The following is a 57061-nucleotide window of genomic DNA, read 5'->3' on the forward strand; positions in this document are numbered from 1 at the left end:
GTCGTCCACTACTTCCTGAAGCCAGATGACGCGTCTCTCCAGGGGTTCGATCAGCGTGAGTTCAAGATCGGGGCGTGCAATCGCCAGGCACAAGCCCGGAAGCCCCGCGCCGGACCCAACGTCTGCAACGTGGCTTCCATGGGCAATCGCCGACTCGATGACCGCGCAATTGAGAACGTGCCGGCTCCACAGGCGCGGAACCTCGCGCGGGCCAATCAGCCCGCGCTCGGTTCCCGACGTCGCCAGATGCTCTACGTACCGCTGGGCGAGACCCAGCCGATCACCGAAAATCTTCTCTGCCGCCTGCAGTTCGGCTGCCGTAATTTCAACCATGATCCGTTAGTCGGCCGAAACCACGATGTGGCGGCCGGCGCCTTCGCCCTCGGACTCGGATACAAAGCCGAGGTCCGCGACAGCGTCGTGCACAATCTTGCGTTCGTAGGCACTCATTGGTTCAAGTGCCACAGAGGCGCCGGTCTCCTTGACCTTCGCGACGGCGTCTTCGGCAATCTGCTGCAGATCGCCGGCACGTTCCTTGCGGTAGCCGTTGATGTCAAGCACCAGGCGGGACCGGTTCTCAGTCGCCGACAGCACGGACAGGCGAGCGAGTTCCTGAAGGGCTTCGAGCACTTCACCGTCGCGACCTACCAGGCTCTCAAGCCCCTCGGAGTCGTCTTCAGCCGCGATCGAGATGTAGGTGCGGCCGTTGCGGATCTCAATGTCGATGTCGCCATCAATGTCGGCAATGTCGAGGAGTTCCTCAAGGTAGTCCGCGGCGACGTCCCCCTCTTCCTCGAGGCGGCTCACGGAAGTGCCCTTGCCGGCAACAGCGCCATCTTCGGAAGTTTCTTCTGTGGCTTCTGCCAGTTCCTCGGCGGCAGCGGCCGTTGCCTCTTCGGTGCTTTCAACAGACATTACTTCTTCTTCCTGTTCTTACGTTGTGGCTGGATGCGCTGCTGTGCCTTGACCTCTACGGCGGCCACTTCGGCAGCGACGTCTGCGTCCTTCTTACCGCCCAGGAGGGGGTGGGAAGGCAAGCCCTTGGCTGCGCGACGTTCAGCAAGCGCCTTCGCCGCGGGGGAACCCGGAGTCGGCATGCGGCGGATGACAAAGAACTGTTGGCCCATGGTCCACAAGTTGGTGGTGGTCCAGTAGATGAGCACACCAATCGGGAAGTTGATGCCACCCACACCGAAAACGAGCGGCAGAATGTAGAGCATCATCTTCTGCTGGCGCATGAACGGGCTGGCCATTGCCTCTTCGGACATGTTCTTGGCCATGATCTGCTTCTGCGTGATGAACTGCGACGCCGTCATGGCGAGGATCATCACGATGGAGAGGACCCACACGACCGTCTGGTCACCGCCACCGCCGCCATGGAGCAGCGAAGCCGAGAGCGGGGCACCGAAGATGCTGGACGCGTCGAACTGCACAACCTGCTCATGGCTCAAAGCACCGATGCCGTTGCCGCTTTCCTTCGCGGCACTGATACCGGAAAGCACCTGGAACAGGGCGAAGAAGAACGGCATCTGGATCAGCATGGGCAAACAAGCGGAGAACGGGTTGGTGCCGTGCTTCTTGTACAGCGCCATCTGTTCCTGCGCCATCGCCTGGCGGGAGAGCTGGTCGGTCTTGCCCTTGTACTTCGCCTGCATCTTCTTCAGATCAGGCTGAAGCAGCTGCATGCCTCGCTGTGCCTTGATTTGCTTGACGAAGACAGGGATCAGGGCGGCACGGATCACCAGCACCAAGCCGATGATGGACAGCGTCCAGGTCCAGCCGTTCTCCGGCGGCAGGCCGATGAAACTCAGCCCGTCGTGGAACCCCAGCATGATCGCGGACACTAGCCACTTGAACGGGGCCAGAATTGTTCCAAAGATGTCCATACGTTTTCCCTATTTCCTCAGGCCGCTGTGCGGCGACCGTCTTCATCAGACCACACAGCCAGGAACTGGTCCGGGTTGTTCAGTACAACAATTGTGGGCGTCTGGCCTTCGGGCCAGTGACGATGTCCAGCGGGGACGTGGTCCACACCGCCGGCGTTCCAGGGGTGGCAACGCGCAAGGCGCCGCACTGCGAGCCAGCTTCCCTTGACGGCACCATGTACCGTCACTGCTTCGAGGGCATACGCCGAGCAGGAAGGGAAGAATCGGCACACCTGGCCGTACAAGGGAGAGATGATCCTGCGATACGTCTTCAGCAAGATGATGAGGACGTTGCGCGGCAGCTCCCACAAAAATGTTCCGAGGATCCTCGGAGCGACTCTAAAGAAGCGGACGACGGCGGAGCTCAGCTCATGCACGCGGTGTCCCTTCCGTTGTGGTGCCCTGGGTGGGCGAAACAACTCGCGGAGAGGATCCGCCGAGCCGTTTCGTAGTTGCCGCCAAGGCGGCATTGTAATCCGTCAGCAGCTGGTCCCAGCTCGCCGTCGCAGCCGCGGGCAACGCCCGGACCACAACAGCAAGACCCGTGCCATGCCTATTCAAAGACAAAGCACCTGCTTCTCTCAGTCTCCTCTTAACGAGGTTCCTGGTCACAGCGTTCCCGACAGCTTTGGAAACGATGAAGCCGATGCGGCTCGGTTCTCCAGCACCGATAGGTGCCGTATATAACACTAAGTTCCGGCGTCCATTGCGGACGCCGGAACGTACAGTTGTTGAAAAGTCGGTAGAAGTCCGCAGACGGTTACGGGTGGCTAGCACCTATTGGCTCGCTTGGAAGGCTGACCGACGAGTCAGTTATTTAGGCCGACAGTTCGACGCGGCCCTTGCCACGACGGGCGGCCAAGATGGCACGGCCGGCACGGGTGCGCATACGAAGGCGGAAGCCATGCTTCTTGGCCCGACGGCGGTTATTCGGCTGAAAAGTCCGCTTGCTCACGTTAGTTACTCCAGTGGATCAAAGGTGCGCCCACCCGATCAAAAGGGGAAGAACTGGCCGACGCTAAGTTTATTGAGTATCCGCCGCCGCCCAACGCCGGATTTACCGGAGGTGCGGGTGGTCAAAAAGCGGACACATAGGACTTCACAACGTTAGGGCAAAAAGACCCCCCAGGTCAAACCGGGAGCCGCAGAGCCCGCTATCCCCAGCTGTGGCTAAGTACCCCGTCAGCCTGTGGATGAAGTGGCTCACAGACCCCGTTTCAGAACCACAACCGTGTAATTATCCACAAGCTTCTTCCCAGCTATCTTCTGGAGTTTCCATCCCCTAGAGTGTCTCAGTAGCCGATTATCCACGGACTGTGCATAACCCTGTGGATTCGGTTCGGAATCCACTCATGGTTTGGACCTTCGGCTGCCGCAATCCAGGCAAGCAAGCACTCGAGGGAACCAATTGATGACGGTAGACGAAGCCAACCACGCCAACACGGTCGGAAGTTCCTGGCGGCGGGTGCTGAGCCTGCTGGAACAAGACGATCGCGTCACACCCCGGCAGCGCGGTTTCGTTATCCTTGCCCAGGCGCAGGGCCTGATCGGCTCCACGCTACTGGTGGCCGTACCCAACGAACTGACCCGCGAGGTTCTCCAGACGCAGGTCAAGGACGCCCTCGATGACGCCCTGCGCAGCGTCTTTTCCGACGACATCCGGTGCGCGATCGACGTCGACACGGATCTGGTGCCCATCCACGAAGAGCCGGCCCCCGCCGTCGAACTCGCTTCCGCGAACGACCTGGCCGTGGAACTGAAGCCACAGCCCACCCCGCCGAGTACTTCGCACGAATTCGGCCGGCTCAACCCGAAGTACGTCTTTGACACCTTCGTGATCGGTTCTTCCAACCGATTCGCCCATGCTGCCGCCGTCGCTGTCGCGGAAGCACCGGCCAAGGCCTATAACCCGCTGTTCATCTACGGTGATTCCGGGCTCGGCAAGACGCACTTGTTGCACGCGATCGGCCACTATGCCCGCCGGCTCTACAGCGGCATCCGGGTGCGCTACGTGAATTCCGAAGAGTTCACCAACGACTTCATCAACTCCATCCGCGACGACGAAGGCGCCAGCTTCAAGACCACGTACCGCAACGTCGACGTGCTCCTGATTGACGACATCCAGTTCCTGGCGGGCAAGGACCGGACGCTCGAAGAGTTCTTCCACACCTTCAACGCCCTGCACAACAACAACAAGCAGGTGGTCATCACCTCGGACCTCCCGCCGAAGCAGCTGGCCGGGTTCGAAGACCGCATGAAGTCCCGTTTCGAATGGGGCCTGCTGACCGATATCCAGCCGCCGGAACTCGAAACCCGCATTGCGATCCTCCGCAAGAAGGCCCAGAGCGAGGGATTGTCCGCCCCCGACGACGCCTTGGAGTACATCGCTTCCAAGATCTCCAGTAACATCCGCGAGCTCGAAGGCGCCCTGATCCGCGTCACTGCGTTCGCCAGCCTCAACCGCCAGCCCGTCGATGTGGCCCTCGCCGAAATGGTGCTGAAGGACCTGATCACCGACGACGGCGCCCAGGAGATCACGGCCGACCAAATCCTGAAGCAGACGGCCGAGTACTTCAAGCTCAGCATGGAAGAGCTTTGCAGCAAGTCCCGGACGCGCACCTTGGTGACTGCGCGGCAGATCGCCATGTACCTGTGTCGCGAGCTCACCGACATGTCCCTGCCGAAGATCGGCCAGGAGCTTGGCGGCCGCGACCACACCACAGTGATCCACGCAGACCGCAAGATTCGCGAACTGATGGCCGAGCGCCGTGTGATCTACAACCAGGTGACTGAGCTGACCAACCGCATCAAGCAACAACAACGCGATTCCTGACTCACTCCCTCGAGGTACTACATACCTTATTAACAGGCACATGTGGATAAGCCTGTGGATACTTAAGGGGACAAGCGCGGTTAATGGGCTTAAAACCCTTAAGCCGTCTGTGGATCGTTAAAAACGGCCCTGGGGGTTATCCACGTCCACACCCTGTTTAAAACCCCTGTCGCCCACATATCGTGAACAGGGCTTAACCGCGGAACTGCGGGTCCAGGAGCGGTTATCCACAGTTTCCACAGGGGTTATTAACACTACTAATCCCAAAAAAATGAATTCCCTCAAATAACAATCTCCTTCCGCCCACCCAGCGACGCAGCCCGTAGCTGCTTCGAACCACAAGCCAGCAGGCCGGGGATGGGTTAATGCCCGAAGTTCCGGCTAAGCTGTCTGCATCGCGTCCATCCTTGGCGCTGCTTTGTAGTTCGCTCACTGCGGATCTTGCAGCTTTCGGGTTCCGGGCGCTGGATTTCGGGGCTCCTGGGGGAGTTTCCGGTGAAACACTGGCAGCAGTAATGAAAGGCGGCACCCTTCCGTGAAGTTCAGAGTCGAGCGGGATGTCCTGGCAGAAGCCGTCACATGGACAGCCCGGTCCTTGTCTCCGCGGCCGCCCGTCCCGGTACTCTCAGGTCTCCTGCTCAAGGCAGAGGCCGGAACAGTGAGTCTCTCGAGCTTTGACTACGAGACCTCCGCCCGTCTCGAGATTCCAGCTGACATCACCACGGAGGGAACCATCCTGGTTTCCGGGCGTCTTTTGGCCGATATCTGCCGCAGCCTCCCCTCGGCTCCTGTCGAAATCGAGACCGATGGCAGCAAGGTCACCCTTACGTGCCGTCGAAGCAGCTTCCATCTCGCCACAATGCCGGAATCCGAATACCCGCCGCTTCCTGCGCTTCCCGCCATCAGCGGAACCTTGCCCGGCGATGCCTTCGCCCAGGCCGTTTCACAGGTCATCATCGCGGCCAGCAGGGATGACACCTTGCCGATCCTCACCGGTGTCCGGATGGAGATCGAGGATGACATGATCACCCTCCTCGCCACGGACCGATACCGCCTCGCCATGCGCGAAGTACCGTGGAAGCCCGTCACCCCGGGAATTTCCACGAGTGCCCTGGTGAAATCCAAGACCCTCAACGAGGTAGCCAAGACCCTCGGTGGCAGCGGCGACATCCATCTCGCCCTCGCCGACGACGACAGCCGCCTGATTGGCTTCGAAAGCGGCGGGCGTACCACCACTTCCTTGCTCGTCGACGGCGACTACCCCAAGATCCGGTCCTTGTTCCCGGATTCCACGCCGATCCACGCAACGGTCCAAACGCAGGAACTCGTTGAAGCCGTTCGACGCGTGTCCTTGGTCGCCGAACGAAACACCCCGGTTCGCCTGGCGTTCACCCAGGGCCAGCTGAACCTCGACGCCGGTACCGGCGAAGATGCTCAGGCATCCGAGGAACTGGAAGCCCAGCTCAGCGGTGAAGACATCACGGTGGCGTTCAACCCGCACTACCTCGTGGAAGGCCTGAGCGTGATCGAGACCAAGTTCGTGCGCTTCTCCTTCACCACCGCGCCCAAACCGGCCATGATCACCGCCCAGGTTGACGCCGACGGCGATGACAAGGGCGACTACCGCTACCTCGTGATGCCCGTCCGCCTCCCCAACTAGCTAGCAGTAGTTGTCGTTCTGGGCCCCAAAAACGACAACAAGTGCGAGTCAGTCGGGTCAATACCAAAACCACCAACGCAGAAAAGAGTTCACACCGTGCACATCGGACTGATCGGCCTTGGAAAAATGGGTTTCAACATGCGCGAACGCATGCGCAAGGGCGGAATCGAAGTCACTGGTTTCGACCGCAATCAGGACATCGCCGACGTCGCATCCGTTGACGAACTGATTGCCGCCCTTCCGACGCCGCGCCTGGTCTGGGTCATGGTTCCCTCCGGCGACATCACCAATGCCGTGATCAGCGAACTCGGCGAAAAGCTTTCCGCCGGTGACATGGTGATCGACGGCGGCAACTCACGCTTCACCGAAGACCAGAAACACGCCGCTTTTCTGGCGTCCAAGGACATCCGCTTCGCCGATTGCGGTGTTTCCGGCGGCGTCTGGGGCCTGCAGAACGGCTACGGACTCATGGCAGGCGGCGCGGATGAGGACATCGAACTCGCCATGCCGGTCTTCGACGCGCTCCGTCCCGAAGGCGACCGTGCCGACAGCTTCGTCCACGTGGGCGGCGTGGGAGCGGGCCACTACGCCAAGATGGTCCACAACGGCATCGAATACGGTCTGATGCAGGCCTACGCCGAAGGCTACGAGCTGCTCGCGGCCAAGGACATCATCAAGGACCTGCCCGGCACCTTCCGTGCCTGGCAAAAAGGCACGGTGGTCCGTTCCTGGCTCCTGGACCTCATGGTCAAAGCCTTGGACGAAGATCCGGGCCTGGCCTCCATCGGGGACTACGTCGAGGACTCCGGCGAAGGCCGATGGACCGTGGAGGAAGCGATTGCCAACGCGATCCCGGCCCCGGCAATCACCGCTGCGCTCTTCGCCCGCTTCTCCTCCCGCGAAGACAACTCACCGGCCATGAAGATGGTGTCCGCGCTGCGCAACCAGTTCGGCGGACACGCCACCCGTCCGGCCAACTAGGCCCCGGTCGACCAGCAGTACGCGTGTACCTCGAACATCTTTCGCTCACTGATTTCCGCAGCTACGCGCAGGTTGACCTCAAGCTCGGCCCCGGTGTCACGGTCCTTGTGGGGTCCAACGGCATCGGCAAGACGAACCTCATGGAAGCCATCGGATACCTGGCCACCCTGAGTTCACACCGCGTGAGCACGGATGCGCCGCTCCTCCGCTTCGGCACGGATCGCGCGCTGATCCGGGCGAAGCTCGTCCGGGGGGAACAAACGACGGTGGTCGAGCTCGAAATCAATGCCGGCCGTGCCAACCGTGGCCGGATTAACCGCGGAAATCCTGTACGCGCCCGAGACATCCTGGGCATTTGCCAGACGGTGCTTTTCGCCCCTGAGGACCTTGCCTTGGTCAAAGGTGATCCGTCCAATCGCCGTCGATTCCTCGACGAACTGCTGGTCAGCCTCATGCCGGTGCACGCGGCGACCCGCAGCGACTACGACCGCGTGCTCAAACAGCGCAACGCCCTCTTGAAATCGGCCCGCACCGGAAAATTCACCACGGGCCACGAGGCGACGCTCGATGTTTGGGACCAGCACATGGCGCGGGCCGGTGCGGAACTCCTGCATGCACGGCTGGAACTCGTGGAACGGCTCCGACCTCATCTCAAGAGCGCTTACGCGCAACTGACGGATGGATCCAAAGAGGCCGGCGCGGTCTACCGCTCCACCCTTCAAGGCGTATCGGACGACGACGGCGGTCCCGCCGAGCGGCCCGCTGAAGGTTCGGAGGGGGTCGAGGACCTCCGCTTGCTCTCCGTGGAGCAACTCACTGAGCGCTACGTCCAGGCCTTCGCTGCATCGCGCCGCAAGGAGTTGGAACGCGGGATTTCCCTGGTCGGACCCCACCGCGACGAACTGGAACTGGTTCTGGGCCAAGCTCCGGCCAAGGGCTATGCCTCCCATGGTGAGACATGGTCCATGTGCCTCTCCCTGCGCTTGGCCTCGTACTACGTCATGCTTGATGACACCCGCACCGGCGGTTCTGCTCCGATCCTCATCCTCGACGATGTGTTCGCCGAACTGGATGTGCAGCGCAGGCGTAAACTGGCTGCAATAGTGGCCGGCGCCGAGCAGGTGTTGGTGACGGCCGCCGTCGACGCCGACATTCCCGAGGAACTGGCGGGGCGACGCGTAAAGGTTGTGCCCGGAGGCATTGATGGAGAAGGATAGCCCCGGCGGACGCCAGCCGGGCAGGGACCCTGACGAGATTGACGCTGCCCAATCAGCTTTGAACCGGATGCGCGAAGCGGCCGCCGCGCGGGGCGAAATCCGCCGCGCCGCCCCGCGGACGGGCGCCGCCCCTAAACGCAAGGGCGTCCGCGACACCCGCGGATTCAGCCAATTCCACGGCACTGGCCGGGATCCGCTTGGTTTGGGGAAAGTCGTCGGGAGGCTCGTGGCCGAACGCGGCTGGACGTCTCCCGTGGCCGTCGGCTCCGTGATGGCCGAATGGGATGCCTTGGTGGGACCGGAGATTTCCGCGCATTGCACTCCGGAGAGCTTCACCGACACCACGCTCCATGTCCGCTGCGATTCCACTGCGTGGGCAACGCAGCTCAGGCTCTTGAGCACCAGCCTCCTGGACATGTTCCGAAGGGAACTCGGAGACGGAGTGGTGACGTCCATTCAAGTGCTCGCGCCCACCGCACCGAGCTGGCGCAAAGGCGGCCGAAGCGTCAATGGGAGGGGCCCCAGGGATACCTACGGGTAACTTCCTTGGCACCCGCGTCGGCGGATTTGCTTGAACGGCGCACAGGGGCGAGAAACCTCCCCGGACCGTACAGCTCCCTAGAGGGTGCCGTTTTGGCGGCTTGCAGATGGGGCCAGCGGCCTCCCAGAGCTAGTTTCCTGAGCATAAGGGCCGGGTTTTTGCAAGGAACTGCGCTCACTCACGATAGAATCGGCATAGACAACTGGGCGCCGGTGAACGTTGATTGGTTCCGCTGAACAGCACTTGTAGAAGCGGATCCGCCATTGACGAAGTAGCCGGCGTTAGCAGTGACGTCCCTGTTGGCGGCTGCCGTATCCCTGTGGTGTGTCCTGACGGACGTGCTTCCTTGGTGCGGTGACGGCTGGCGACCATCGAACACGGAGGAGTCGAAAGCGCCTGTGGCTAACGACAATGCAGAGACCTTGGCAGTAGATCCCGCGAAGGAGAACGCCCATAAGCCTGACACACCCTCGGGGTCCAAGGAGTACGGTGCGAGCGACATTACCGTTCTTGAGGGTCTCGAAGCGGTGCGCAAGCGCCCGGGTATGTACATCGGATCCACAGGCCCGCGCGGCCTTCACCACTTGGTGTACGAAGTGGTGGACAACTCGGTGGACGAGGCCCTTGCCGGGTACTGCAGCCACATTGAAGTGACTCTCCAGGCCGACGGCGGCGTCAAGGTCGTGGACGACGGCCGTGGCATTCCGGTGGATATGCACCCCACGGAAAAGAAGCCGACCGTCGAAGTTGTCATGACGATCCTGCACGCGGGCGGAAAATTCGGAGGCAGCGGCTATGCCGTGTCCGGTGGCCTCCACGGCGTCGGTATTTCCGTTGTCAACGCGCTTTCGCGCAGGGTCGACACCGAAGTGCGTCGCCAGGGCCACGTTTGGCGGATGACTTTCGCCGATGGCGGTAAGCCACAGGGTGGACTCGTCCAGGGCGAAGCAACGGACCAGACCGGAACGTCCCAGACGTTCTACCCGGACGGGACCATCTTCGAGAGCACCGATTTCGATTTCGAAACCCTCCGCGCCCGATTCCAGCAGATGGCTTTCCTCAACAAGGGCCTGCGCATCACCCTCACGGACGAGCGCCCTGTTGCAGGAGCAGGCGACGATGACCTGGATCTTGACGCAGTTGTCACCGACGGTGAAGTGGCGGCAGAACACCGGACGGTGGTTTACCAGTACGACGACGGTCTGCTCGACTACGTGAAGCACCTGAACTCGAACAAGAAGGTGGACGTCGTCCACGAGGACGTCATCGCCTTCGAAACCGAAGACACCGAGCGGCACATCGCCGTCGAGGTCGCGATGCAGTGGACCACGGCCTATTCCGAGAGCGTGCACACTTACGCCAACACCATCAACACGCACGAGGGCGGCACCCACGAAGAAGGTTTCCGTGCCGCGATGACTTCGCTCATCAACCGCTACGCGCGCGAGAAGACCATCATCAAGGAAAAGGATGACAACCTCACCGGTGACGACATCCGTGAGGGCCTCACAGCCGTCATCTCAGTGAAGTTGTCCGAACCCCAGTTCGAGGGCCAGACCAAGACCAAACTGGGTAACTCCGAGGTCAAGGGCTTCGTCCAAAGGGTGGTCACCGACCAGCTTGGCGACTGGTTGGAACGAAACCCCGGCCCGGCCCGCGACGTCATCCGCAAGGCTGTCCAGGCCGCCCAAGCCCGTATGGCCGCCCGCAAGGCGCGCGACAACGCGCGTCGCAAGAGCCCCCTGGAATCCTTCGGGATGCCGGGCAAGCTGTCGGACTGCTCCTCAAAGGATCCCGCACGCTGCGAGGTCTACCTCGTGGAGGGAGACTCCGCCGGCGGTTCGGCCAAGCGTGGCCGAAACCCAGAAACCCAGGCCATCCTGCCGCTGCGCGGCAAGATCCTGAACGTGGAGCGCGCGCGCCTGGACAAGGCCCTCGGCAATAACGAAGTCCAGTCCATGATCACGGCCTTCGGAACCGGGATCGGCGAGGACTTCGACATCTCCAAGCTGCGGTACCACAAGATCGTCCTGATGGCCGATGCCGACGTGGACGGCCAGCACATCACCACGCTGCTGATGACGCTGCTGTTCCGCTACATGCGTCCGCTGATCGAGAACGGCTATGTCTACCTGGCCCAACCACCGCTGTACCGGATCAAGTGGTCGAACGCCCCTCACGACTACGTCTACAGCGACCGTGAACGTGACGCCAAGCTGGTCTCCGGCCAGGCCGCCGGCCGCCGGATCCCGAAGGACAACGGCATCCAGCGCTACAAGGGCCTCGGCGAAATGGACTACACCGAACTCTGGGACACCACCATGGACCCGGACCACCGCACGCTCCTGCAAGTCACCATGGACGATGCCCTGGCGGCGGACCAGACCTTCTCCGTACTGATGGGTGAGGATGTTGAATCGCGCCGGAACTTCATTCAGCAGAACGCCAAGGACGTCAGGTTCCTGGATATCTAGAGACTTCAAAACCCTAGGAATATTCCAGAACTGACATATACCTGAAACGGAAATCATAGACTATGAGTGACGAAACACCCGAGGTTCCCGCCGAGTCGGCCGGCATTCCGGAACCCGTACTTGAGGGCGATGTGCTGACCGACCGCGTAGACCAGGTGGACCTGCAGACGGAAATGCAGCGTTCATACCTGGACTACGCGATGGCGGTTATCGTTGGCCGTGCCCTTCCGGACGTCCGCGACGGCCTGAAGCCCGTCCACCGCCGAGTGCTCTATGCGATGTTCGACGGCGGCTACCGCCCGGACCGCTCCTTCAACAAGTGCGCCCGCGTCGTGGGCGAGGTCATGGGCCAGTACCACCCGCACGGTGACACCGCGATCTACGATGCCCTGGTCCGCCTCATCCAGGACTGGACGATGCGCTATCCGCTGGCGCTGGGCCAGGGTAACTTCGGTTCCCCGGGCAACGACGGCGCTGCTGCTCCGCGATACACCGAAACCAAGATGGCCCAGCTGGCCATGGAAATGGTCCGTGACATCGACGAGGAAACCGTCGACTTCCAGGACAACTATGACGGCAAGAACCAGGAACCCACCATCCTGCCGGCGCGTTTCCCCAACCTGCTGGTCAACGGTTCCTCCGGAATCGCCGTCGGCATGGCCACCAACATCCCGCCGCACAACCTCCGCGAAGTGGCCGATGGCGTGCAGTGGTATCTGGCCAACCCCACGGCCAGCCGCGAAGAGCTGCTTGAGGCGTTGCTCGTCCGTATCAAGGGTCCGGACTTCCCGACCGGTGCAACCATCCTCGGCCACAAGGGCATCGAGGACGCGTACCGGACGGGCCGCGGCTCCATCACCATGCGCGCCGTAGTGAACGTCGAGGAACTCCAAGGCCGCACATGCCTGGTGGTCACCGAACTTCCCTACCAGGCAAACCCGGACAACCTGGCCATCAAGATCGCCGAACTGGTCAAGGATGGCAAGATCCAGGGCATCGCGGACCTCCGCGACGAGACGTCCGGCCGTACAGGACAGCGACTGGTGATCGTGCTCAAGCGCGACGCCGTGGCCAAGGTGGTGCTCAACAACCTCTACAAGCACACCCAGCTGCAGGACAATTTCGGCGCCAACATGCTGGCGATCGTCGACGGCGTACCCCGCACGCTGAGCCTGGACGCCTTCATCCGGCACTGGGTGGCCCACCAGGTGAGCGTCATTGTCCGGCGGACCCGCTACCGCCTGCGCAAGGCGGAGGAAGAGGCGCACATCCTGCGCGCACTTCTCAAGGCTCTGGACATGCTGGACGAGGTTATCGCACTCATTCGAGCCTCCAACACCACCGAGGCCGCCCGCGATGGCCTGATGGGGCTGCTGGACATCGACGAGCTCCAGGCCCGCGCCATCCTCGACATGCAGCTCCGCCGGCTTGCCGCGTTGGAACGGCAGAAGATCCAGGACCGGCACTCCGAGCTTGAGGCCATGATTACGGAGTTCAACTCGATCCTTGCCTCCGAGCAGCGCCAGCGCGACATCATCAGCCAGGAACTGGCGGAGATCGTGGCCAAGCATGGTGATGACCGCCGGACCCACATCCTCATGGGCTTCGACGGTGACATGTCCATGGAAGACCTCATCCCCGAGGAAGAAGTGGTGGTCACCATCACCCGCGGCGGATACGTCAAGCGCACCCGCAGCGACAACTATCGTTCGCAGCAGCGGGGCGGCAAGGGCGTCAAGGGCGCCCAGCTTCGCGGCGACGATGTCGTGGAGCACTTCTTCGTCACGACAACGCACCACTGGTTGCTGTTCTTCACCAACCTGGGCCGCGTGTACCGGGCCAAGGCGTACGAGCTTGCCGAGGCCGGCCGTGACGCCAAGGGACAGCACGTGGCAAACCTGTTGGCCTTCCAGCCGGACGAGCACATCGCCCAGGTCCTGGACTTGCGCGACTATGAGCAGGCCCCGTACTTGGTGCTCGCCACCAAGAACGGCCTTGTGAAGAAGACGCGCCTGGAAGACTACGACACCAACCGCACGGCCGGAGTGATCGCCATCAACCTTCGGGATGAGGACGAGCTTGTCTCGGCACAGCTTGTGTCCGAAACCGACGATCTCCTCCTGGTTTCCCGCAAGGGCCAGTCGATCCGCTTCACTGCGACCGACGAGGCACTGCGTCCCATGGGGCGCGCCACCTCGGGTGTGACCGGCATGAAGTTCCGCGAAGACGACGAACTCCTCGCGGCCGACGTCGTCCAGGATGGCTCGTTCGTGTTCGTGGTGACCGAAGGCGGGTACGCCAAGCGCACCGCCGTCGAGGAGTACCGACTCCAGGGCCGTGGCGGCCTGGGCATCAAAGTGGCCAAGCTCCAGGAAGAGCGAGGCGACCTTGTCGGTGCTTTGATCGTCAACGAAGAAGACGAAGTCCTGGTGGTCATGGAGGGTGGCAAGATTGTCCGCTCCGCCGTGGCTGGTGTTCCTGCCAAGGGCCGTGACACCATGGGCGTCATCTTTGCGAAGCCTGACAAGAACGACCGCATCATCGAGGTGGCCCGCAACAGCGAACGCGGCCTTGAAGGTGAGGAGCCCGACGACGATCAGGGCGCGGGCACGGACGACGCCCCAAGCGTCAATAGTGTCGAAAATCCTGTCGGAGGAACGTCCGGGACGGACGATGACGTAACGTTGGCTGCAAACGGCGGCGCCGATCAGGCGACCGCGACGGCCGAATCGGGATCGGCCGCAGGATCCGGTAATGGGTCCGGCGTAGAGCTGAACGAAGACAACACCGGAGGTAACGAGTGAGCAATTCGGACTCATATCCCAAGCCGAGCACGGGTGTCCCTGGAGGATTGCGGCAGCCGTCGGCTACTCCGCGGGTAGACGGACCGGCCCGTCCCCAGCAGCGCCCTGTGGCATCCGCTTCGGGTGCGGCAGGAACTGGCGCGGAGAGGGTCCCCGGTCAGCGACCGGCCGTTCCCGGTCAGCGTCCGGCGGTTCCTGGCCAGCGTCCCGCAGGAACACAGCGCCCGGCGGGTCAGCGTCCCGCGGCGCCCGGCCAGAGGCCTGTGCAGGGCCAGCAGCGGCCCGCCCCCGGGGCTCCAGGGCTTGTGAAGCCGGCACCTAAGGCGAAGGTTCGCCGCGCCCGCCTGCTCGTCAGCAAGGTTGATCCGTGGTCTGTCCTGAAGATGGCGTTCCTTTTGTCCGTTGCCTTGGGCATCGTGACTGTGATTGCCGCAATCGTGCTTTGGACCGTTCTGGACCTCACCGGCATTTTCAACCAAGTGGACAGCCTTCTGGGCACCTTGGCAGGTTCGGAAAGCGGTGGCTTCGAACTCAAGAAGGTCGCATCGCTCGGACAGGTGGCCTCCTTCGCCACCATCATTGCCGTGGTGAACGTTGTGCTGCTGACTGCCCTGTCCATGCTGAGCGCAGTGCTTTATAACATTGCTGCAACACTCGTGGGCGGCATTGGCGTGACCCTCACCGACGACTAACCCAAACGGTCGGAATTTGAGGGAAACTGCTGGAAAACAGCGGTGAAAATACCTCGATTTGAGATCGGGCCGGGATGTGCTGTAAAGTCATGTCTCGGCCCGAAGAGGTATCGGGGCGTATAGCTCAGGCGGTTAGAGCGCTTCGCTGATAACGAAGAGGTCCCAGGTTCAAGTCCTGGTACGCCCACGGAACCTGCACAGGTTTCGCTAAAGGTTCGGGAAACTGAACCGGAACGGGGTGCATGTGAAGAAGTTGCTCGTAGTTGCAGCTGCGATCGCAGGCGTCCTGCTCTACAGGAAAGTGCAGGAATCCGAAGCCCGGAAAACAGTCTGGAGCAAGGCAACCGACACGGTTGATTAGCAAAGGCGCCCGGTCTGGAGATGGTGCAAACCATCGAAGGAACTAGGGTAGTATGGATGGGTTGCTTCTTATGGGGGCATGGCGCAATTGGTAGCGCACCTGCTTTGCAAGCAGGGGGTTCGGGGTTCGAGTCCCCGTGCCTCCACCATAAGAAAGAGTCCCGGTCAGAAATGACCGGGACTCTTTGCGTTAAACCGCACCACTAAGGTTGAAATGTGAACTTCATTGTTGCTGCTTTGGGTGTGCTCGGCGTCGCTTCTTCCGGTCCCCTCATCGCCGGAACGCTTGGAGCTACCTCCGTCACGGCACTGGCTATCGCCTTCTGGCGCAACGCAATCGCCGCCGTCGTCATGGCCTCGCCGGTCTTGATCCGCGAGCCGCGCCAGTTCCGCAAGATCACCCGCAACGAGTTCACTTGGTCCGCTGTAGCAGCAGTGGCACTGGCCTTCCACTTCGCTTGTTTCATCACGGCGCTCCAGCTCACGTCAGTCGCGGCTGCTACCGCCTTGGTGTGCCTGCAGTCTGCGTGGATCGCCGTTTTCCAGCTCCTCCGCGGCACCCGGCACCGCTGGCCGGTCCTGGTGGGCCTGGGCATCGCGCTGGGCGGCGTCGCGGCCATCACGGGCTTCGATATGGGAACCTCCCCGAAAGCCCTTCTTGGTGACATCCTGGCCCTGGCCGGAGGCGCCCTGGCCGGCCTGTATACCTTGGCCGGAGGCAAAGCCCGCCAGAGCATGAGCATTGGAACGTACACGACCCTTTGCTACGGGATCTGCGCGGCCATCGTCGCCATCCTGGCCCTCACGGGCGGCCAGCCGCTCGTAGGGTTCGACGCCGGCGGCTGGCTGGGGATCGTGGCCATCACCGTATGCGCGCAACTGGTGGGCCACACCGCCTTCAACCATCTCCTGGCGACCATGAGTCCACTGCTGGTGTCCATGATCATCCTGCTGGAGATTCCGGGCGCAGCCCTTCTCGCTGCGGTCTTCCTGCACGAGACCCTGCCGGCCGGTACCTACGCCGGACTCGCCTTGATCCTGGTTGGACTCGCCGTCGTCGTCGCCGGTCAGCGGCGCGGCAAGGGCGACGCGGAAGGCAAGATTGCCGAGCTCGGTGCTGACTGAGCTGGCTTCCCGGGGCTACATGCCGCCGCGGCGGACGCCCTGGCCTGCATTGGCTGTGTGGATGGCCCGGAGAAGCTTGGCCGGGAAGTAGACGGAGAAGAACACCACCATGGGGGCCTTCAGGGCCATTTTCTTGACGTTGTGGGCCTTGTACGTGCGGTCGAAGCGGGTCACGTAATAGCGGTAGTCGCGCGGTGAATCCTCAAGCCGGCGGGCAGACATGCCTGAGACCATCTGCGGCCAGTACTGCACCCTGAGATCGTGGTCGGCAAGGTGCAGGGAGAGATCGATGTCCTCATGCATCTCGTCCTTTTCATCCAGGCAGGTTTCGTCGCGGATGGTTTCCCAGGCGGAACGGCGAAGGGCCATGTTGGATCCAAAAAGGAAGTGGTACTGGTGCTTCGCAAGCCGAAGCATGAGTTGGCGCATTTTGTCGTCGGCTTTGAGTCCGAATCGACGCATGGGCATGTCGTAGTAGACCACGGGACCCGTGGCCGCCTGCACCGAGGGATCGGCGAAGGCCTTTTGGACCTGCTCAACCCAGTCTGGCTCCACAACCGAGTCGGCATCGATCCGCCCGAGGACATCCGAGGTGGCGCTATTGAGGCCAAAGTTGCGGGTGGGGATGAGTCCTTGCGCCTTGTCCTGACTCAGCAGGATGATGGGGCTCTCCGGGTATTCCTGCTGCATTTGCTGGACGATTTGCGCAGTGCGGTCCGTGGACCTGTTGTCCACGACGATGATCTCGTCCGCAGGCACTGACTGGTAAATGGCCGCGATCAGGCATTGCCGTATGACGCTTTCCTCGTTGTACGCCGGGATAATGATTGAAATGCTCGGCTTCACGGGTGCGACGGCTGCGTTGGTTGCTGCATCTACGAATGATCTATCGGCTGGCATCACCATAAATCTAACATCAGGGCGGTGTTCCTAGAGGAAGCCTCCGGTGACAAGTGGCCAAACAGTTGAAGGGATCCCGGCGAACCGGAATCCCTTCAACGCGGAGCGAATATGGCCTTTGCCTAGGCCTCGTGTTTGCCGGCTTCGTCCGTGGCCACCTGATCCTTGGCCGCTTCGTCCTTGTGGAGGCTGGCGGCGATGTTCTTTACCGCGGTCTTGGCGTCGGTTGCCACCTTGGCTGCGGTGTCCGTTGCGTCCTCGACGGCGTGCTTTGCCTTCTCGGCCACGGTCTCGGTTTTGTCCGCTACGTTGAGCTTCAACTCGTCGACCTTGTCAGCTACCTTTGCGGCGGCTTCGTTGGCCTTGTCAGCGACTTTTTCGGCTGCCGCTGCGGCCGGCACAGGTGATGGTGTTACCGGGACCGGGGTCTTCCACGGGTCCTCCACCGGGCGGCTGGCCCTCCATGCTGCGACGCCGGCCGCGGCAGCTGCTGCGACAACCGTGAAGATCAGGAAGCCCCGCTTTTTGGGCTTCCGGGTCTTGGTGAGTTCTTTCGAGACTGTCTTGGATGCTTCCTCAGCGGCGGCTTTCAGCTGGGCCCCTGTGGCTTGTGCTTGCTCCTGCAGATGGTGGACCACTCCGGAGTCGACCAGCTTCTGGGCGACGGCGTCCACCTGCGCGGGTGCATTCTCAAGGGCTTGGTGGACAACCACGGAGGCTTGCCCGAGCTGCTCTGAGAGCTTGGGCAAGTACTCCTCAACAACTTTGTCCCGGGCGTGGCTGAGCGCCGGAGTGGCTTTGTTGAGGGCTTCCTGGATCTTGGGTGAGGCGTCCTCGACGACGTCGTGGATCTTCGGTGCGAGGTTCGCCAGGCCTTCCTGGAGCTTCGGCGTGACCGTTGCAACGCCGTCGGCGAGGTTGTACGCAGCTGACTTCAGGCCTTCCTGAAGCTTCGGCGAAGCGGTGTCGATTCCGTGCTGGATGCGGGGAACCGCCCAGTTCACAGCTGCTTCGACGCGCGGTGTCGCCCAGTCCTTGGCATTTTCGACACCATTCGCAACGGTGTGTTCAAGTTCGCGGGCAATCCGGTCCGATTTCTTCACAACTACCTCCCGATCAACATGCTCGTTTGTTGTTAGCCTACGTCGCTTGTTCGGCACCGGCTATTCATCCAGCGGATTCATGGAAGATTTCACCGAGCGCGGAACCGCCTTCCTGGCCGCCTCCGCGTTGACCCTGCGTGAAACAATGGCGATATGACCATCGCAACCGCAAAAGCAACTTTCCACACGAGCCTCGGTGACATCGTGGTTGACCTCTTCGGCAACCACGCGCCCAAGACGGTCGCCAACTTCGTTGGCCTGGCCACAGGCGAAAAGTCCTGGACGCACCCGGAGACCGGTGAAGACAAGACCGGTACCCCGCTGTACAACGGCACGATTTTCCACCGCATCATCAAAGACTTCATGATCCAGGGCGGCGATCCCCTTGGTCGCGGCATCGGCGGACCGGGCTACAAGTTCGACGACGAGATCCACCCGGAACTCAACTTCAACGCCCCTTACAAGCTGGCCATGGCCAACGCCGGAGTCCAGATGGGCAAGGGCACCAACGGTTCCCAGTTCTTCATCACCACGGTCAACACCGATTGGCTTTTCGGCAAGCACTCCATCTTCGGTGAGGTTGCTGACGAAGAGTCCAAGAAGGTTGTAGACGCCATCGAGGCTGTCCGCACCGGCATGGGCGACCGCCCTGTTGAAGACGTCGTCATCAACAGCATTGAAATCGTCCAGCTCTGATCCCCGGAGCCTGAGCAGCTTATGAGTTACGGAATCCCGGCGGCAGAGCCGTCAGCTGACATTCCGGTGTGCCCAAGGCACCCGGACAGGCCCTCCTACGTGCGGTGTCAGCGTTGCGGGCGTCCTGCATGCCCCGAATGCCAGCGGGCGGCCGCCGTCGGGTTCCAATGCATAGACTGCGTCAATGAAATGAAGCGTTCGACGCCGGCAGTGCGTTCCGCCTATGGCGGCGCTGTTGCGACCGGACGTCCTGTGGCGACGTACCTGCTTATCGGGCTGTGCGCCCTGGTGTACGTGCTGCAATGGCTGATTCCCGGCGATGTCGTGGAAGGTCAGCTGGCCTTCGCGTCCGCCTATGCTTCCCCCCAATACGGGGCCTTCGAGCCATGGCGGATGCTGACGAGCGCTTTTGTCCACTCACAGGGCTTTGTCCTGCACATCGTGCTCAACATGTACATGCTCTGGATCTTCGGCCAGGTGCTGGAGCCCGTTCTCGGACGCATCCGCTTCCTCGCCGTTTACCTCCTGTCCGCCATTGGCGGCTCTGTCGGTTTCCTGCTGCTGACGCCTGTCTTCCCTGTAACCGCAGTTGAAGGCGCGTCAGGTGCGATCTTCGGTCTCTTTGGCGCACTGTTGGTGATCCAAAGCCGGCGCGGCGGAGACACTCGGCAATTGTGGATCCTTATCGTCATCAACGGCGTGATTGGCTTTGTTGTCCCGGGAATCGCCTGGCAGGCCCACTTGGGCGGCCTCATCACGGGTGGCTTGTGTGCCGCCGTGATTGCTTTTGTTCCGCGTGGACCGCGCCAGGCGCTGTTGCAGACTGCCGGCATGGCCCTGGTGGCCGGAGTCCTGGTCCTGGCCACCGTCCTTCGGGCCACGGCGGGCTAACAGCTCCCTAGCTTTTTACCGTAGGAGTTCCTCCAAGCGGTCCATCGACTCTTTGATGCCCGCATCCATGCCGCTGGCTACTGCCATGTCACGGGCCCCCACCGAGGGAAACACGGAGTGCTGCACCACACGTGTGCGGCCTCCGAGGTCCTCAAACCTGGTGGTATCCAAGGTGACTTGCCCCGGGGCGCCGTCGAATTCGAAGGTCTGGATGATCCGCAATGGCTCCTGGACCTCGTGGAAGACACCCCGGAAACCGAACTCGTTGCCCTGGCCGTCCAGATGTGTGTAGCGGTAGCTGCCCCCCGTGCGCGCGTCGTAGGACTCGAGGCGCATTTCCAGTCGACGCGGACCCAACCATTTGACGACGAGTTCGGGATCCGTGAAAGCCTGGAACACGCGCTCCGGCGCCGCATCGAAGTCGCGGCTCGTGTCGATGAACGGCGTGCCCGCCGCGACGTCAATGGTTGTTGTGTTGGTGCTCATTGTTCTTCTCCTTTTCCGGATTGTCCTTGTGGGTTGTGCTGGCCAATAGTTCGTCCAGACGGGCGAAACGTTCCTCGGCCTGAAGCCGGTAGTTCTCGATCCACTCGGCCAAGGGACCCAGCGCTGTGGTGTTCAAGTGGCAGGGACGGCGCTGCGCTTCCCGGCTCCTCGTGATGAGCCCTGCACCCTCGAGCACTTGAAGGTGCTTGGAGATGGCTTGGAGGGTGACGGTGAAGGGCTGGGCGATCTCATTGACGGTGGCATCGCCCAAGGCCAACCGCGCCAGTATCTTGCGGCGGACAGGATCAGCGAGGGCCATGAACGCCCTGTTGAGCTGGTCTTCCGGATCCAGCACCGTTATATCAATCGTGTCCGGCATGCGTCTCCCCTGCCCGGCTCCAGACTCAAGGGTTGCGGCCTTCCGGGTCCTCCGCAGTACTCAAGCAAATGGTTTATCAACTAATTCATTGAATAAGCCCAGCCTAGAACTACGCGCTGAGTCCGTCAACACCCCGCAGATATGTTTTCCACAGGTGTTATCCACAATGTGCGTAACTTACAAGGGTGTAGTTCGATGTCGAATGGACTCTCAGGGGCGGGATGGCAGGGGCTGCGCTTTACTCTGGGGATTAACGTCCACATCTGTGGATAACTTTTGCCCACACGCCTGTGGGTATGTGGATAAGAAGTGGATTATTCCGGGTCGTGTGGACAACCTCAAGGGTGGCAGCCGCGAGAGCGCGGTATCAACAGAGTTATCAACATTGTTAATAACTCACATTGCTGTAGTTCGGTGTCCTTCCCTCCCTTTGAGGCCCGCCGTTCTGGGAGTTTTCCACTTTGTGGGCACAGTTTTTCCCCAACTGTGGATAACTTGTGGGTAGCTGCCTGTTGTTAAGTGTGTAACTACTGCGTCGACGGCCAGGAGGGCCTCGCTACGTAAGTTCAGCGCCATAGAGCACTGCAGCCGTGTTTCGGTGCCGCTCGCGTACTTCCATAGTCCATTCCGGGCGTTCGGCGGGATCGACAGCTTGCCGATTGGGAGGCGGCCAATCCGGCAGTTCGCCGGTCAAGGCCCATGCTGCTTGGCGGGCGGCTCCCAGTGCGGCATATTCCCGGGATTCCGGCCATGCTACGGTGCGTCCCGTGAGGTCGGCTACGGCTTGGCGAAGAGCCGCAGACCGCGATCCGCCGCCCACCAGAGTGACCCTTTCAATCTCAAGGCCGGCCCGGGATAAATCATCGATGGCATCAGCGATCGCGCAGGCCAAGCCGAGTATGGCGGCGCGGGCGAGGTTTTGGGGCGTCATCGAGAACCTCGTGAGACCGATCAGTGCTCCTTGGGACGCTGGCAATAGCGGGGTACGTTCCCCGTCCAGGTATGGGAGGAAGCAGAGCCCTTGGGCATCAGGCGGCCCTAGGGACGCAAGTTCGTCGAGTTCGTCGAGGCTGAGGCCCAGCATGTGGGCCGCTGAGTTGAGAATTCTGGCGCCGTTGAGAGTGGCAACTATAGGTAGCTGGGCCCCTGCCGCGTCCGCCATGTCCGCAACATGGCCCGTCGCGTCAACCACGTGCAATGTATCGACCATGGACACCGTCATGCTAGTCCCGATTGACACGACGGCTTCACCGTGGGCGGTGCCAAGGCCAAGGGCAGCAGCGGCGTTGTCCCCGCACCCAGCCCCTACCACCACACCCCCGGAGGTAACGCCCGCACGTTCGCCCGGTCCCAAGACCCGGGGCACCAATAGCTGACGGCCGAAGGCAGCTTCCAAGATATCCGTCCTATATCCAGCTCCTGTCGAAGCCCAATACCCCGTTCCGGATGCGTCGGAGCGGTCTGTGGTTGGATCTCCCTGCGCGCCAAGAAGCCGCCAGGTCAACCAATCGTGCGGGATAACCACGCGCTGTACTCGCTCCGCGATCTCCGGGGCAGTCCGAGCGAGCCAACGGAGTTTCGATACGGGATGCGCAGCTGTAGGGATCATCCCCAGTTCCCTGGCCCACCAGTCCGGGCCGAACTCGTGGCGGAGCTCAAGGGCTGACGGGGTTGCACGCTGGTCGTTCCACAGGATTGCTTCTCTGACAGGCTCTTCGTTCGCTCCAAGGAAGATGGTGGAATGTTGCTGTGCGCTGATCGAAACGGCTTTGACTCCACTTAGCGCGGTGGCCCCGACGCCGGTGAAGGCATCCCACCAATGTCGGGGATCGACGGCGGTGCCGTCGGGGTGTGGGAGCGCGGTGGAAGTCCGGATCTCGCCCGTTGCCGCATCCACTGTGATGTATTTGCAGCTTTGCGTCGACGAGTCAACGCCGGCGACGAGGACTGGGCGCGGCATCCTAGCCTCCGAGTAGTCTTTCGGCCGTTGCTGCGTCGGTGACGAGGCCTTTGAGAATCCCTGAAGCCAACACCGCCCGGATCGCCCGGGTTTTTGTGGGGCCCCCAGCCACCGCTATGACGGTGGGAATGGCCCGCCATTGTGCTTCGGAGATCGCGATGCAGCGGTCGTCGATGTCGTGGATGACCGAACCCGTGTCCGTGACAAGGGTCGCTCCGAACTCGGCCACAACCCCCCGTTCAAGGAGTTTCTCGCGGTCGGCCGGGTCCAATGCACGGTTCTTGACCATCTGCGAGTTTTCCGGCTTCCACGAGCCGACTGACCCCACAGCAACCGTGACCTTGCTGAACTGCTCAAATGTTTGCCGGGTATCGGGCTGCCGCCGGATGCCGACGGCAGCCTGTGCATCGCTCACGACAAGAGGCGAGTAAATAGTCCAGGGCCGGACGCCCGCAATGGCACTCACGCGCCGCATGATCTCAAGACCGGTCTCCTGGATGGGACCGGCGACTCCTGCCAACTGGACGACGCCGCACTTCGGAAGCTCGTTCAGGGACCGCGCCATGGCATTGAGCGTGCGGCCGGATGTCAGTCCAAGTACGTCCTCGTCTGTCAGGAGTTCGCGCAAGAGATCCCCGGCCGTGGACCCCAGCTTGGCTTGGATGACCTCATCGGCGTCTGACGGGACATCCACCACCACGGCGTGTTCGAGACCAAAGCGTTCCCGGAGCTGGACGGAAAGATCGAGCCTCACACCCGAGGGGCTCGCGATGTGGATCTTGACGATACCTGAACTTACGGCCTCGTCGAGCAGGCGGCCTACTTTGAAACGGCTGAGGCCGGTCTCGTTGGCAATCTCGATCCTGGTCTTGTTCTGCAGGTAGTGCTGGGTCGCGATGTGGGCGATCTGAACTTGCTTGCCCGGTCCTGGCGCCTGTGCCATGAAACACCTCCGCTAGTCATTTGAGCACACTTTCAAGGCGATGGTCAGGTGCTCTCATGAGCAAAATTCTAGCACTTATGCATGCTTTGCTCATATGAGCACTACTAATTTACATCTGAGCAACAGACTCGTATAGTCGATATCGGCCACCCTCCACGTGGCAAATGAGACGACAAGCAAAGGAGCTCGATAAAGGTGTCGACCGTCCGCTCCGACGACAGCAACCCAGTCGTCCCGATGCTCGAGTGTTCGGGCATCACCATGTCCTTCGGGGGTGTCCCCGTGCTCAGGGGAATCACATTCACCCTTGAACCCGGGACCGTCACAGCCCTTGCGGGCGAGAATGGTGCCGGCAAGTCCACGCTTATGAAGATCGCCTCGGGTCAATGCCGGCCCGACGGCGGAGAGGTGAAGGTCCGCGGGCAGCACCTGCCCAGTGGGAACACGCAGGCGGCCTACTCCTTGGGGGTGGCCATTGTCCCCCAAGAGCTCGCTTCCATCCCGGAGCTGATGGTCTACGAAAACCTCTTCGTCGGCCGCGAGCTGAGGAGCAGCTTCGGCATGCTCGACCGCCGGGCGATGATCAAGGCCGCTGGCGGATACCTGGCGGACTTCGGCCTTGATACCGACCCGAGGACCCGCATGGGAGCCCTGCCCGTAGGAGTACGTCAGATCATTGAGATCATCAAGGCTACGAACCGCGGAGCCCGGGTCCTCCTGCTTGATGAACCGACGAGTGCAATCGCCGAACGCGAAGTCGCTCGATTAGCCCGGATCGTACGCACCTTGCGGGACCAAGGCGTTGCGGTCCTCTTTACCACCCACAAAATGGAAGAGATCCGGGCCATGGCGGACCGGGTAGTAGTGCTGCGCGACGGAAAGCTCGTGAGCGATACGCCTCTGTCCGACATCACCGACGACGGCATAGTCACCGCCATGATCGGCCGGGAACTTGATCAGCTCTTTCCTGAGCGCACCGAGTCAGGCTCCGATATCACCCTGGAGGTTGACAACGTCGTTATCGCCCACGGTTCCGAACCGATCAGCTTCTCCGTGAAGCGGGGTGAGATCCTGGGCCTCGCCGGCTTGGTGGGGGCGGGACGCACCGAGCTGATCGAGTGCATCTACGGCATCCGCAAGCCCGTCTCCGGAACGGTGCGGGTCTCCGGTGCGCCGTTGAGGCCTGGTTCGCCGCTCAACTCGATAGCTCGCAAGCTCGCGATCGTCCCGGAAGACCGCAAGGGTGCGGGGGCGGTGTTGTCCTTGAGCGTCTTGGACAATGCGACCCTGCCGCGGATCGCCGCCTTTTCGAGATTCGGGATCCTCCGCAGCCGCAAGCGTCGCGAGGCCGTTGGGGCCATCATGAAGTCGATGCGCTTGAAGAGCAACGGGCTTGACCAGAAGCTGGAGAACCTCTCAGGCGGAAACCAGCAGAAGGTCGTTTTCGGGCGTTGGCTCACCGGACAAGTAGACGCTTTGCTGCTCGACGAGCCTACCCGCGGGGTCGATGTCGGCGCGCGCAGCGAAATCTACCGCATCATCACCGGGCTCTCCTCCGCCGGCATGGCCGTCGTCATGGCATCCAGCGATATGCCCGAGATTCTCAGTCTCTCCCATCGCGTGTTTGTCATGCGCGATCTCGGTGTCGTCGGCGAACTCGATCGCGCCCAGCTTGACTGCCCGAACGTGCAGGACACCATTTTCCGACTCGCCTCCGGCCAGAGCGCCGCTCCTGTGAAAGACACCACCCCATGAACACCACCATCGATGCCCTCCCCGCACAGCAACGCCGAGACTGGAAGGAACTCGCCAGCGGATTCCTCGTCCGCCACATCATGGTGGTGGTGATGCTGCTCATTGTCGCGTTCTTCGCGTACCGCAGCGCACGGTTCGCCACCCCCGACAACCTCACCAACATCCTCATCGCGGCAGCACCGTTTGCGCTCATTGCGCTTGGACAAACGCTCGTGATCCTCACCGGCGGAATCGACCTTTCCGTCGGCAGCGTCATGGCGGCCAGTGCCATGGCCGCCGCCTGGACGGCGAAGAACGCGGGCGACAATCTGATGCTTCCCCTTCTGGCGGCATTGGTCACAGGCTTACTCGCGGGCGCCATCAACGGTTTGATCGTCAGCAAGTTCGAGGTCCCACCCTTCATCACCACCCTGGGAATGCTGACGCTGGCCTCCGGAATCGCCTATGTCATTGGCAACGGTGCACCGATCAACGGACTGCCCACCAGCTTCGGCTCTTTCGCCAACACCCAGATTCTGGGGCTGACCCTTCCGGTGGTCCTCATGATCATCGCCATCCTGGTCTTGGCTTTCGTCATGAAGCGAACAAACTACGGCCTGCGCGTCTACGCGATTGGCGGCAACAGGCTTGCTGCGGAGATCGCGGGCGTCCGTTCGCGCGGCATCCTGTTCAGCGTCTACGCCATCAGCGGTGTGCTTGCCGGCCTTTCCGGCCTCATGCTCGCCTCCCGTGTCATTACCGGTGCCCCCAACCTCGGCCAAGGCTACGAACTCGACGCCATCGCAGCGGTGGTCATCGGAGGCGCGAGCCTCATGGGCGGCAGGGGCACGGTGTGGGGCACCGCCGTCGGCCTCCTGCTGATCCAGACCATCAACAACGGACTCGACCTCCTCCTCGTCCCCGCCTACTGGCAGAACGTCATCAAGGGCGTGATCATCGTCGCCGCCGTCGGTGTCGATGTCTGGGCTGCCCGCCGCGGCCGCCGCTGATCGTCCATCCTCAACAAATCCCACCCCAACCAATCAAAGGAAGACCATGAACCAGGCGTCCTCAACGACGAAGAAGCTGCTCACTGGCACGGCGATTGCCGCCGTCGCCGCGCTTGGCCTGACCGCCTGCGGCGCGGGCGACCCGAGCGCCGGCAACGACAACATCACTATCGGAGTGACGGTCTATGACATGTCCTCGTTCATCACCCAAGGCAAGGAAGGCATGGAGGCCTATGCCAAGGCGAACCACATCAACCTGCAGTGGAACTCGGCAGGCGGAGATGTCTCCACCCAGGCCAACCAGATGCAGCAGTACGTCAACAGCAAGGTCAACGCGATCATCATCGTTCCTGTGCAGGCCGACTCACTCCAACCCCAGGTAGCCGCGGCAAAGGCGGCCGGCATCCCCGTCATCGACGTCAACACCGCTCTTTCCGGGGCGGACCTGACCGCCAGCGTGCAGCCCGACGACGTCGCGGCGGGAGAGCAGGAGGCCACCATGATGGTGGACAAGCTGGGAGGCAAGGGCAACGTCGTCGTGCTTGAGGGGCCGCTCGGTTCCTCACCGCAGATCGGCCGGGGCAAGGGCATCCAGAACGTGCTCGACAAGAACCCGAACATCAAGGTGCTGGCCAAGGACACAGCCAACTGGAAGCGTGACCAGGCCGTCAACAAGACGAGCAACTGGGTGTCCGCATTCCGCGGCGACATCAATGGCGTCATCTCGCAGAACGACGACATGGCGCTTGGTGCTATCCAGGCACTACGGGAAGCCGGAATCTCCAATGTCCCGGTTGTTGGCATCGACGGGATCGAGGACGGTCTCAAGGCGGTGCAGTCCGGGGAAATGATCGGCACCTCCCTTCAGCACGGCACAGTGGAGCTTGCCACGGGCCTCGCAGTCGCCGCGAAGATCGTGCGCGGAGAGAGCGTCAACAAGAAGCCTGTTTACACGATGCCCGCGATCACCGCGGCCAACGTCAACGACGCCTCCAAGAACGTCGTGACGGATAAGGACTCCTTCTTGAAAAACCTTCCCGCTCTCATCGACGACAACCTCACGAGCGGCAAGATCGCCTACGAAGGCCTTCCGGGCCAGAAGAAGTAAACAGGAGCGCACCCCCATGACTGTCCTCTACAACAACCCGGCAGATTTTGCCGAAGACCAGTTCACAGGCTTTCTCGACCTCTATTCCGACCGCTTGCAGGGCGTCCCTGGCGGAGCCGTCGCCCACCGCAGCGGGATGCCCCAGGTCGCCGTCGTCGTCGGCGGTGGTTCCGGGCACTACCCGGCCTTCTGCGGCATCGTTGGCCCCGGATTCGCAACCGGAGCCGTCGTCGGAAACATCTTTACGTCTCCTAGTGCCGCGCAGGTCTACTCGGTGGCGAAAGCCGCCGACCAAGGCAAAGGCGTCATCCTCACTTTTGGCAACTACGCCGGAGACAACATGAACTTCGGCATCGCTGCAGAACGCCTGCGGAAAGAAGGTGTTGATACCCGAATCGTGGTGGTCACGGACGACATTGCGTCTTCGCCGACTGAATCCGAACGTCGAGGCATCGCAGGTGACTTCACCGTGTTCAAAGCACTCGGGGCGGCTGCCGCGGCAGGGTTGGATATCGACGAGGTCGAACGGATCGGCCGGGCAGCCAATGCTGCTTCCCGCAGTTTCGGCGTCGCCTTCTCCGGTTGCACCATGCCTGGTGCAACAGAACCGCTCTTCACGGTTCCCGAGGGCCAGATGGGAGTTGGACTCGGGATCCACGGCGAACCCGGCATCCGCGACGAACCATTGAAGTCCGCTGATGAGCTAGCACGCCTTCTGGTCACCGATCTGCTCGCCCACGCCCCATCCGCCGATTCCTCGCGTGTCGCCGTCATTCTCAACGGACTAGGCACCACGAAGTACGAAGAACTCTTCCTGGTGTGGAAGTCCGTCGCACCGATGCTCCGCGAGGAGGGGCTCGAGATCGTCGATCCCGAGGTGGGCGAACTCGTCACAAGCCTGGACATGGGCGGGATCTCCCTCACCCTCATGTGGCTCGACAAAGAGCTTGAGTGGCTGTGGACCGCGGATGCCTACACCCCGGCCTACCGGAAACAGAAGTCCGCGCTCACCGGTCTGCGTCCCTCGTTACGCGCGGCCACCACTGCCGAAGAGCACGACGACGCGCCCACCCCCAGTGTTGCCGCTGTTCCAATCGCCGGGCTCGTCCTGGAAGGCCTTCGCGCCTTGGCGCGCACCATGCACGAGAACGAATTCGAGCTGGGACGCATCGACGCAATAGCGGGTGACGGCGATCATGGCCGCGGCATGGTCAAGGGTGCCGACGCGGCACTCGCTGCCGCAGAAAGCGCCGCAGCAGCATCCGCAGGTCCGGCATGGATCCTGCGTAAAGCCGGGCAAGCCTGGGCAGCCGCGGCCGGCGGAACCTCGGGAGTTTTGTGGGGAGCCGGGTTGGAGAGCGCGGGGGCGGTACTCGACGACGAGGCCACTGAGTTCGGGCGCAGTGAGCTCGCAGCGGCAGTACACGCTTTCGCCACAGCAATCACAGATCTGGGCCGGGCAAAGCCTGGAGACAAAACAGTCGTAGATGCACTTCTGCCGTTTGTCGACACCCTTGAGCTCTCGTTGATGAGCGGCGAGGAAAGCGTCAGGGCCTGGGTAAAGGCAGCCGAGGCGGCGAACGCGGCGGCAGCGGCAACCGCCGCCCTGACCCCGAAACTCGGACGAGCCCGGCCACTGGCGGAGAAGAGCATCGGCACGCCGGACGCCGGCGCGACGTCGTTCGGGATGATCGTCAGCGCCATCGGACGCTGATTGGAACAGAAGAGAAGGGACACCAGCATGAGCGGCACAAAGTGGCGCATCGTCGTCGGAAGCGACGACGCAGGATATGACTACAAGGAAATCCTCAAGAAGGATCTCGAGGCGAACGGCCTTGTGGCCTCAGTGGTTGACGTGGGTGTCAGCGCCGACGGTCACACCGCCTATCCGCACGTAGCGGTCAAGGCGGCGCGGATGGTCGCCAGTGGCGAGGCCGACAGGGCACTGCTCGTCTGCGGCACCGGTCTTGGGGTCGCCATCGCCGCCAACAAAGTGCATGGCGTTCGTGCCATCACAGCCCACGACTCCTTTTCGGTCGAGCGGAGCGTTCTCAGCAACGACGCCCAAGTACTGTGCTTCGGCCAGCGCGTGGTGGGCCTCGAACTAGCCCGTCGCCTCGCCAGGGAATGGCTTAGCCACCGATTCGATACCAGCAGCCCCTCGGCCGAAAAGGTCCAGGAAATCTGCGCTTACGAAGGATGACAACAATGGAACAGGAATTTGAAGGCCGCATCGCCATCGTCACAGGAGCGGCGAGCGGCATCGGTTACACGGTCGCCCACCACTTCGCGTCCCGCGGCGCACGCGTCGTCGGCGTCGATCTCTCTGAGAGCGTTGGCGCGCTCATGGCGGAACTCCCCGGCACAGGCCACCACGGTATTGCCCGTGACCTGACAGCACCAGAAGCAGCAGGCGAGGTCATTGCCGAAGCCGTGCGCGTGGCAGGCACCCCCCACATCCTCGTCAACTCAGCAGGGATCGCGCTGCTGGATCCGGCGATCGACGTGCCGGCAGCACGCTGGCAAGCGACGATCGACATCAACCTCAGCGCAAGCTTCTACATGGCGCAAGCCGCCGGCCGAGTCATGGTCGAGGCAGGATACGGCCGGATCATCAACCTCGCCTCGCAGGCCGCGGTGATCGGCCTCGACCAGCATGCGGCCTATTGCGCCTCGAAGGCGGCGATCGTTGGACTCACCCACGTCCTTTCGCTGGAATGGGCGCCCAAGGGCGTGACCGTCAACGCCGTGTCACCCACCGTTGTTGAGACGCCGCTCGGCAAGAAGGCCTGGGCCGGCGAAAAAGGCGAAAAGGCGAAACGCGATATTCCGGTTGGCCGCTTCGCCCAGCCGGAAGAAGTAGCGTCTCTTATCGCCTACCTTTGTGGCGATATGGCCGCTATGGTCACCGGCACGAACGTCTTGATCGACGGCGGGTTTACGACCGTCTGAGTGCCCTCGATTGGTGGCTCGGCAACCGGAACAGCGCCCGGTGTTCGTCAGACGGGGACGTGTTCCGTCTGGGAAGCAACTGTCTGGGGCCTGCGGGCTGCGTCACTGATCCGCAGCAGCAGGGCGACGATGATCCAGTTGGCAAGGAGGGAGGATCCGCCCGCGGAGAGGAACGGCGTCGTCAGCCCAGTGAGGGGAATAAGGCGGGTGACTCCGCCGATAATGATGAAGCACTGAAGGGCCATGGAGAAGGCCAGCCCGCAGGCAAGGAGCTTCCCGAAGGCATCCCGGATGCCCAGGGCGGCCCGGAATCCCCTGGTGAAAAGCAGCAAGTAGAGAAGAACGATCGCGAACAGCCCGATCAGGCCGAGTTCTTCACCAAGGGAAGCGATGATCATGTCGCTGTTCGCGAAAGGCACAAGGTCCGGGCTTCCGAGCCCGAGGCCCTTGCCGATCAGGCCGCCGTCGGCCATTCCGAAGAGACCCTGGACGATTTGGGCGCTACCTCCGGGGAAGCGGGTGAAGACCTGGGGGTCGAAGGCATTGATCCACGCGTCAATGCGCAAGCCGACATGGGAAAAGATCTTTGCTGCCGCGTATCCGCCCAGAAGCATGAGCACGACGCCGAGGACAAGCCAGCTGGCCCGGCTCGTGGCAACGTAGATCATCACGATGAAAAGGCCGAACAGCAGTATGGACATGCCGAGATCGTGCTGGAAGACCAGGACGCCCACGCTCGCCGCCCAAGCGGTGATCATCGGTCCTGTGTCCTTGATCCTGGGGAACTGCAGGCGCCCGAATTTCCTGCCGGCCAGCAGGATCAAGTCCCGGTTGGAGGACAAGTAGCCCGCGAAGAAGACGGCGAGCGTAATCTTCACGATCTCGCCAGGCTGGAACTGAAGGGAACCGAGGCGTATCCAGACATTCGCGCCGTTGATGTCTCCGGCGGAAATTCCCGGAACGAGGGGAAGGATGAGGAGGGCGGCGCTGACCGCGAGTGCAATGAAGGTGTACCGGCGCAAAAGCCGGTGGTCCTTCAAAAGCCACAGCACGGCGGCCGCGACCAGGACCGAGACGATCGTCCATGTGAGCTGATTAGTCCCGGCAGTAGTGCCGTTTGACGCATCCAGGCGTCGGATCATGGCGATGCCGAGGCCGTTCAAAGCCACCACAATCGGGAGGATCACCGGATCCGCATACCTTGCCTTGAACCGCAGGACAACGTGGAAGATCCCGGCCAGCGCCGTCAAGGTACCCGCCTGAAGCCAGAATCCAACGTCAAGGGCTTCCTTCTTGTCCACGCTGGTCATTGCAAGGGCACCAATGCCGACGCCAAGTGCCAGCACCAACAGCACCATCTCCACGTTTCGGCGAGGCTTCGCCAGAATCGCTTGCTGGCTCATCGGCATCTTCTTTCGTGGATCTCGGGCAGCCGGGCGGGTCCGGTTCAGTGGCTCAAGATCGGGTCAGTGGCTCAACATAAGGTTCAGTGGGCCATCATAGCCGCAGCGGCTGGGCAGCGGTTGGGAACAGGATCCGGTTGATCAGCGGCCAGCTTCCGTAACGGTCTGTATCACCATGTCGTCGAGCTTGGGGAGCGCATGCCCAAGCCGATGCCTGGCCTCGCCGACAGTTTCTTCCACCGCTGACAGCGGCGCGTTGGCGACGACGATCGTCGCTGCGCCCTGAAGGCGATGGCCGACCCAACGCAGTTGCAGCTTCGGCACGGAGAGCACGCCGGGTGTCATTTCCAACGCAGCCTGGGCGCCGTCCAGCAGTTCCGGTTCTATACCGTCCATCAAGCGTCGACCGATGCTGCGTACCGTCCCCCAGAGCAGGACGATGATGGCCGCCGAAATCAGCAGGCCGACAATCGGGTCCGCCAATGGGAAACCGAGCAGCACACCGCCGGCGCCAAGCACCACCGCGAGGGAAGTGAATCCGTCAATGCGCGCATGCACGCCGTCAGCGACGAGCGCAGCGGACCCGATCTGCCGGCCGACCCTGATCCTGTAAACGGCCACAATTTCATTGCCCGCAAAGCCGATGAGTCCGGCCGCAAGGACCCACCACAGATTGTGCAGGGGTTGCGGGTGGAACAGGCGATCGATGGATTGCCACGCGGCCACCACTGCCGAAAGCGCGACCACGCCGACAATGAACAGACCCGCAAGGTCCTCCGCCCGTCCGTATCCATAGTTGTAGCGTCGAGTTGCCGCACGACGCCCCAGAATGAACGCAATCCATAATGGCACTGCGGTGAGTGCGTCCGAAAAGTTGTGGATGGTGTCGGCCAGCAATGCGACCGAGCCGCTGATGAGGACCACGAGGAACTGCAGGACGGTGGTGCCCAGGAGCATGAAAAGACTGATCTTAAGTGCCCGGACACCCTGCGTACTGGACTCAAGGGCGTCGTCGATAGAATCGGCGGCATCGTGGGAGTGCGGGACGAAAAGCTCGTACAGCCACCCCTTGAGACCCTTGTGATGCTCGTGCGAGTGTCCGTCGTGGTCGTGGTCGTGGTCGTGGTCGTGGTCGTGGTGGTGGTGGTCGTGCACGTGGTGCTCGTGATGACCAACTTGCTGGTGACCGCTCATGCCGGTTCCTGTTCTGCGCGGTGGTGTGCAGGGGTGCCGCCCAGGGCGTGCTCTGCTTGGAATATTGCATCAGCGACCAACTGGCGGGCATGCTCGTTCTCAAGCCGGTACATGACCCTGGTTCCGTCCTGCCGCGTGGAAACCATTCTCGCCAAGCGCATTTTGGCAAGGTGCTGCGATACCGCCGCCGGGGACTTCCCTACGAGTTCCGCCAAGGCTCCGACGGCCATTTCGCCGTTCCGGAGCGCGAGGACGATCCGGACCCTCGTGGCATCGGCCAGCATCGCGAACACTTCCACAGCCAATTCAACGTATTGGCTGTCGACCCCCAGCGAGCAGTCCCTATTATCTGCATTCATACGCAGATTCTTTCACACATCCCGGCCAAAGCCACATCGAGGACTCGGGATGGCGAATAGGAAGTCCGAGGCGCCACGACAAGTGGGGGCCTGAATGAAGTTCTCAATGCCTTGGGGGTGAACTCTCAGTGAACCCGCGGACACTATCCACAGCCTTGTGCACATTGGGTAAAACCACGGGTCCATGGCGCGAGGGCCTGGTTATGACCTGAATGTCGGGGATCCTGGCTTCATGTACGTGGATGTCCACATGAATTGTCCACAGCTGTGGATAAAGTTACGCACTTCTGTGGAAAGAGGGTGGATATCAGAGCCAAACTCCGGAGCTGCCCCGACGATGGCTATCGAGCAGATGCGTATCGATCATGCCGATCGCCTCCATCAGCGCATACATGGTGGTGGGGCCCACGAAAGCGAAGCCTTTCTTACGCAGGGCCTTGGACAGCGCAATCGACTCCTGCGACTTGGTAGCGACGTCGGCAAACGTACGCGGTTCCGGCGTCGACTCCGGTTGGAACGACCACACGAAGTCCACCAACCCGCCCTCGCTCCGCAATGCGATCGTGGCTTTGGCGTTGGTGATGGTCGCGCGGATCTTGAGGCGGTTGCGCACAATTCCCGAATCCTGCATCAGCCGTTCGACGTCCGCCTCCGTGAAAGCCGCAACGCTTTCAGGGTGGAAGTCCAGGAAAGCGGACCGGAACGCGTCGCGCTTGCGCAAGATGGTGGCCCAGGACAAGCCGGCTTGGAATCCCTCGAGGCTGATGCGCTCATACAAGCCCCGTTCGTCCCGTACAGGCATGCCCCACTCGTGGTCGTAGTACTCGCGCATAAGCGGGTCAACGGATGCCCAGGGCGGACGCGCAAGGCCGTCGTCGCCAATGACGGTGCCGTTCTCGGGCGGGTTCATGGGTAATCCTCCACAGGGAGCCGGGCAGAAGCTGTTGTTGACATTGTGCCCCGGTCCTACGACATTCCAGTGACGCGCATCGTGATGTTGATCCGCCCTCCCGGCAGCCCGCAGCCTTCAGGAGCCGTTCCGGGGAGCACTTTGGTGATGCCGTGGTACGCAAAACGGGATGCACCTCCGAACACGAACAGGTCCCCTGAAGACAGTTCGACGTCGGTATACGGCTTGGTGCGCGTCTCCGTGTTGCCGAAACGGAAGACGCAACTGTCTCCGATGCTGAGCGACACCACGGGGGCCCGGGACTTTTCGTCCTTGTCCTGGTGCATGCCCATCTTGGCGGCCTCGTCGTAGAAATTCACCAGCGCAGTGTCCGGCGTGTAGCCGGCGGCTTCGGCGGCGTCACCGTAGGCCTCGAACAGTGCTTTGCGGCCCAGGCGAACCATCCAGTCAGGAAAGTCGAGCACCCGCCGCCCGTTGACGTCAAAGGCCTCGCGTGTGTACCTATAGGGCTGCCAGTGCCAGCCAAGGCAGACCGTCCGGACGGACATCGGGTGCCCGCCTGGAAGGACGGCGGCGCGCAAGGGGACGGGACCCCGCGTCCACTCTTCGAATCGGGCCGCGATCCACTGCTGCTGCCCAAGGCCCAGCCAGCCCGGAACGTGTACGGCGCCGGGCGCGATCTCCCGTGGACCGGCGTCGGGCGCGTCCGGCAACTCAAACGGAAACAGCGGTTCCGTCCATCCTGAGCTCATGCTGCCTCGAGAGCCAACAAAGTTCGTTTGGCTTCTGTGCCGCCGAGGTAGTTGCCAAACGATCCATCGGATTTCACCACCCGGTGGCAAGGAACAATCACCGGCAACGGGTTGGTGGCGCAAGCAGTGCCGACGGCGCGCACGGCTCGCGGGCTTCCAGCCGCCAAGGCCACTTGCGCGTAGCTTTCCGTGTGGCCGTAGGCGATCTGCGGCAAATGTTCCAGGACGCTGAGTCGGAACCCGCGCGAAAGGCTGAAATCCAGGGGCAGGTCGAACCGGTGCCGGGTCCCGGCAAAGTATTCGTCCAGCTCACGGGCCGCGGGATCGAGACGGCTCGCTGAGAAGAGGATCCGCGGACTGAGCTTTTCCGCGAGCAGCTGCAATACGGCGTCGTGGTCTTCCATTTCGAACGCCACGCGCACCATGCCGCGTTCCGTGGCCGCAAGGAGCAGTTTGCCGATCGGCGAATCCACCGTGCGGTAGGCAATATCAAGGGTGTGCTGCCCAGCCGCCGCCGCTGCGAGGCGGTCGTGGAGCCGCTGCATGACGTCCGGTTCCGCGGAGTCGGGGCGTGCGAGGAGTTCGGAGACGTCCGGTTCGTCGTGGCGGATGGTCATCGGGTTTCTTCTTTCACGTGGCTCACCGAGCTGTCGTAGCTGTTTGTGAGGATGGTGCGCAGCGCCTTGACGCCGTCGGCTCCCGCTCGACGCGCGGCGTCGGGGGTCCCGCCGAGAAGCCCGGCGACGTCCTTGTAGGGGAGCCCGGCGAGGTAGTGGTACGCCACCGCTTGGCGCTGCTTCGTCGGAAGCTGCCCGACGGCGTCGAGCACCTCGCGGTGACCGTCGCCGGGGATTCCGAGTCCGGACGGGCGCACAGGCAGTTCGTCCACGGGAAGCGGCTGGCGGCTCCTGGCGCGGACAATGTCGATGGATTTACGGTGGGCGATGGTGACGAGCCAGGCCTGGACGTTGGCACCGGCCGGAAGTTCGGGGTAGGCCTTCAGGGCGGCGAGGAAAGTCTCCGACCAGCCGTCTTCCGCGTCGTGGGCGCCGAGAACCGCGCGGCACACGCGCAGGACAGTGGGTCCGTGCTCCCGGACGACCAGCTCGAACGGCTTCTTGGGCTCCATTAGAAGAGCTTGCTTTCCTTCGCGGCCGCTGGTTCTTCGAGTTCCAGGAGGAACCGTTTGTTGTCGAGTCCGCCGGCGTATCCGGTGAGCTTCCCGTCGTGCCCCACAACCCGATGGCACGGAATGATGATGCTCAGTGGATTGCGGCCAACTGCCGAGCCGACGGCTTGGGAAAGGTTGCGATCGCCCAGTTCGGTGGCCAGTCCTCCGTAGCTGACGGTCTCCCCGTAAGGAATCTCTTCGAGTCGGGCCCAGACCCGCTGCTGGAACGGATTCCCTGAAGCCTTGAACGGGACGTCGAACACGGTTCGCTCGCCAGCCAGGTATTCGCCGAGTTCAGCGGCGGTTTGCTGGAACAAGGGATCCTCGGCGGGTACGGCTTCACCGAAGAATTCCGAAGGTGGCATATGCCAATGACCCTCGAAGAAAATGCCGGTGAGCAGCTCCTCCTGGGCAGTCAGCGTGAGCCGGCCCAGCGGCGAATCAATGGTTGTGTGCCTGGTGGTCATGTCTGGTAGACGCTGCAGGCGGCCGAAATGTGAGGTCGCCGCTCAGGAGCGCCAGCGGGTGGTCATAAGGAAGCCGACAATCGCGATGCCGAAGCCTGCCACGATGTTCCAGGACGCCCATGCGGGCACGGGAAGCTGGCCGCTCGTGATGTAGAACGTGATGATCCACAGCAGCCCGATGATCATGAGACCGAACATGACTGGCTTGTACCAGATGGGGTTCGGCTTGTACTGCTGTGCGGTGGCCGCTTCGGTGGGGCGGGCGGCCCTCTTGCGGGGCTTGGACTCGGGCACGGATCCTCCTTGGCCGGCTGAATGAAAGGCCACGCGCCAGCTTGATATCCTGCAGGAAGGAAAATTCCAGCGGTCAACGCGCACGCGGCAATTCCGGGGTTCGTTCTAGCAGACAAGTCTAGCCGGATTCCGGAGACTGCTCGTCGTCGGGCATCCGCGCCTGTAAAGAGGAGATCCAGTGGCGCAGCAGCAGACGCAGCAAGCCGCTGCCGTGCCGGACGACGGCACAGGAACCGGCGCTGAGGGTCCTCGCCCCGGGGGACGCAAGCCGCGCTCGGCGAGGCGCAAGGGACGGCCCAGCACGGGCGACGTGGTGCGCAGGATCGTCCAGATCGTGGGCGAGCTGCTCCTTACCGCGGGACTCATCCTGTTGCTCTTTGTGGCCTGGGAGTTGTGGTGGACCAACGTTGAAGCCGACGCCAAGCAAAGCCAGGCCGTCCAGGGTTTTGCGAAGAGTTTTGCGGGACCTGTGGCACCTGTTGCCCCTGCCAACCCTGCGGCACGGCCCGACTACGGGAAGCCCGTGGTTGCAGAGGCCCCCGAGCACGGCGGAATGATCGGAATCATGTACATTCCCCGGTTCGGCCCGGATTATTCGCGGCCCATCATCGAGGGAACCGGTTCCGACATTCTGGACACGCTGGGCCTTGGCCATTACGGAACCACCAGCATGCCCGGAGCCCCGGGCAACTTCGCCGTCGCGGGACACCGCCAGACCCATGGCGCAGTGCTGGACAACATCCATCTCCTGGTACCGGGCGACAAGATATATGTGCAGACCAAAGACGGTTACTACACGTACGTTTTCCGCAACAACCAGATCGTGTTGCCTTCGCGGACGGACGTCCTTCTTCCGGTTCCCACACAGCCCGGCGCGACGCCTACCGAAAGCTACCTGACCATGACCAGCTGCAATCCGCGCTTCGGTGCTGAAGAACGCATCATCGCGTACTCCTTGCTGGAAAGCTGGCAACCAGCCTCCGCCGGCCCACCGCAGGAGATCGCCAAGCAAGTCGCCCAGACGCGCGGAAAGGGTTAAGCCATGTACGGATGGATCTTCCGCCACCTTCCGGGACCCCTGTGGGTGCGTATCCTGACATCAGCGGCCCTCGTGGCATGCGCGCTTGTCCTGATGGTCCAGTTCCTCTTCCCCTGGATGTCACAGTTCACTACCTTCACCGACTCAACGATTGGTTCAGCACAGCAGCCATGAGCACAACAAAAATCCTCGTCGTGGACAACTACGACAGCTTCGTCTACACCCTGGTCGGCTACCTTCAGGAACTTGGTGCGGAAACCACAGTGGTCCGGAACGACGACGTCACCCTCGCCGAGGCGATCGAACTGGCGGACGCGCGCGACGGCGTGCTGATCTCCCCCGGCCCCGGCACCCCTGCCGAAGCCGGCGTCTGCATCGAGCTGATCAAGTGGTGCGGAGACAACAACAAGCCGATGTTCGGGGTCTGCCTCGGGCACCAGGCGCTGGCCGAAGCCTACGGCGGGACTGTCACGCACGCACCCGAGCTGATGCACGGCAAGACATCACCCGTGCAACACGACGGCAAGAGCGTTTTCGCCGGTCTGCCCTCGCCGGTGACGGCCACCCGCTACCACTCCCTGGCGGCTGTCCGGGAAAGCATTCCCGACGTCCTGGAAATCACCGCCGAAACCGCCAGCGGGGTTGTCATGGGCCTGCAGCACCGTTCGGCGCCGCTGTGCGGTGTGCAGTTCCACCCGGAATCGGTGCTCACCGAAGGTGGCTACCTCATGCTCGGCAACTGGCTTGAATCACTCGGGATGTCCGGGGCGGCCGCCCGCGCGGCCACCCTGAGCCCCTTGATCCAGCGCTAGCCGCCTAACCCACCCAAGCCCCCGCCCTTGGTGTCGCTAGGAGACGGCGTAGGCGTCGGAGCGGGACTAGGGGGCGGGGCGGGAGCCTTCGCGACAATGACGCTGATGGTCTTGCCCTGCTCCACCAGGGAATTGAAGGCATCGCCCTGGCTCGTCACCTTTCCAGGGGTTACTTGCGAATTCTCCTGTTCGGTGACCGCGATGGCCAGGCCGTTCGCTTTGAGCAGTGCTTCGGCATCGGCCTCACTCAAACCAACGAGTTGCGGCACGGATACCTTGCCGGTGGACACCACCAAGTCAACGGTGCTGCCCACCCCAACCACAGCCCCTGAAGCCGGCTTGGTGCTGATGACGGAGCCCGCGGGAACCGTTGCACTATTGGCCAAGGTACTTGAGCCGCCGACGAGTCCGGCCTGGCGCAGGAGGTCGCGGGCAGCGGCTTCGGTGAGGCCGCTCAGTCCTGCCGGGACAGTCGCCGAGACCGGCCCGTTTGAAACGTTCAGCACGACTTGCGATTTCGGCGCCACTTGGGACCCCGCGCCCGGGTCGCTGCTGATCACGGTCCCCTTGGGGACCTTGTCATCCGCGATATGGTTCGACTCCGGGCTGAGGTTGGCGCCGTAGAGCGTCTGCAATGCCGTGGCCTCGCTCATGCCGGCGACCGCCGGTACGGCGATCAACGGGGGCGGGGCCGGCTTCTGGTTCACCGTGCTGTACACCCAGAATCCGCCGCCGGCCAGGACCAGTAGCACCAAAATAACAACCACGGCGGTCCACGCACGACGGCGGGACTTCTGCCGGGCGGTCCGCTCGCGTTCAGGCGCGAAACCAAGCGGCAAGGCGCCGTCGTGGTCTGCTTCAGGTTCCGGCTCGCCGGCCTGGAACGCAAGTATGTCCTGGTCGGCGGCCTGGCCGTTTCCCGACCCCCCGATCAGGGTGCTGTCCAGGAATTCGGCGCCCGTCAGGCCGCGCACCAAGCCACCTTCCGGAATCTGCTGTGTCGACGGAACCACGTCCTGGACGTCCGTGGGTGTTCCGGCAAGGGCCGGGACTGCCACGCCGTTCTTGGCCGCACGCAAGGCACGCCGGAAGGCGGCCGCATCCTGGAAACGATCGGCGCGATTCTTCTGCAGGCCCTTGGCCAAGACGCTGTCCAGTGCCTCCGAAACGGCCGGATTGAAGGTGCTGGCAGGCTCCGGGATCTCGCGGACGTGCTGGTAGGCCACCGAGACAGGGCTGTCGCCCGTGAACGGAGGACGGGACGTGAGCATTTCAAACAGGAGGCACGCCGCGGAGTACAGATCGCTACGGGCATCCACGGTTTCGCCGAGGGCCTGCTCGGGCGACAGGTACTGGGCAGTACCAACCACGGCTTGCGTCTGGGTCATGGTTGCCGCCGAATCGGCCATCGCCCGGGCGATTCCGAAGTCCATGACCTTCACATCGTTGGACTCCCCGGTCACCATGACGTTGGCCGGCTTGATGTCGCGATGCACGATCCCGGCCTTGTGGCTGTACTCCAGCGCGGCAAGGACGCCAAGGATGAACTCGATGGCTTGATCGATGTCCAGTTCCTTGGCACGGATCAGGTCGCGGACAGTCCGGCCGGACACGTATTCCATGACGATGTAAGGGACGCGGACGTCCTCGCCCGGTCCGCCGGACACCGTGTACTCGCCGGTGTCATAGATGGCGACGATCGAGGAGTGGTTCAAGGCCGCCACCGCTTGTGCCTCGCGCTTGAAGCGCGCATGGAACTGCGGATCGCGGGCAAGATCGGCACGGAGCAGCTTCACCGCTACGGTTCGTCCGAGCACCGTGTCGATGCCCTTGTAGACATCGGCCATGCCACCACGGCCGAGCAATTCACCGAGTTCGTACCGCCCGTTGAGGACGCGCTGGGATGTCATGGGAGTGCTGTCCTCTCTGTGGGCAGGGGTGGAGCGTCCGGTCGGCATGGTGTCCTATTTGCTGGGTGTAGCAGACGAAGACGGGGCCGACTTGGACAGGTGATAGGTCACAACGGATCCGGAAGGTACTTTCTGCCCGGCCGCGGGATCGGAACTGACGAAAGTCCCCGGCGCCTGGCCGGTTGCTCCATCAACGGGGGCTCCAGTGACCCAGCGCAGGCCGGCGCCCTCGATGGCGGCCTGCACTTGCGACTCGGCGGCGCCCTGGCCGATGGTCGGCACCGTAACCATTTGCGGTCCCTTGGAGTAGCTCACGGTGATGGTCGATCCCTTGGGCACGGGGCCGGAAGGATTGATGTCGATGACAGTGCCGGGCGTGGATGGATCGAAGACCTGGATACCGTTGACCACGAGGCCGAGTGCATTGAGGTCCGAGCGCACCTTGTCGTACGGCTGTCCCTTGTACTGCTCGGGGATCAGGTTGATGGCCTCGGCCGTGGTCGTGGTGGGTGTCGGACTGGCCGAAGTCTCCGTGGGGCTCGGACTTGCCGAGGTTGGAGGTGCGCTCGAGGCCTGGCCCGGTGGGGTGGTGCCCGCCGGTGCTGGACTGCTGGGCGAGAACAGCCCGGACTGGGTCAGGATCGCCCCCACCACGGCGAGCAGCACGAGCACGATCAGCGCGACGAGCGGCCACGTCCACGGGCTGCGTTTCTTCCGCTGCGGCTCCTCCTGGTACTCCTCTTCTTCATGGAAGTACTGGTTGTGCTCGTCGGCCTGATCCAAACTGCGTTCGGCGGCCAGGGCGTTGGCACGGGCCAGCGGATTTCCACCTTCGGCTGCGGCCCCTACCGCAGCGGCTCCCGCAGCGGCGGCGCCGACCACGGGGAGTGCCGACGTCGACGTCGACCGTGCTTCCCTGCCGTACGGCGAGGTGACAATGCCCGTGGGCGCGGTGGCAATGTCCGTGGGCGCGGTGATGGGGCCCGTGGCGGATTTGAACAGCAACATCCCTGGCACGGCCGCGTGTGCAGTCGCGATATCGCCGGCGCGGATCGCTTCTGCGGCTTCAGCCAGTTTGATGGCATCTGCAGGGCGGTTCTTCGGATCCTTGGCGAGCATGGACATCAGCAGGGCGCGTATCGGGGTGGGCAGGCTTTCAGGCAGCGGCGGCGGGGCGTCGTTGACCTGGGCCAGCGCGATGGCGATCTGGGATTCGCCGGAGAACGGACGATGCCCTGTAAGGCACTCGTAGCCGATAATCCCGAGGGAATATATGTCGGAGGCGCCTGTGGCCGTTTGCCCCGTGGCCTGCTCCGGAGCCAGGTACTGGGCTGTACCCATGACCTGGCCGGTCTGCGTGAGCGGAACTTGGTCTGCCAGGCGGGCGATGCCGAAGTCTGTGATCTTGACACGGAAGTCCGGCGTGATCAGGAGGTTGCCCGGTTTGATGTCCCGGTGCACAAGGCCCTGGGCGTGCGCGGGCGCCAGCGCACGGGCCGTCTGGGAAATGATGGACAGGGTACGGTCCGGGGAAAGGACCTGCTCGTGTTCCAGGATGCTGCTCAGCGGCTGACCTGGCACCAATTCCATGACCAGGTAGGCGGAGCCGTCTTCCTCTCCGTAGTCGAAGACGTTGGCGATCCCCACGTGATTGAGCAACGCGGTGTGGCGGGCCTCAGCGCGGAACCGCTGGAGGAACCCGGGGTCACCCGTGTATTCCTCCTTGAGTACCTTGATGGCGACGATCCGGCCAAGGATCTGGTCCTTGGCCCTCCAGACCTCTCCCATGCCGCCAATCGCAATGCGACTGGTCAGCTGGAACCTGCCGCCGAGGGTGATTCCTGACGTAGGCCTCACTTGTTCAACACCGCCTCAAAAATCTTCTTCGCGTTCGGACTAGTTAGCTTTGCGCCGGTAGACACATCAACGCCTTCCATAACAATGGTGACGGCTACCTGCGGGTCGTTGGCCGGGGCAAACCCGGTAAACCATGAGTTGTTCAAGCCTGAATCGCCGAGTTGCGCCGTACCGGTCTTGCCGGCCACCTGGACTCCCGGTACCGCGGCGCCGCTCGCAATGCCCTGGGATACGACGTCGGTCATCCATTGTGTGATCTGGCTTGCGATATCAGGCGTGGTTGAAGTACGCAGCGCCTCGGCCTTGGGCTCGCTGATGACACGCAGGTCAGGTGCCCGCACAGTCTTGATGAGGTTCGGCTTCATCTGGACGCCCTTATTGGCAATAGCGGCGGTCATCATGGCGATTTGCAGCGGAGTGGCCCTGACGTCACGCTGCCCGACGGCGGACTGGGCCAGCGCTGCCTGGTCCAGATTCTTGGGGAAGATACTGACCGCGGACTGAAGCTTGAGCTGATCGCCGAAATCCTGTCCGAAGCCAAACTTGCTTGCCTGGTCCGCGATGGCCTGCTGGCCCAGGTCGAGGGCGATACTGGCGAAGGGCGTGTTGCACGACTGTTCCAAGGCGAAGGGGAAATCGGCCGTGTTGCGGGTCGAGCAGTTGCCGCCGGCATAGTTGGGCAGCGAGGCGCTCGAACCGGGCAAGGGAAGGCTGTCCGGGTTCGGCAAGACACTATCCTTGTTGTACTTCCCGGAGCTCAAGGCGGCCGCGGTATCGACGAGCTTGAACACGGAACCGGGCGCCAACAGCTCGCCGGTGGGTCCGCTCACGGACTGGTTGAGGTTGATGCCCGGGACCTGGTTGATTTGGTCGTAACCGGCCTTTTCCTTGGCGGGATCATGCGTGGCGATCAGGTTGGGATCATAGGACGGCTTGGAGACCATCGCGATGATGGCGCCCGTCTTCGGGTTGGTGACGACAATCGAGCCACGCTGGCCGTCAGGAATGAGGTCGTAGGCGAGCTTCTGGATCACGGGATCGAGGGTCAATTCCACCGAGGCGCCCTTCGGCTGGCTGCCGAGGAAGATCTGGCTCACGCGGTCCAGGAAGAGCTGGTCGGAGCTGCCGGCCAGTTCATCCCGAAGCTGCTGCTCAAGCCCGGTGGACCCGTAGGTCCTGGAGAAGTAGCCCGTGATCCCCGCGTAGAGCTCCGGCTGGGCATAACTGCGCTGGTACTTGCAGGTTTCGTCTCCAGCAACGGATTCGGCGATTGGCTTGCCGCCGACGATGATGGCGCCGCGGTCGTTGCAGTAGTTCGCCAGGACGGCGCGCTGGTTCCACGGATTGTCATTGAGGTCGCCGGCGCCAATGACCTGGACATAGCTGATCGCGCCAAAGAGTAGGGCGAACATGGCAACTGCTGCCATCCACGCATTGCGTATGGAATGGTTCATGAGGTCTGCACCGCCTCTGTGGGGGCATGGGTAACGGGCGTAGTGTCCACCGGGCCGCGCGCGGTGTTCGAGATCATGAGCAGCAAGCCCACAATGATCCAGTTGGCAAGCAAGGAAGAACCGCCGGCCGCAAGGAAGGGAGTGGTGAGCCCCGTCAGAGGGATCAGCCGCGTTACCCCGCCGATCACCACGAAGCACTGCAACGCTATGGCAAAGGACAGGCCACAAGCCAAGAGCTTGCCGAACGCGTCCCGCGCGCCAAGAGCCGCGCGGAACCCGCGGGTGAAGAGCAGCATGTAGAGCATGACGACGGCAAAGAGACCGATCAGTCCCAGTTCCTCACCGATGAGGGCTACGATCATGTCGCTGTTGGCGAACGGGACCAGATCCGGCCTGCCTTGTCCGAGCCCCGTGCCTCCGAGACCGCCGTCGGCCATGCCGAAGAGGCCTTGGACGATCTGTCCGCTGCCGCCCGGAGACCGGTCGAAGACTTCCGGGGTGAAGGCGTTCCACCAGCTGTCCAGGCGGAAGGCGACGTGCGAGAAGAACCTGGACGCCAGGAATCCGCCACCAAGGATCAGCGCGACGCCGATGACCACCCAGCTGATTCGGCTTGTTGCGACGTAAATGATCACGATGAACAGGCCGAAGAAAAGGATCGAGGTGCCGAGGTCCCGCTGGAACACGAGGATGCCGATGCTCACGAGCCAAGCGGTGATCATGGGGCCAAGATCCTTGAAACGCGGCAATTGCATGGGGCCGATTTTGCGGCCGGCAAGCAGGATGAGGTCCCGGTTGGACGAGAGATAACCTGCGAAGAATATAGCCAAGGTGATCTTGGCGATTTCGCCCGGCTGGAAAGTCATGGGACCGATCCGGATCCAGACGCTGGCGCCCAGCACTTCGCCGGCGGAAATACCGGGAACGAGCGGCAGTACGAGGAGGATCGCGCTGGCCGCCAGCGAGATAAAGGTGAAGCGGCGAAGGAGGCGGTGGTCCTTGAGGAACCAGATCACGATGATTGACACGGCCATGGCCAGGAGGGTCCAGCGCAACTGGTTGTTGCCCGTGTCCTCGCCTGGCTGGTCCATGCGATGGATGAGGGCAAGTCCCAAGCCGTTGAGGGCAACGACGATCGGAAGGATGATCGGATCGGCATATTTTGCGCGGAACCTGAGGATCATGTGGAAAGCGAATGCCGCCACGACCAAGAGACTCGACTGGAACCAGAAATCGCTGTCGAAAGCGGCCGGACTATTGAGCCCGACCATGGCGCTGGCGCCGATTCCCACGGCTAGGGCAAGGACCAGCAGGACGAGCTCGACGTTGCGGCGCGGCTTGGGTGTAGTTATGGCCAGAATCATGGGGACACCGCGCACGTAGGGACCGCCGTGGACGTGGGTGACGATGTTGGCCGGTTCGAAGGACTCGGACTTGGCGGCGTGGGGGTTGCCGTGGCGCCGGGACTTGCCGTCGGCTTGGCTGTGCCTGTGGGGCAGTTGACGGGCAGCCCCGTGGTGCCCTTTTCCTGCAGGTTCTTCACAATCTGCTGGGCATCGGAAAGATCCCGCGCCGGAACGGTCTGGCGAACAACCTGTTGCGTGAATTCAGGCAAAGAGTCCATGCGGATGTTTGTCTTGGCCTCTACTTTCGAGAGCTGGAACGGGCCAAGGCTCTGGGAAATGCCGTTGAAAATTGCGACGTGCTGGTCGAATTCACCGACGTAGTAGCGTGTCTGGGTCCACGCATAGCCGAGCCACAGCCCGGCGACCACGAATATGGCCAGGACCGCGGCAATGGCCGGCGTCAACCAGCGCCGCTTCCGCGCGACAAGCGGTTGTTGATCCTGGCGGTCTTGCTCAGCCTTGTGGGTCAGCACCGTGGCAGCCCGGCGTGCAACGCTGCGTCCGGCTATGGTCGGGATCGAACCCGTGTCGGCGGCGGTCGCGGCAGCACCGACCAGTTCGTGCGGACGGCTTGCGAGCTCTTCGCGGAGGATCTCCGCCGACAGGTGCTCGCCAAGGTGGGGGTCTGTCGCCGTCGGAGGCTCAGGAGCCCCGGCGGGTTTTCCAGGACGCGTCGCTGCGGGCTCGGTGGCGGCGATGGGTTTCGCCGCCGCGGCGGAAGGCCCGGTGTCGGAGGTTGTTTCCGGCCGCGTGACCGCCGGCGTGACCCGGCCGGTCTCGGGGCTGTTGGCTCCGGGCTCTTTGGCCGGGGCGGCTGCTTCCGGCTTGACGACGTCGACGGCGGCTGTGCCGAGGTTGTCGCCGGTCTCTTCCACGATTTCCAACAGCACCACGGTGACGTTATCCGGAGCGCCGTTGGCGAGCGTGAGCTCAACGAGGAGCTCGGCGCATTCGGCGAGGTCCTTGGTTTCGCGGACTACTTGCTCCACGACCGCGCCCTGGACGTAGTTCAGGCCATCGGAGCAGAGGAGCCAGCGTTCGCCGGGTTCGACGTCGAGCTCGTCCAGGTCCAGTTCGGGGCTGGCGTCCACGTCGCCCAGAACGCGCATGAGGACGTTCTTGTGCGGGTGGGTTTCGGCTTCTTCCGGACGGAGCCGGCCTTCATCGATCAACCTCTGGACGAAAGTGTGGTCCACGCTGATTTGCTCGAATTTGCCGTTGCGCAGGCGGTAGGCGCGGGAATCGCCGATGTGCGCGAAGTGCAGCCGCCTGCCTTCGAGCAGCAGGGCGGTGACCGTGGTGCCCATTCCGGCGAGCTTCGGGTCTACGTGGACAAGCTCGGAGAGGAGGGAGTTGGCGGTCTGGATTTCGTCTGCCAGGACTGTTTCCGCGCCGTCCGGGTAGGAATCGTGATCGAGGTGGATCATGTCCAGCACTGTGGATGCTGAGGCGACGTCCCCGCCCGCGTGCCCGCCCATGCCGTCCGCGACGACGGCAAGATGCCGGCCGGCATACGCGGAGTCGTCGTTCTTCGAGCGGACACGCCCGACGTCGGACCGTGCCGCGTAGCGCATGATGAGGGGGAGTTCCGGAGGCAGCGACTTGCCTTCGGAAGCCTGGGGGGAAGCCATGGGCTACGCCCTCAATTCGATGACCGTCTTGCCGATCCTCACGGGGACGCCAAGCTCCACCGGCAGGGCGCGGGTCAATTGCTGATCGGCGAGGTAGGTGCCGTTGGTGGAGCCAAGATCTTCGATGAACCATCGGCTGCCCTGGGGGAACAAGCGCGCGTGCCTGCCCGAAGCGTAGTCATCCTCGAGGACCAACGTGGCCTCTTGTGCGCGGCCCAGCAGAATGGGGCTCGCCGCCAAAGGAAGCGTGGTCCCCTTGAGCGGTCCCTCGACGACGACGAGCTGGTGTGCCTGCTGCTTGACGGGTTGGGGTGGTGCGGGGGCGAGCTCCGGGTGCTTGCGTACTTCGCGTGCCGTCGGAGTTCCCATGGCTGCTTTGCGGCCGATCACGAGATCGCGGCGCATGGTCGAGACGATGCTGAAGATCAGTATCCACAGCAACAGCAGGAAGCCGAAGCGGAGCGCGGTGATGGTCAGTTCGCTGATGTCGCTCACGGGCGCCCACCAGAGGGCTGGGGGAGAAGTCTGAAGATGATCTTGGTCCGTCCCATGGTGATGGTGGATCCGTCAGTAAGTTCCACACTGCCGTCCACTCTGTGGCCGTTGACGTAGCTTCCGTTGGTGGAACCGAGGTCGACGGCGCGGATGACTCCGTCCGCCGTCTGGATTTCCAAGTGCTTGCGCGAGACGCCGGTATCGTCCACCAGGATGTCGGCCTCGGATGACCTGCCCAGCACGATGGAAGGCGCGTTGAGGGAATAGCGTTGCCCGCCAATGTCCAGGACAGGCTGGAGCCGTGTGGGCTCCCGGCTCGGCGCGGCGGGGACTACGGGCCGAGGAGCAACAGGCGCAGCAGGCCCGTCGGATTTCTCCGTGCGGGACGTGATTTCGAAATGGCCTTCGCGCTGGGCATCGTCGTGACGGAAGGAGATCCGTACCGGACCCTGCAGGATATAACCCTGGCTGCGCACGTGCTGGATGACGACGTCGCACAATTCCTCCGCCAGGGGAGTTCCCCAGTCCTGGGCGCGCGCGAAGTCTTCATCGCTCAAGAGGACATCGAAGACGTTGGGAGCCAAGGTACGGCCGGCCGAAATAGTGATGGACTTGTTATCCAGTTCACGGCGAAGCCTGCTGGCTATCTCCACAGGCTCCACCCGTGCCCGCGACCCGGTAGAGAAGACGCCGCGGACGGCCTTTTCGATGCCACGCTCAACCCTGTCAAGCAAGCCCATGGTCCTTCTCCTTCCGTTTCGTTGACCCTGCAGTATCAGTAGCCAAGACGAATCCCCGCAGTGGCCGGAGCGCATGCAAGAAGCCTGTCTTCAACCCCGATACTACTGGGCAAGACTGTGAATGGCCTTATTCCACAACGGCCGGAACGCCGGAAAAGTTCGCCAGCCCGCATCATTTCGGGACGCTTCTCGCGTGATTTCCACATCGTGCGGGGGACCGGCAATCCGCGGCGTCCCGGGGTTTTATGGCCCCTTCCTTGGTCGATTGGCGTTTTCAACAGGTTGTCCGTTATGCTTGATCTCGCTGCTTTCGCAGGGGTGAGGCCGGGGAAACCTGGTACGGCCCGGGCGAAAGAAGTTGCGCGCGAGTGGCGGAACGGCAGACGCGCTGGCTTCAGGTGCCAGTATCCGAAAGGGTGTGGGGGTTCAAATCCCCCCTCGCGCACGCATTTCAAGGAACCCCGGTCTCTGACCGGGGTTCCTTTGTTTAACGCCCAACTAGTCCCCACCGCCACCCTCGCCTCGCAAGTCCCCACCGGCTCCCAGCCTTCGCAAGCTCAGGCAGGGACCCTCGCCGGTGGGGCCCCACGGCCAGGGAACCCTGGCGGCGTGGGCCCACGCAGTTGTTGTCGTTATGACGGCTCATAACGACAACAACAAATGGAGTCAGTTGGGCTGGGTCCGGAGCGCCCCGAGTCCGGTGATCAGTGCATCCAAGCCCATGCTGAACGCGAGGTCGGACGGGTAGTTGTTCCGTTCGGGTCCAAGGCTGCGGACCGCCGAGGTGAAGTGCGGCGTGGAGTCGGCCAAGCGGCCGGAATCGAAAATGTCCGCCGGCGCGTTCGCGTCGAACGCGGCACCGAAAATGTAGGCCTCAAGGGCCACGATGCTCGGGATGATCTGCTTCTCAGGGAAACCCGCGCGGAGGAATCCCTCCGTGACGGCTTCGTACATGGCGAGCGTCTGTGGGGCGTCCGTTACGGGAAGGACCGCGATCACTGAGATCAGCGGGGTGTGCCTTGCGAAGATGCCGCGGTAGGAATACGCCCATTGCCGGACGGCCTCCTCCCAGGGGAGCGTGCTGAAACCTCCGAAGTCGACCTTGGACATCAGATCCTCTTCCACGAGCTTGAGGACTTCATCCTTGGAGGACACGTGGTTGTAAAGGGCCGACGGCGCCACACCCAGGGAGCGCGCGAGTGCAGCCATAGTGAGGCCGTCGTAGCCCTTCTTGCTGATCAGTTCCAGCGCCGCCGCCGTGATGCCGTCCTGGTCCAGGACCGCCGCCATTGGCCGGCCCGCCCTGCGACGCGCTTTAGGCTCGCCGGGAGCGGGGATGGGTTCAGGCATTGCTGACCTTTCTGGAGGCTGTGTCAAAGCATTATTCCATTTGGGTCTTCACAGCGGCGGCCGAGCCAGCTACAGTTGAGATAAATGAACGTCATTCATTTATTGGTCAGCCAACGGGGACGGCCACAGAAAGGACATCATGTTGAATCTTGATCGCGACGTCGTAATTGTCGGTGCCGGTCCGTCGGGGTTGACGGCCGCCCGCGAATTGAAGAAGGCCGGACTCAGCGTTGCCGTACTCGAGGCACGCGACCGCGTCGGTGGCCGCACGTGGACCGACACCATTGACGGGGCCATGCTGGAAATCGGCGGACAATGGGTGTCCCCGGACCAGACCGCCCTCATGGGGCTCCTCGACGACCTCGGCCTGAAGATGTACTCGCGCTACCGCGACGGCGAATCTGTCTACCTCGCGCCGGACGGCAACCGTACCCGCTACACCGGGGCTTCCTTCCCGGTGAGCGAAACCACTGCAGCCGAGATGGACAAGCTCACTGCCATCCTGGACGGCCTCGCCGCGGAGATCGGCCCGGAAGAGCCTTGGGCCCACCCCAAGGCCCGTGAGCTGGACACCATCTCTTTCCACCACTGGCTGCGCCAGAACTCCACGGACGAGGAGGCCTGCAACAACATCGGCCTGTTCATCGCCGGCGGCATGCTGACCAAGCCGGCCCATGCTTTCTCCGCGCTGCAAGCGGTGCTGATGGCAGCTTCAGCAGGTTCCTTCTCCAACCTGACGGACGAGGACTTCATCCTGGACAAGCGGGTTATCGGTGGCATGCAACAGGTCTCCCTGTTGATCGCCGCGGAACTGGGTAACGACGTCGTACTTAACAGCCCGGTCCGCACCATCAATTGGGATCCGGCCGGCGAAGGCCATCGCGTCACTGTTGAATCCGAGCGTGCAACCGTCAATGCGCGATTCGTGATCATGGCTGTCCCGCCGAACCTGTACTCCCGAGTGTCCTTCAATCCGCCGCTGCCGCGCCGCCAGCACCAGATGCACCAGCACCAGTCCCTTGGCCTGGTCATCAAGGTCCACGCTGTCTACAGCACGCCGTTCTGGCGCGAAGACGGACTGTCCGGTACGGGCTTCGGCGCCGACGCCCTGGTCCAGGAGGTCTACGACAACACCAACCACGGGGACACTCGCGGGACCCTGGTGGGCTTCATCTCGGACGAAAAGGCAGACGCCGTCTTCGAGCTCAGCGCCGAGGACCGCAAGAAGAAGGTCCTCGAGTCCATCGCGAGCTTCCTGGGCGAAAAAGCCCTGGATGCCGAGGTCTACTACGAATCCGACTGGGGTTCCGAGGAATGGACCCGGGGAGCCTACGCGTCCAGTTACGACCTGGGCGGTCTGCACCGCTACGGCAAGGACCAGCACGCCAACGTAGGACCCATCTACTGGTCCTCCTCCGATCTGGCTGCGGAGGGCTACCAGCACGTGGACGGAGCAGTCCGGATGGGCCAGGCAGCCGCCGCCCGGATCGTCACCGCGAACAACCGCGTAACTGCGGTACCGGTGGCCTAGAAAGGTATTAATCCACACGTGAGGTCTCGGCTCTTTCGCCCATCGAAAGGGACGAGACCTCACTTTTGGAATCCGGGCAGCTGGTCCATGAGGCAGGATTGTTGAACAATCTTGGTGTTTCAGGCATGATGGTGAGGTATTCAACCTGAGACGGGGATCACAATGCCTTTTATCGACCTCAACAGCGACGTCGGAGAATCGTTCGGCAATTGGACCATGGGCGACGACGCTTCAGTCTTCCGCCACGTGTCGAGCGCCAATGTAGCCTGCGGATTCCACGCCGGAGATCCCACCACCATCGCGAGGACCTGCCGAGAGGCGGTCGCCGCCGGAGTGACCATTGGTGCCCACGTGGGTTACCGGGACCTCGCGGGTTTCGGCCGACGCTTCCTCGATTGCTCCGCAACCGAACTGGCCGACGACGTTCTCTATCAGCTCGGCGCGCTCCAAGCCCTGGCCCATGCTGCCGGCTCCGAGATCAAGTACGTCAAGCCGCACGGCGCCCTCTACAACACGATCGTCCACCACGAGGTCCACGCCCAGGCAGTGGCCGACGCCGTCCATGCCTTCAGTCCCGGACTCCCGATCCTTCTCCTGCCGGGCTCCGTCGCACTCGCCAAAGCCGAAGCGAAGGGGCTTCGGGGAGTGGCCGAGGCGTTTGCCGACCGGGCCTACGACGCGGACGGCACCCTCGTATCGCGGCGCGAAGAAGGCGCCGTCCTGCACGACCACGCCGCCATCACCGAGAACATGGTCCGCCTGGCAACGGAGGGCAAAATCGTGGCCCGCGACGGTTCCGTCCTGAACGTCCACGCAGAAAGCATCTGCGTCCATGGAGACACTCCCGGCGCCGTGGCCATGGCAGGCGCCGTCAGCGCGGGACTCGAAGCCGCTGGGGTCGCCGTACGGAGTTTCGCGTGAGCCTCACGGGAATACGCCGGGCGGGCCCGCGCGCCCTGCTGGTGGAACTTTCCGATCTTCCTTCCGTGCTGGCGTTTCATTCCCGGCTGCTGGCCGAGCCCCTGCCCGGCCAGCTCGATGTGGTCGCCGCGGCAGCCACCGTACTCGTTAAGTTCGGCACGCACGCCGAGGCACTCGCGGCGCGAACCGCCGTCGGGCAAGTTGACCTGGACGCGGTGCCACGCGACAGTTCCCGCGACGTCACCATCGAAGTGGTGTACGACGGCGAGGACCTCGCCGAGGTGGGCATGCTCACCGGTCTGGGCCCGGACGGCGTCGTGGCCGCCCACACTGGACAGCTCTGGACCGCGGCGTTCGGCGGCTTCGCACCGGGCTTCACCTACTTGCTCGGCGAGAACCACAGCCTCGACGTTCCGCGCCGAAGCTCGCCGCGCACCGCCGTTCCTGCCGGTTCCGTGGCGCTCGGCGGGACGTTCTCCGCCGTCTACCCTCGACAGTCCCCGGGCGGCTGGCAGCTGATCGGACGTACGACAGCGGTCCTCTGGGATCTCGAGCGGGAGTCACCGGCGCTGGTTCGTCCGGGAGACAGGGTCCGGTATGTGGCCGTCCGCGAGGCCATTGCCCTGACTCCCGCACCGCCCGCGGGCGGCGAAGACACCGGCCCCGCCCTGGTGGTGGACTCACCCGGGCTGCAATCGCTCGTCCAGGACCGAGGCCGCCCCGGGCTAGGGGACTTGGGAGTGTCGGCTGCGGGCGCCGTGGACGAGCAATCGACCCGTCAGGCCAACCGCTTGGTGGGCAACGAAGCCGGTGCCGCAGTGATTGAAAACGTGCTGGGCGGACTTTCGGTTCGGGCCGTCGGTGACCAGGTGCTCGCTGTTGCCGGAGCGGTGGTGCCCTTGGAAATCCGCGATGCATCGGGCGCTCCGGCCCGCTGCGCCGCCATGTGCGCGCCCTTCGCTCTCCTGGACGGGGAAACCCTCAGCCTGGGGGAACCGACGCTCGGGGCCCGAAGCTACCTTGCCGTCCGCGGCGGGATTGATGTGCATCCGGTGCTCGGCAGCCGCTCAAGCGACTCGATGTCCGGAATCGGTCCCGCGCCGTTGTCGGTTGGGACCCGCCTTCCCGTCGGAAGAGCGCCGCTGTTCCAGATGGTGGGCGCCCCGGAGGAATCGACGCTGCGGCTAGGAGTGGCGTCCGCGGAACTCCGCATCACCTTGGGCCCGCGGGATGACTGGTTCGATTCCCGCGCCTTGGAGGCCCTCACGGGGCAGGACTGGATCACCAGCGAGCAGTCCAACAGAATCGGTGTTCGGCTCAGGCCCGCCGGCAACCGTGCGCTCGAACGAAACCTCGACTGCGGCGCCGGTGAGCTCCCCAGCGAAGGGACAGTTGCCGGCGCACTCCAGGTCCCGCCCAGCGGACATCCCGTCCTCTTCCTGGCGGACCACCCGGTGACGGGCGGGTATCCGGTGATTGCCGTCGTCGTACCCGAAGACCTGCCGACGGCGGCGCAATTGCCGCCCGGCCACCGCGTGCTGTTCACGATCGTGGACCCCGCAACCCTTGAACCCCTTGAACCTGCCGCTACCGGCGCTGTCTCCGAAGGAACCCAGCCATGAAAAAGGTCCTGATCGCCAACCGCGGCGAGATCGCCGTGCGGATTGCCCGCGCCTGCTCCGATGAGGGCTTGGAGTCTGTTGCCGTGTACTCGGACCCCGACGCCGATTCCCTCCACGTGCGGTTTGCGGACGAGGCCTACGCACTGGGCGGTTCCACCGGCGCTGAGACATACCTGGACATCGCCAAGCTGATCGACGTCGCCCGCCGCGCCGGTGCCGACGCCGTGCACCCCGGATATGGCTTCCTGTCCGAGAACGCCGACTTCGCGCAGGCCGTGATCGACGCAGGCCTTACGTGGATCGGCCCCGCGCCACAGTCCATACGGGAGCTGGGCAATAAGGTGACGGCCCGGGAGATCGCCGTCCGCGCCGGGGCTCCGCTTGTCCCGGGCAGCGATGGGCCCGTGGCGAACGCGGCTGAAGTACTTGCGTTCGCGTTGGAATACGGCATGCCAGTGGCCATCAAGGCTGCTTTTGGCGGGGGAGGCCGCGGGCTCAAGATTGCGCGGCGCCTGGAGGATATCGAGGACGCATTCGAATCGGCCGTGCGTGAATCCAAGGCAGCCTTCGGACGGGACGAATGCTTCGTGGAGCGCTTCCTGGACCAGCCGCGGCACGTCGAGGCCCAGATCCTGGCGGATATGCACGGCAACGTCGTGGTCCTCGGAACCCGCGACTGCTCACTGCAGCGCCGAAACCAGAAGCTCGTGGAGGAGGCCCCCGCACCCTTCCTGAGCCCTGAACAGCGCACGCTCATCCACGAATCGGCCAAGGCAATTTGCCGCGAGGCCGGATACTACGGTGCCGGAACCGTCGAATACCTCGTGGCCGTGGATGGCACCATCTCCTTCCTGGAGGTCAACACGCGCCTGCAGGTGGAGCATCCTGTCACCGAGGAAACCTCCGGGGTGGACCTGGTCCGCGAACAATTCCGGATCGCCGCGGGCGGCATCCTCTCCCTGACGGAAGACCCTGAGCCCAAAGGACACGCCTTCGAGTTCCGCCTCAACGCCGAGGATCCCGCGCGCGGCTTCCTGCCTGGCCCCGGCACAGTGGACGTGTTCGAGGCGCCCACAGGACCGGGCATCCGCGTGGACTCCGGCGTGCGCTCCGGCTCGGTGGTTCCCGGAGAATATGATTCCCTCCTGGCCAAGCTGATTGTCCGTGGCGAAAACCGGCAGCAGGCCCTGCGCCGCGCCCGGGCTGCCCTGGACGAGATGCAGATCAAGGGTTTGCCCACCGTGCTTCCCTTCCACCGGGCCGTGGTCCGCCACCAAGCCTTCACCTCGGAGGACAAGCTCGGCGTCTACACCACGTGGATCGAGACCGAGTTCGCCGAAGAGCTTGCCGCGTCTCCGGAGATCGCCCGCGTGGCCCCCGGCTCCGAACGCAGCACGTTCACGGTGGAGCTGGATGGCAAGGCCGTGCAGCTTGGGCTCCCCCTTCGCTTATTCGAGGCGCTGATGAGCGGAGGTGGCGGGTCCGAGGCTGCTGTTTCGGCTCCGGTAATGGCCGACGACGCCGGGCTGGCCTCGCCGATGTCCGGCTCGCTGGTGAAGTGGCTCGTTGAGGACGGTGCCGTCGTGGAAGTGGGAGAGCCCGTGGCCGTGTTGGAGGCCATGAAGATGGAAACCACCGTCCCTGCCCACCGTTCCGGCACCGTGGCGCGTGGACCGCAGGGGCCGGGCACCGCCGTCGGGCGCGGAGAGGTGCTTGCGAGCATCGGCTGAGGGGTTCGCCGGGACATTTTGCTGGATCATTCGTGGCGGCACGGACTTTTGCCGCGGATTTCCGGGCTTCGTCCAAAGCGTGGACGGAATGATCCAGCAAAATCCGTCGGCCATCGCCGTTCGGTAGATTTGGGGCATGCCCATGAACGCTGCGCTTCAAGGAATCGCCGACGCCGGCCACGCCACCCACGCCCACACTGGGGCGTGGGTTGCCGCCCAGCTTCGCCAGCGCATCTCCCACGGCTTGTTGCCGCCCGGCACGAAGCTCTCCGAACAGGCCTTGTCCGAGGCGCTCGGCGTTTCCCGGAACACCCTGCGGGAGGCTTTCACTGTGCTTGCCGGTGAATCCGTGGTCCAGCGCATTCCCAACCGTGGCGTGTTCGTAGCCGCCCCCGGTGCCGACGACGTCCGCGAAATCTACCGGGTGCGGCGCCTGATCGAACCGGCGGCCGTATTGTGGGGCGATGTCCCGGCGGGAGCCCTCGACGCCATGGACGCCATTGTCGACAAAGCCCGGGCTGCCCTCGCGGAGGGATCGGTGGCCGGCATGGCGGACGCCAACCAGGAGCTGCACAAGGCCCTGGTGTCGTTGTCCGGAAGCGCCTCCCTGGACGCACTGATGGAGAAAGTGCTGGCCGAGATGCGATTGGTCTTCCACGCCATGGCCACCACCCCCGACTTCCACGGGCATTACGTGGAACGCAACGCCGCCTTGGTCGCCCAGATCCGTAACGGACAGCGCGACGAGGCCGCAGCCGAGTTACGTCGCTACCTCGACGGTGCCGAACACGAACTCCTGGTGCACATCGGGGCAATTCCGTAGGCGCCTGCGCGACGACGAAGGGCGCGAGCCAGCTACGGCGCAGAAACGCCCGCCGCTGCTTCGGCTTCGGCCATCGCAACTTCCAACTGCTCGACGGCGCGGGCATAATCCGCCCCCGCTGTCAGGCGGCAGCGCTGGGCTTCCTGCAGGGCGCGGACCAAGGCGGCGGTTTGCGGAATGTTGACGTCGCTCATTCCGGGGAAGTCGATGCCCTTGGCGGGGTCCAGTTCATACCTTTGCCAGCGAGCCAGGAGGGCGTCGTGACGGGCTGCGGCTTCCGTGAAACCACTGCGGTTTTGGCGCCTCTGCTCCAGTTTCCGGCCGACGGCAAAGGCGGCAACAGCGGCAGCTATGCCGAGGAAGAGCATCAAGAGCCCGACGGCGGGCGAGGCCAAGGCGGGGATGACGACTGCGGG

Annotated in this window: 56 protein-coding genes and 3 tRNA genes (2 of these 59 cut by a window edge); 29 read left to right on the plus strand and 30 right to left on the minus strand. The window is 63.1% G+C overall.

All coding sequences use genetic code 11. The annotated features are described in order from the left end of the window. The 6 genes in view from rsmG to rpmH are tightly spaced (at most 40 nt apart) and all read right to left on the minus strand, a layout consistent with a single transcriptional unit that may run on beyond the window. Positions 1-333, minus strand: partial view of a 16S rRNA (guanine(527)-N(7))-methyltransferase RsmG gene (gene rsmG, locus QRN59_RS12180; protein ID WP_059388861.1) — the 5' portion only. The gene continues 318 nt to the left of window position 1, outside the view; 333 of the gene's 651 nt are visible here — the first part of the coding sequence; the start codon lies at positions 331-333; its stop codon lies off the left edge, out of view. Positions 334-339: 6 nt separating this feature from the next. Next, positions 340-915: a Jag family protein gene (locus tag QRN59_RS12185; RefSeq protein ID WP_284982769.1), complete on the minus strand. Its 576-nt coding sequence runs from the start codon at positions 913-915 to the stop codon at positions 340-342. Continuing rightward, positions 915-1886: a membrane protein insertase YidC gene (gene yidC, locus QRN59_RS12190; RefSeq protein ID WP_284982770.1), complete on the minus strand. Its 972-nt coding sequence runs from the start codon at positions 1884-1886 to the stop codon at positions 915-917. The genes QRN59_RS12185 and yidC overlap by 1 nt, the downstream gene beginning before the upstream one ends. A gap of 17 nt (positions 1887-1903) precedes the next feature. Then, positions 1904-2302 carry a membrane protein insertion efficiency factor YidD gene (gene yidD / locus QRN59_RS12195; RefSeq protein ID WP_425550475.1) on the minus strand — a complete coding sequence of 133 codons (399 nt, stop codon included), beginning with the start codon at positions 2300-2302 and terminating at the stop codon, positions 1904-1906. Continuing rightward, the gene (rnpA, locus tag QRN59_RS12200; protein WP_078107069.1) at positions 2295-2702 is read right to left on the minus strand and encodes a ribonuclease P protein component; all 408 of its coding nucleotides are present in this window, start codon (positions 2700-2702) and stop codon (positions 2295-2297) included. Before rnpA ends, yidD begins: the two co-directional genes overlap by 8 nt. 40 nt (positions 2703-2742) lie before the next feature. After that, positions 2743-2880, minus strand: coding sequence for a 50S ribosomal protein L34 (gene rpmH / locus QRN59_RS12205; protein WP_011776797.1), 138 nt, complete (start codon positions 2878-2880; stop codon positions 2743-2745). A 456-nt stretch (positions 2881-3336) separates the two neighbouring features. On the opposite strand from rpmH, the gene dnaA reads away from it, so the two are divergent. From dnaA to QRN59_RS12265, 12 genes are all read left to right on the plus strand, one after another. Continuing rightward, positions 3337-4758 carry a chromosomal replication initiator protein DnaA gene (gene dnaA / locus QRN59_RS12210; protein WP_284982771.1) on the plus strand — a complete coding sequence of 474 codons (1422 nt, stop codon included), beginning with the start codon at positions 3337-3339 and terminating at the stop codon, positions 4756-4758. A gap of 535 nt (positions 4759-5293) precedes the next feature. Further along, positions 5294-6418 carry a DNA polymerase III subunit beta gene (gene dnaN, locus QRN59_RS12215; RefSeq protein WP_284982773.1) on the plus strand — a complete coding sequence of 375 codons (1125 nt, stop codon included), beginning with the start codon at positions 5294-5296 and terminating at the stop codon, positions 6416-6418. A 60-nt stretch (positions 6419-6478) separates the two neighbouring features. Further along, the gene (gene gnd / locus QRN59_RS12220) at positions 6479-7399 is read left to right on the plus strand and encodes a phosphogluconate dehydrogenase (NAD(+)-dependent, decarboxylating) (RefSeq protein WP_350225235.1); all 921 of its coding nucleotides are present in this window, start codon (positions 6479-6481) and stop codon (positions 7397-7399) included. Positions 7400-7422: 23 nt separating this feature from the next. After that, on the plus strand, positions 7423-8616 hold the full coding sequence (recF, locus tag QRN59_RS12225) for a DNA replication/repair protein RecF (protein ID WP_284982775.1): 1194 nt from the start codon (positions 7423-7425) through the stop codon (positions 8614-8616). Beyond that, positions 8603-9157 carry a DciA family protein gene (locus QRN59_RS12230; RefSeq protein ID WP_234752970.1) on the plus strand — a complete coding sequence of 185 codons (555 nt, stop codon included), beginning with the start codon at positions 8603-8605 and terminating at the stop codon, positions 9155-9157. Before recF ends, QRN59_RS12230 begins: the two co-directional genes overlap by 14 nt. A gap of 398 nt (positions 9158-9555) precedes the next feature. Next, positions 9556-11631: a DNA topoisomerase (ATP-hydrolyzing) subunit B gene (gene gyrB, locus QRN59_RS12235; protein ID WP_284982776.1), complete on the plus strand. Its 2076-nt coding sequence runs from the start codon at positions 9556-9558 to the stop codon at positions 11629-11631. 62 nt (positions 11632-11693) lie between these two features. Next, complete coding sequence (gene gyrA, locus QRN59_RS12240) at positions 11694-14435, plus strand: DNA gyrase subunit A (protein ID WP_284982777.1); 2742 nt, start codon at positions 11694-11696, stop codon at positions 14433-14435. Beyond that, positions 14432-15127: a DUF3566 domain-containing protein gene (locus tag QRN59_RS12245; protein ID WP_284982778.1), complete on the plus strand. Its 696-nt coding sequence runs from the start codon at positions 14432-14434 to the stop codon at positions 15125-15127. The genes gyrA and QRN59_RS12245 overlap by 4 nt, the downstream gene beginning before the upstream one ends. Positions 15128-15240: 113 nt before the next feature. Beyond that, a tRNA-Ile gene (locus QRN59_RS12250) sits at positions 15241-15314 on the plus strand. Between the two features lie 57 nt (positions 15315-15371). Further along, positions 15372-15488: a DLW-39 family protein gene (locus QRN59_RS12255; protein ID WP_234752975.1), complete on the plus strand. Its 117-nt coding sequence runs from the start codon at positions 15372-15374 to the stop codon at positions 15486-15488. Positions 15489-15560: 72 nt separating this feature from the next. Continuing rightward, positions 15561-15636, plus strand: a tRNA-Ala gene (locus QRN59_RS12260). Between the two features lie 67 nt (positions 15637-15703). Continuing rightward, positions 15704-16612, plus strand: a complete 909-nt coding sequence (locus tag QRN59_RS12265; protein ID WP_284982779.1) for a DMT family transporter — start codon at positions 15704-15706, stop codon at positions 16610-16612. 15 nt (positions 16613-16627) lie between these two features. Here the strand turns inward: QRN59_RS12265 and QRN59_RS12270 are convergent, their stop codons facing one another. Continuing rightward, positions 16628-17512, minus strand: a complete 885-nt coding sequence (locus tag QRN59_RS12270; protein ID WP_284982780.1) for a glycosyltransferase family 2 protein — start codon at positions 17510-17512, stop codon at positions 16628-16630. Between the two features lie 122 nt (positions 17513-17634). Further along, positions 17635-18615: a hypothetical protein gene (locus tag QRN59_RS12275; RefSeq protein ID WP_284982781.1), complete on the minus strand. Its 981-nt coding sequence runs from the start codon at positions 18613-18615 to the stop codon at positions 17635-17637. Positions 18616-18768: 153 nt separating this feature from the next. Here QRN59_RS12275 and QRN59_RS12280 point away from each other — a divergent pair, with 153 nt between their 5' ends. Both QRN59_RS12280 and QRN59_RS12285 read left to right on the plus strand, forming a co-directional pair. Next, positions 18769-19311: a peptidylprolyl isomerase gene (locus QRN59_RS12280; RefSeq protein ID WP_284982782.1), complete on the plus strand. Its 543-nt coding sequence runs from the start codon at positions 18769-18771 to the stop codon at positions 19309-19311. A 21-nt stretch (positions 19312-19332) separates the two neighbouring features. Continuing rightward, positions 19333-20202, plus strand: coding sequence for a rhomboid family intramembrane serine protease (locus QRN59_RS12285; protein ID WP_284982783.1), 870 nt, complete (start codon positions 19333-19335; stop codon positions 20200-20202). Positions 20203-20217: 15 nt separating this feature from the next. Here QRN59_RS12285 and QRN59_RS12290 read toward each other — a convergent pair whose 3' ends face one another. From QRN59_RS12290 to QRN59_RS12305, 4 genes are all read right to left on the minus strand, one after another. Continuing rightward, a complete protein-coding gene (locus QRN59_RS12290; RefSeq protein WP_284982784.1) occupies positions 20218-20688 on the minus strand; it encodes an SRPBCC family protein in 471 nt (156 codons plus the stop codon). Continuing rightward, a complete protein-coding gene (locus QRN59_RS12295) occupies positions 20663-21067 on the minus strand; it encodes an ArsR/SmtB family transcription factor (RefSeq protein WP_284982785.1) in 405 nt (134 codons plus the stop codon). Before QRN59_RS12295 ends, QRN59_RS12290 begins: the two co-directional genes overlap by 26 nt. 556 nt (positions 21068-21623) lie before the next feature. Next, on the minus strand, positions 21624-23027 hold the full coding sequence (locus QRN59_RS12300) for a xylulokinase (RefSeq protein ID WP_284982786.1): 1404 nt from the start codon (positions 23025-23027) through the stop codon (positions 21624-21626). Position 23028: 1 nt separating this feature from the next. Further along, positions 23029-23970, minus strand: coding sequence for a sugar-binding transcriptional regulator (locus tag QRN59_RS12305; protein ID WP_284982787.1), 942 nt, complete (start codon positions 23968-23970; stop codon positions 23029-23031). Between the two features lie 195 nt (positions 23971-24165). Here QRN59_RS12305 and QRN59_RS12310 point away from each other — a divergent pair, with 195 nt between their 5' ends. From QRN59_RS12310 to QRN59_RS12335, 6 genes are read left to right on the plus strand one after another with little or no spacing between them, the layout of a single operon-like run. After that, on the plus strand, positions 24166-25725 hold the full coding sequence (locus QRN59_RS12310) for a sugar ABC transporter ATP-binding protein (RefSeq protein WP_284982788.1): 1560 nt from the start codon (positions 24166-24168) through the stop codon (positions 25723-25725). Further along, positions 25722-26714 carry an ABC transporter permease gene (locus tag QRN59_RS12315; RefSeq protein WP_284982789.1) on the plus strand — a complete coding sequence of 331 codons (993 nt, stop codon included), beginning with the start codon at positions 25722-25724 and terminating at the stop codon, positions 26712-26714. Before QRN59_RS12310 ends, QRN59_RS12315 begins: the two co-directional genes overlap by 4 nt. A gap of 46 nt (positions 26715-26760) precedes the next feature. Then, positions 26761-27822, plus strand: coding sequence for a substrate-binding domain-containing protein (locus QRN59_RS12320; protein WP_284982790.1), 1062 nt, complete (start codon positions 26761-26763; stop codon positions 27820-27822). 16 nt (positions 27823-27838) lie between these two features. After that, on the plus strand, positions 27839-29536 hold the full coding sequence (locus QRN59_RS12325) for a dihydroxyacetone kinase family protein (protein ID WP_284982791.1): 1698 nt from the start codon (positions 27839-27841) through the stop codon (positions 29534-29536). A 27-nt stretch (positions 29537-29563) separates the two neighbouring features. Further along, positions 29564-30025: a ribose-5-phosphate isomerase gene (locus QRN59_RS12330; protein ID WP_284982792.1), complete on the plus strand. Its 462-nt coding sequence runs from the start codon at positions 29564-29566 to the stop codon at positions 30023-30025. A 5-nt stretch (positions 30026-30030) separates the two neighbouring features. After that, a complete protein-coding gene (locus QRN59_RS12335; protein WP_284982793.1) occupies positions 30031-30774 on the plus strand; it encodes a GolD/DthD family dehydrogenase in 744 nt (247 codons plus the stop codon). Positions 30775-30821: 47 nt separating this feature from the next. On the opposite strand, the gene QRN59_RS12340 is transcribed toward QRN59_RS12335, so the two are convergent. The 9 genes from QRN59_RS12340 to QRN59_RS12380 form a co-directional block, all read right to left on the minus strand. Beyond that, positions 30822-32177 (minus strand): FtsW/RodA/SpoVE family cell cycle protein, encoded by a 1356-nt coding sequence (locus tag QRN59_RS12340; protein ID WP_284982794.1) that lies wholly within the window; start codon positions 32175-32177, stop codon positions 30822-30824. A gap of 141 nt (positions 32178-32318) precedes the next feature. Continuing rightward, complete coding sequence (locus QRN59_RS12345; RefSeq protein ID WP_284982795.1) at positions 32319-33371, minus strand: cation diffusion facilitator family transporter; 1053 nt, start codon at positions 33369-33371, stop codon at positions 32319-32321. Then, positions 33368-33730 (minus strand): ArsR/SmtB family transcription factor, encoded by a 363-nt coding sequence (locus QRN59_RS12350; RefSeq protein ID WP_284982796.1) that lies wholly within the window; start codon positions 33728-33730, stop codon positions 33368-33370. Before QRN59_RS12350 ends, QRN59_RS12345 begins: the two co-directional genes overlap by 4 nt. A gap of 307 nt (positions 33731-34037) precedes the next feature. Continuing rightward, positions 34038-34640: a DNA-3-methyladenine glycosylase I gene (locus tag QRN59_RS12355; protein WP_284982797.1), complete on the minus strand. Its 603-nt coding sequence runs from the start codon at positions 34638-34640 to the stop codon at positions 34038-34040. Between the two features lie 56 nt (positions 34641-34696). Continuing rightward, entirely contained in the window at positions 34697-35392 is a 696-nt protein-coding gene (locus tag QRN59_RS12360; RefSeq protein WP_284982798.1) for an alpha-ketoglutarate-dependent dioxygenase AlkB family protein, read from the minus strand. After that, positions 35389-35937, minus strand: a complete 549-nt coding sequence (locus tag QRN59_RS12365) for a methylated-DNA--[protein]-cysteine S-methyltransferase (protein ID WP_284982847.1) — start codon at positions 35935-35937, stop codon at positions 35389-35391. The genes QRN59_RS12360 and QRN59_RS12365 overlap by 4 nt, the downstream gene beginning before the upstream one ends. A gap of 68 nt (positions 35938-36005) precedes the next feature. Further along, positions 36006-36521 carry an RNA polymerase sigma factor gene (locus QRN59_RS12370; RefSeq protein WP_284982799.1) on the minus strand — a complete coding sequence of 172 codons (516 nt, stop codon included), beginning with the start codon at positions 36519-36521 and terminating at the stop codon, positions 36006-36008. Further along, positions 36521-37030: a methylated-DNA--[protein]-cysteine S-methyltransferase gene (locus tag QRN59_RS12375; protein WP_284982800.1), complete on the minus strand. Its 510-nt coding sequence runs from the start codon at positions 37028-37030 to the stop codon at positions 36521-36523. The genes QRN59_RS12370 and QRN59_RS12375 overlap by 1 nt, the downstream gene beginning before the upstream one ends. A gap of 42 nt (positions 37031-37072) precedes the next feature. Then, positions 37073-37324, minus strand: coding sequence for a cell division protein CrgA (locus QRN59_RS12380; protein ID WP_078107039.1), 252 nt, complete (start codon positions 37322-37324; stop codon positions 37073-37075). 310 nt (positions 37325-37634) lie between these two features. Between QRN59_RS12380 and QRN59_RS12385 the strand changes: the two genes are divergently transcribed. The 3 genes from QRN59_RS12385 to QRN59_RS12395 are packed head-to-tail and all read left to right on the plus strand — an operon-like array spanning position 37635 to position 39175. Next, positions 37635-38363: a class E sortase gene (locus tag QRN59_RS12385; RefSeq protein ID WP_284982848.1), complete on the plus strand. Its 729-nt coding sequence runs from the start codon at positions 37635-37637 to the stop codon at positions 38361-38363. 3 nt (positions 38364-38366) lie between these two features. After that, complete coding sequence (locus tag QRN59_RS12390; RefSeq protein ID WP_284982801.1) at positions 38367-38537, plus strand: hypothetical protein; 171 nt, start codon at positions 38367-38369, stop codon at positions 38535-38537. Then, a complete protein-coding gene (locus tag QRN59_RS12395; RefSeq protein WP_059388885.1) occupies positions 38534-39175 on the plus strand; it encodes an aminodeoxychorismate/anthranilate synthase component II in 642 nt (213 codons plus the stop codon). The genes QRN59_RS12390 and QRN59_RS12395 overlap by 4 nt, the downstream gene beginning before the upstream one ends. Here QRN59_RS12395 and pknB read toward each other — a convergent pair. The 7 genes from pknB to QRN59_RS12430 are packed head-to-tail and all read right to left on the minus strand — an operon-like array spanning position 39172 to position 48668. Next, positions 39172-41133, minus strand: coding sequence for a Stk1 family PASTA domain-containing Ser/Thr kinase (gene pknB, locus QRN59_RS12400; protein WP_502871049.1), 1962 nt, complete (start codon positions 41131-41133; stop codon positions 39172-39174). The two genes, QRN59_RS12395 and pknB, sit on opposite strands and share 4 nt — an antisense overlap. A gap of 6 nt (positions 41134-41139) precedes the next feature. After that, complete coding sequence (locus tag QRN59_RS12405) at positions 41140-42942, minus strand: protein kinase domain-containing protein (RefSeq protein WP_284982803.1); 1803 nt, start codon at positions 42940-42942, stop codon at positions 41140-41142. Beyond that, positions 42939-44396: a penicillin-binding transpeptidase domain-containing protein gene (locus QRN59_RS12410; RefSeq protein ID WP_284982804.1), complete on the minus strand. Its 1458-nt coding sequence runs from the start codon at positions 44394-44396 to the stop codon at positions 42939-42941. The genes QRN59_RS12405 and QRN59_RS12410 overlap by 4 nt, the downstream gene beginning before the upstream one ends. After that, entirely contained in the window at positions 44393-45760 is a 1368-nt protein-coding gene (locus tag QRN59_RS12415; protein ID WP_284982805.1) for an FtsW/RodA/SpoVE family cell cycle protein, read from the minus strand. Before QRN59_RS12415 ends, QRN59_RS12410 begins: the two co-directional genes overlap by 4 nt. After that, positions 45757-47433, minus strand: coding sequence for a PP2C family protein-serine/threonine phosphatase (locus tag QRN59_RS12420; protein WP_284982806.1), 1677 nt, complete (start codon positions 47431-47433; stop codon positions 45757-45759). The genes QRN59_RS12415 and QRN59_RS12420 overlap by 4 nt, the downstream gene beginning before the upstream one ends. Before the next feature lie 3 nt (positions 47434-47436). Continuing rightward, positions 47437-47919 carry an FHA domain-containing protein FhaB/FipA gene (locus tag QRN59_RS12425; RefSeq protein WP_059390255.1) on the minus strand — a complete coding sequence of 161 codons (483 nt, stop codon included), beginning with the start codon at positions 47917-47919 and terminating at the stop codon, positions 47437-47439. Positions 47920-47924: 5 nt separating this feature from the next. Then, positions 47925-48668 (minus strand): FHA domain-containing protein, encoded by a 744-nt coding sequence (locus tag QRN59_RS12430; protein ID WP_284982807.1) that lies wholly within the window; start codon positions 48666-48668, stop codon positions 47925-47927. Positions 48669-49030: 362 nt separating this feature from the next. On the opposite strand from QRN59_RS12430, the gene QRN59_RS12435 reads away from it, so the two are divergent. After that, a tRNA-Leu gene (locus QRN59_RS12435) sits at positions 49031-49113 on the plus strand. A gap of 221 nt (positions 49114-49334) precedes the next feature. On the opposite strand, the gene QRN59_RS12440 is transcribed toward QRN59_RS12435, so the two are convergent. Continuing rightward, positions 49335-50018: a TetR/AcrR family transcriptional regulator gene (locus tag QRN59_RS12440; protein WP_284982808.1), complete on the minus strand. Its 684-nt coding sequence runs from the start codon at positions 50016-50018 to the stop codon at positions 49335-49337. A gap of 139 nt (positions 50019-50157) precedes the next feature. Between QRN59_RS12440 and QRN59_RS12445 the strand changes: the two genes are divergently transcribed. The 5 genes from QRN59_RS12445 (at position 50158) to QRN59_RS12465 (ending at position 56645) form a co-directional block, all read left to right on the plus strand. Continuing rightward, positions 50158-51549, plus strand: a complete 1392-nt coding sequence (locus tag QRN59_RS12445) for a flavin monoamine oxidase family protein (protein ID WP_284982809.1) — start codon at positions 50158-50160, stop codon at positions 51547-51549. 162 nt (positions 51550-51711) lie between these two features. Continuing rightward, a complete protein-coding gene (locus QRN59_RS12450) occupies positions 51712-52470 on the plus strand; it encodes a LamB/YcsF family protein (RefSeq protein ID WP_284982810.1) in 759 nt (252 codons plus the stop codon). Continuing rightward, a complete protein-coding gene (locus QRN59_RS12455; RefSeq protein ID WP_284982811.1) occupies positions 52467-54092 on the plus strand; it encodes a 5-oxoprolinase subunit B/C family protein in 1626 nt (541 codons plus the stop codon). Before QRN59_RS12450 ends, QRN59_RS12455 begins: the two co-directional genes overlap by 4 nt. Further along, on the plus strand, positions 54089-55822 hold the full coding sequence (locus QRN59_RS12460) for an acetyl/propionyl/methylcrotonyl-CoA carboxylase subunit alpha (protein WP_284982812.1): 1734 nt from the start codon (positions 54089-54091) through the stop codon (positions 55820-55822). Before QRN59_RS12455 ends, QRN59_RS12460 begins: the two co-directional genes overlap by 4 nt. A gap of 136 nt (positions 55823-55958) precedes the next feature. Next, positions 55959-56645, plus strand: a complete 687-nt coding sequence (locus QRN59_RS12465; RefSeq protein WP_284982813.1) for a GntR family transcriptional regulator — start codon at positions 55959-55961, stop codon at positions 56643-56645. A gap of 32 nt (positions 56646-56677) precedes the next feature. Here the strand turns inward: QRN59_RS12465 and QRN59_RS12470 are convergent, their stop codons facing one another. Further along, positions 56678-57061: the 3' portion of a hypothetical protein gene (locus tag QRN59_RS12470; RefSeq protein ID WP_284982814.1), read on the minus strand. It continues 234 nt past the right edge of the window; 384 of the gene's 618 nt are visible here — the last part of the coding sequence; its start codon lies beyond the right edge, outside the window; the stop codon is at positions 56678-56680.

This window comes from Arthrobacter sp. efr-133-TYG-118, assembly GCF_030209755.1.
Taxonomy (GTDB): domain Bacteria; phylum Actinomycetota; class Actinomycetes; order Actinomycetales; family Micrococcaceae; genus Arthrobacter.

Bases quoted from the DNA above. Each gene is read 5' to 3' on its own strand.
- QRN59_RS12285 (WP_284982783.1), top strand. From the start codon at position 19,333: ATGAGTTACGGAATCCCGGCGGCAGAGCCGTCAGCTGACATTCCGGTG.
- QRN59_RS12330 (WP_284982792.1), top strand. From the start codon at position 29,564: ATGAGCGGCACAAAGTGGCGCATCGTCGTCGGAAGCGACGACGCAGGA.
- QRN59_RS12305 (WP_284982787.1), bottom strand. From the start codon at position 23,970: ATGGCACAGGCGCCAGGACCGGGCAAGCAAGTTCAGATCGCCCACATC.
- QRN59_RS12280 (WP_284982782.1), top strand. From the start codon at position 18,769: ATGACCATCGCAACCGCAAAAGCAACTTTCCACACGAGCCTCGGTGAC.
- QRN59_RS12370 (WP_284982799.1), bottom strand. From the start codon at position 36,521: ATGGAGCCCAAGAAGCCGTTCGAGCTGGTCGTCCGGGAGCACGGACCC.
- QRN59_RS12365 (WP_284982847.1), bottom strand. From the start codon at position 35,937: ATGCAGCGGCTCCACGACCGCCTCGCAGCGGCGGCGGCTGGGCAGCAC.
- QRN59_RS12270 (WP_284982780.1), bottom strand. From the start codon at position 17,512: ATGCCAGCCGATAGATCATTCGTAGATGCAGCAACCAACGCAGCCGTC.
- QRN59_RS12315 (WP_284982789.1), top strand. From the start codon at position 25,722: ATGAACACCACCATCGATGCCCTCCCCGCACAGCAACGCCGAGACTGG.
- pknB (WP_502871049.1), bottom strand. From the start codon at position 41,133: ATGCCGACCGGACGCTCCACCCCTGCCCACAGAGAGGACAGCACTCCC.
- QRN59_RS12395 (WP_059388885.1), top strand. From the start codon at position 38,534: ATGAGCACAACAAAAATCCTCGTCGTGGACAACTACGACAGCTTCGTC.
- QRN59_RS12465 (WP_284982813.1), top strand. From the start codon at position 55,959: ATGCCCATGAACGCTGCGCTTCAAGGAATCGCCGACGCCGGCCACGCC.
- QRN59_RS12450 (WP_284982810.1), top strand. From the start codon at position 51,712: ATGCCTTTTATCGACCTCAACAGCGACGTCGGAGAATCGTTCGGCAAT.
- QRN59_RS12295 (WP_284982785.1), bottom strand. From the start codon at position 21,067: ATGCCGGACACGATTGATATAACGGTGCTGGATCCGGAAGACCAGCTC.
- QRN59_RS12350 (WP_284982796.1), bottom strand. From the start codon at position 33,730: ATGAATGCAGATAATAGGGACTGCTCGCTGGGGGTCGACAGCCAATAC.
- QRN59_RS12290 (WP_284982784.1), bottom strand. From the start codon at position 20,688: ATGAGCACCAACACAACAACCATTGACGTCGCGGCGGGCACGCCGTTC.
- QRN59_RS12430 (WP_284982807.1), bottom strand. From the start codon at position 48,668: ATGGGCTTGCTTGACAGGGTTGAGCGTGGCATCGAAAAGGCCGTCCGC.
- QRN59_RS12335 (WP_284982793.1), top strand. From the start codon at position 30,031: ATGGAACAGGAATTTGAAGGCCGCATCGCCATCGTCACAGGAGCGGCG.
- QRN59_RS12300 (WP_284982786.1), bottom strand. From the start codon at position 23,027: ATGCCGCGCCCAGTCCTCGTCGCCGGCGTTGACTCGTCGACGCAAAGC.
- QRN59_RS12230 (WP_234752970.1), top strand. From the start codon at position 8,603: ATGGAGAAGGATAGCCCCGGCGGACGCCAGCCGGGCAGGGACCCTGAC.
- dnaA (WP_284982771.1), top strand. From the start codon at position 3,337: ATGACGGTAGACGAAGCCAACCACGCCAACACGGTCGGAAGTTCCTGG.
- QRN59_RS12345 (WP_284982795.1), bottom strand. From the start codon at position 33,371: ATGAGCGGTCACCAGCAAGTTGGTCATCACGAGCACCACGTGCACGAC.
- gyrA (WP_284982777.1), top strand. From the start codon at position 11,694: ATGAGTGACGAAACACCCGAGGTTCCCGCCGAGTCGGCCGGCATTCCG.
- QRN59_RS12445 (WP_284982809.1), top strand. From the start codon at position 50,158: ATGTTGAATCTTGATCGCGACGTCGTAATTGTCGGTGCCGGTCCGTCG.
- QRN59_RS12355 (WP_284982797.1), bottom strand. From the start codon at position 34,640: ATGAACCCGCCCGAGAACGGCACCGTCATTGGCGACGACGGCCTTGCG.
- QRN59_RS12185 (WP_284982769.1), bottom strand. From the start codon at position 915: ATGTCTGTTGAAAGCACCGAAGAGGCAACGGCCGCTGCCGCCGAGGAA.
- QRN59_RS12420 (WP_284982806.1), bottom strand. From the start codon at position 47,433: ATGGCTTCCCCCCAGGCTTCCGAAGGCAAGTCGCTGCCTCCGGAACTC.
- QRN59_RS12415 (WP_284982805.1), bottom strand. From the start codon at position 45,760: ATGATTCTGGCCATAACTACACCCAAGCCGCGCCGCAACGTCGAGCTC.
- yidC (WP_284982770.1), bottom strand. From the start codon at position 1,886: ATGGACATCTTTGGAACAATTCTGGCCCCGTTCAAGTGGCTAGTGTCC.
- QRN59_RS12460 (WP_284982812.1), top strand. From the start codon at position 54,089: ATGAAAAAGGTCCTGATCGCCAACCGCGGCGAGATCGCCGTGCGGATT.
- QRN59_RS12360 (WP_284982798.1), bottom strand. From the start codon at position 35,392: ATGAGCTCAGGATGGACGGAACCGCTGTTTCCGTTTGAGTTGCCGGAC.
- QRN59_RS12340 (WP_284982794.1), bottom strand. From the start codon at position 32,177: ATGAGCCAGCAAGCGATTCTGGCGAAGCCTCGCCGAAACGTGGAGATG.
- QRN59_RS12390 (WP_284982801.1), top strand. From the start codon at position 38,367: ATGTACGGATGGATCTTCCGCCACCTTCCGGGACCCCTGTGGGTGCGT.
- QRN59_RS12375 (WP_284982800.1), bottom strand. From the start codon at position 37,030: ATGACCACCAGGCACACAACCATTGATTCGCCGCTGGGCCGGCTCACG.
- QRN59_RS12325 (WP_284982791.1), top strand. From the start codon at position 27,839: ATGACTGTCCTCTACAACAACCCGGCAGATTTTGCCGAAGACCAGTTC.
- QRN59_RS12320 (WP_284982790.1), top strand. From the start codon at position 26,761: ATGAACCAGGCGTCCTCAACGACGAAGAAGCTGCTCACTGGCACGGCG.
- QRN59_RS12440 (WP_284982808.1), bottom strand. From the start codon at position 50,018: ATGCCTGAACCCATCCCCGCTCCCGGCGAGCCTAAAGCGCGTCGCAGG.
- QRN59_RS12410 (WP_284982804.1), bottom strand. From the start codon at position 44,396: ATGAACCATTCCATACGCAATGCGTGGATGGCAGCAGTTGCCATGTTC.